At 65.4% G+C, this 55,463-nt stretch carries 58 protein-coding genes (2 of these 58 only partly in view); 32 read left to right on the plus strand and 26 right to left on the minus strand.

All coding sequences use genetic code 11. The features are described 5' to 3' along the window. The 4 genes in view from N2K95_RS03730 to N2K95_RS03745 are tightly spaced (at most 43 nt apart) and all read right to left on the minus strand, a layout consistent with a single transcriptional unit that may run on beyond the window. Window positions 1–330: the beginning of a multidrug effflux MFS transporter gene (locus N2K95_RS03730; protein WP_260652981.1), read on the minus strand. It extends 969 nt beyond the left edge of the window; only the first 330 of its 1,299 coding nucleotides appear in the window; the start codon lies at window positions 328–330; its stop codon lies off the left edge, out of view. A gap of 33 nt (window positions 331–363) precedes the next feature. Further along, a complete protein-coding gene (locus N2K95_RS03735; RefSeq protein ID WP_260652982.1) occupies window positions 364–1,212 on the minus strand; it encodes an NAD-dependent epimerase/dehydratase family protein in 849 nt (282 codons plus the stop codon). Window positions 1,213–1,215: 3 nt separating this feature from the next. Continuing rightward, on the minus strand, window positions 1,216–1,917 hold the full coding sequence (locus tag N2K95_RS03740) for a type 1 glutamine amidotransferase domain-containing protein (protein ID WP_260652983.1): 702 nt from the start codon (window positions 1,915–1,917) through the stop codon (window positions 1,216–1,218). 43 nt (window positions 1,918–1,960) lie between these two features. After that, the gene (locus N2K95_RS03745) at window positions 1,961–2,851 is read right to left on the minus strand and encodes an aldo/keto reductase (RefSeq protein ID WP_260652984.1); all 891 of its coding nucleotides are present in this window, start codon (window positions 2,849–2,851) and stop codon (window positions 1,961–1,963) included. 220 nt (window positions 2,852–3,071) lie between these two features. Between N2K95_RS03745 and N2K95_RS03750 the strand changes: the two genes are divergently transcribed. The 3 genes from N2K95_RS03750 to N2K95_RS03760 all read left to right on the plus strand — a co-directional run bounded on the left by N2K95_RS03750 (window position 3,072) and on the right by N2K95_RS03760 (window position 6,518). After that, window positions 3,072–4,559: an aldehyde dehydrogenase family protein gene (locus tag N2K95_RS03750; RefSeq protein WP_260652985.1), complete on the plus strand. Its 1,488-nt coding sequence runs from the start codon at window positions 3,072–3,074 to the stop codon at window positions 4,557–4,559. A 21-nt stretch (window positions 4,560–4,580) separates the two neighbouring features. After that, window positions 4,581–5,990, plus strand: a complete 1,410-nt coding sequence (gene ligM / locus N2K95_RS03755; RefSeq protein WP_260652986.1) for a vanillate/3-O-methylgallate O-demethylase — start codon at window positions 4,581–4,583, stop codon at window positions 5,988–5,990. A 111-nt stretch (window positions 5,991–6,101) separates the two neighbouring features. Continuing rightward, window positions 6,102–6,518 carry a VOC family protein gene (locus N2K95_RS03760; protein ID WP_260652987.1) on the plus strand — a complete coding sequence of 139 codons (417 nt, stop codon included), beginning with the start codon at window positions 6,102–6,104 and terminating at the stop codon, window positions 6,516–6,518. An 18-nt stretch (window positions 6,519–6,536) separates the two neighbouring features. On the opposite strand, the gene N2K95_RS03765 is transcribed toward N2K95_RS03760, so the two are convergent. Beyond that, window positions 6,537–6,911, minus strand: a complete 375-nt coding sequence (locus N2K95_RS03765; protein ID WP_260652988.1) for a hypothetical protein — start codon at window positions 6,909–6,911, stop codon at window positions 6,537–6,539. A 65-nt stretch (window positions 6,912–6,976) separates the two neighbouring features. Continuing rightward, window positions 6,977–7,339 carry a hypothetical protein gene (locus N2K95_RS03770; RefSeq protein WP_260652989.1) on the minus strand — a complete coding sequence of 121 codons (363 nt, stop codon included), beginning with the start codon at window positions 7,337–7,339 and terminating at the stop codon, window positions 6,977–6,979. 56 nt (window positions 7,340–7,395) lie between these two features. Here N2K95_RS03770 and N2K95_RS03775 point away from each other — a divergent pair, with 56 nt between their 5' ends. The 4 genes from N2K95_RS03775 (at window position 7,396) to N2K95_RS03790 (ending at window position 10,798) form a co-directional block, all read left to right on the plus strand. Beyond that, window positions 7,396–7,749 (plus strand): GntR family transcriptional regulator, encoded by a 354-nt coding sequence (locus tag N2K95_RS03775; protein ID WP_407080113.1) that lies wholly within the window; start codon window positions 7,396–7,398, stop codon window positions 7,747–7,749. Window positions 7,750–7,860: 111 nt separating this feature from the next. Next, complete coding sequence (locus N2K95_RS03780) at window positions 7,861–8,685, plus strand: (Fe-S)-binding protein (RefSeq protein ID WP_260652991.1); 825 nt, start codon at window positions 7,861–7,863, stop codon at window positions 8,683–8,685. Then, entirely contained in the window at window positions 8,682–10,181 is a 1,500-nt protein-coding gene (locus N2K95_RS03785; protein WP_260652992.1) for a LutB/LldF family L-lactate oxidation iron-sulfur protein, read from the plus strand. Before N2K95_RS03780 ends, N2K95_RS03785 begins: the two co-directional genes overlap by 4 nt. After that, window positions 10,178–10,798: a LutC/YkgG family protein gene (locus tag N2K95_RS03790; RefSeq protein WP_260652993.1), complete on the plus strand. Its 621-nt coding sequence runs from the start codon at window positions 10,178–10,180 to the stop codon at window positions 10,796–10,798. The genes N2K95_RS03785 and N2K95_RS03790 overlap by 4 nt, the downstream gene beginning before the upstream one ends. A gap of 47 nt (window positions 10,799–10,845) precedes the next feature. On the opposite strand, the gene N2K95_RS03795 is transcribed toward N2K95_RS03790, so the two are convergent. Both N2K95_RS03795 and ligM (N2K95_RS03800) read right to left on the minus strand, forming a co-directional pair. Then, window positions 10,846–11,955, minus strand: coding sequence for an alpha/beta hydrolase (locus N2K95_RS03795; protein WP_260652994.1), 1,110 nt, complete (start codon window positions 11,953–11,955; stop codon window positions 10,846–10,848). 154 nt (window positions 11,956–12,109) lie between these two features. Continuing rightward, window positions 12,110–13,516: a vanillate/3-O-methylgallate O-demethylase gene (gene ligM / locus N2K95_RS03800; RefSeq protein ID WP_260652995.1), complete on the minus strand. Its 1,407-nt coding sequence runs from the start codon at window positions 13,514–13,516 to the stop codon at window positions 12,110–12,112. Window positions 13,517–13,834: 318 nt separating this feature from the next. Here ligM (N2K95_RS03800) and N2K95_RS03805 point away from each other — a divergent pair, with 318 nt between their 5' ends. Then, window positions 13,835–14,812, plus strand: coding sequence for an ABC transporter substrate-binding protein (locus tag N2K95_RS03805; protein WP_260652996.1), 978 nt, complete (start codon window positions 13,835–13,837; stop codon window positions 14,810–14,812). A 2-nt stretch (window positions 14,813–14,814) separates the two neighbouring features. Here the strand turns inward: N2K95_RS03805 and N2K95_RS03810 are convergent, their stop codons facing one another. The 3 genes from N2K95_RS03810 to N2K95_RS03820 form a co-directional block, all read right to left on the minus strand. Continuing rightward, the gene (locus tag N2K95_RS03810; RefSeq protein ID WP_260652997.1) at window positions 14,815–15,675 is read right to left on the minus strand and encodes a methylenetetrahydrofolate reductase; all 861 of its coding nucleotides are present in this window, start codon (window positions 15,673–15,675) and stop codon (window positions 14,815–14,817) included. Window positions 15,676–15,728: 53 nt separating this feature from the next. Continuing rightward, complete coding sequence (locus N2K95_RS03815) at window positions 15,729–17,468, minus strand: L-lactate permease (protein WP_260652998.1); 1,740 nt, start codon at window positions 17,466–17,468, stop codon at window positions 15,729–15,731. Between the two features lie 174 nt (window positions 17,469–17,642). After that, entirely contained in the window at window positions 17,643–18,350 is a 708-nt protein-coding gene (locus N2K95_RS03820; RefSeq protein ID WP_260652999.1) for a YoaK family protein, read from the minus strand. A gap of 125 nt (window positions 18,351–18,475) precedes the next feature. Between N2K95_RS03820 and N2K95_RS03825 the strand changes: the two genes are divergently transcribed. The 3 genes from N2K95_RS03825 to N2K95_RS03835 all read left to right on the plus strand — a co-directional run bounded on the left by N2K95_RS03825 (window position 18,476) and on the right by N2K95_RS03835 (window position 22,022). Beyond that, complete coding sequence (locus tag N2K95_RS03825; RefSeq protein WP_260653000.1) at window positions 18,476–20,290, plus strand: gamma-glutamyltransferase family protein; 1,815 nt, start codon at window positions 18,476–18,478, stop codon at window positions 20,288–20,290. Beyond that, window positions 20,274–20,957: a GntR family transcriptional regulator gene (locus N2K95_RS03830; RefSeq protein WP_260653001.1), complete on the plus strand. Its 684-nt coding sequence runs from the start codon at window positions 20,274–20,276 to the stop codon at window positions 20,955–20,957. The genes N2K95_RS03825 and N2K95_RS03830 overlap by 17 nt, the downstream gene beginning before the upstream one ends. Window positions 20,958–21,059: 102 nt before the next feature. Next, window positions 21,060–22,022, plus strand: coding sequence for an L-lactate dehydrogenase (locus N2K95_RS03835; protein WP_255793141.1), 963 nt, complete (start codon window positions 21,060–21,062; stop codon window positions 22,020–22,022). 81 nt (window positions 22,023–22,103) lie between these two features. On the opposite strand, the gene putP is transcribed toward N2K95_RS03835, so the two are convergent. Together putP and N2K95_RS03845 are read right to left on the minus strand one after the other, a co-directional pair. Further along, window positions 22,104–23,612, minus strand: a complete 1,509-nt coding sequence (gene putP / locus N2K95_RS03840; protein WP_260653002.1) for a sodium/proline symporter PutP — start codon at window positions 23,610–23,612, stop codon at window positions 22,104–22,106. A gap of 59 nt (window positions 23,613–23,671) precedes the next feature. Then, window positions 23,672–24,400: a DUF72 domain-containing protein gene (locus N2K95_RS03845; protein WP_260653003.1), complete on the minus strand. Its 729-nt coding sequence runs from the start codon at window positions 24,398–24,400 to the stop codon at window positions 23,672–23,674. Between the two features lie 114 nt (window positions 24,401–24,514). On the opposite strand from N2K95_RS03845, the gene N2K95_RS03850 reads away from it, so the two are divergent. The 6 genes from N2K95_RS03850 to N2K95_RS03875 all read left to right on the plus strand — a co-directional run bounded on the left by N2K95_RS03850 (window position 24,515) and on the right by N2K95_RS03875 (window position 28,599). Beyond that, the gene (locus N2K95_RS03850; protein ID WP_260653004.1) at window positions 24,515–25,027 is read left to right on the plus strand and encodes an SRPBCC family protein; all 513 of its coding nucleotides are present in this window, start codon (window positions 24,515–24,517) and stop codon (window positions 25,025–25,027) included. Between the two features lie 116 nt (window positions 25,028–25,143). After that, window positions 25,144–26,133: an LLM class flavin-dependent oxidoreductase gene (locus N2K95_RS03855; RefSeq protein WP_260653005.1), complete on the plus strand. Its 990-nt coding sequence runs from the start codon at window positions 25,144–25,146 to the stop codon at window positions 26,131–26,133. Between the two features lie 42 nt (window positions 26,134–26,175). Then, window positions 26,176–26,646 carry an acyl-CoA thioesterase gene (locus N2K95_RS03860; RefSeq protein WP_260653006.1) on the plus strand — a complete coding sequence of 157 codons (471 nt, stop codon included), beginning with the start codon at window positions 26,176–26,178 and terminating at the stop codon, window positions 26,644–26,646. A 115-nt stretch (window positions 26,647–26,761) separates the two neighbouring features. Beyond that, the gene (locus N2K95_RS03865; RefSeq protein WP_260653007.1) at window positions 26,762–27,307 is read left to right on the plus strand and encodes a DUF421 domain-containing protein; all 546 of its coding nucleotides are present in this window, start codon (window positions 26,762–26,764) and stop codon (window positions 27,305–27,307) included. Between the two features lie 118 nt (window positions 27,308–27,425). Beyond that, entirely contained in the window at window positions 27,426–28,193 is a 768-nt protein-coding gene (locus tag N2K95_RS03870; protein ID WP_260653008.1) for a VWA domain-containing protein, read from the plus strand. Between the two features lie 202 nt (window positions 28,194–28,395). Next, on the plus strand, window positions 28,396–28,599 hold the full coding sequence (locus tag N2K95_RS03875; RefSeq protein ID WP_146362594.1) for a cold-shock protein: 204 nt from the start codon (window positions 28,396–28,398) through the stop codon (window positions 28,597–28,599). Between the two features lie 315 nt (window positions 28,600–28,914). Here N2K95_RS03875 and glsA read toward each other — a convergent pair whose 3' ends face one another. Next, entirely contained in the window at window positions 28,915–30,729 is a 1,815-nt protein-coding gene (gene glsA, locus N2K95_RS03880; RefSeq protein WP_260653009.1) for a glutaminase A, read from the minus strand. Window positions 30,730–30,936: 207 nt separating this feature from the next. Between glsA and N2K95_RS03885 the strand changes: the two genes are divergently transcribed. Continuing rightward, a complete protein-coding gene (locus tag N2K95_RS03885) occupies window positions 30,937–31,140 on the plus strand; it encodes a cold-shock protein (RefSeq protein WP_146362590.1) in 204 nt (67 codons plus the stop codon). A 52-nt stretch (window positions 31,141–31,192) separates the two neighbouring features. Here the strand turns inward: N2K95_RS03885 and N2K95_RS03890 are convergent, their stop codons facing one another. Then, on the minus strand, window positions 31,193–31,993 hold the full coding sequence (locus N2K95_RS03890; RefSeq protein ID WP_260653010.1) for a FadR/GntR family transcriptional regulator: 801 nt from the start codon (window positions 31,991–31,993) through the stop codon (window positions 31,193–31,195). Window positions 31,994–32,196: 203 nt separating this feature from the next. Here N2K95_RS03890 and N2K95_RS03895 point away from each other — a divergent pair, with 203 nt between their 5' ends. The 7 genes from N2K95_RS03895 to N2K95_RS03925 all read left to right on the plus strand — a co-directional run bounded on the left by N2K95_RS03895 (window position 32,197) and on the right by N2K95_RS03925 (window position 40,340). Continuing rightward, window positions 32,197–33,621: an APC family permease gene (locus N2K95_RS03895; protein ID WP_260653011.1), complete on the plus strand. Its 1,425-nt coding sequence runs from the start codon at window positions 32,197–32,199 to the stop codon at window positions 33,619–33,621. Between the two features lie 4 nt (window positions 33,622–33,625). Next, the gene (locus N2K95_RS03900) at window positions 33,626–34,546 is read left to right on the plus strand and encodes an acetamidase/formamidase family protein (protein WP_260653012.1); all 921 of its coding nucleotides are present in this window, start codon (window positions 33,626–33,628) and stop codon (window positions 34,544–34,546) included. Window positions 34,547–34,631: 85 nt separating this feature from the next. Beyond that, a complete protein-coding gene (locus N2K95_RS03905) occupies window positions 34,632–35,930 on the plus strand; it encodes an Nramp family divalent metal transporter (RefSeq protein WP_260653013.1) in 1,299 nt (432 codons plus the stop codon). Between the two features lie 185 nt (window positions 35,931–36,115). Beyond that, window positions 36,116–37,546 (plus strand): serine/threonine-protein kinase, encoded by a 1,431-nt coding sequence (locus tag N2K95_RS03910; protein WP_260653014.1) that lies wholly within the window; start codon window positions 36,116–36,118, stop codon window positions 37,544–37,546. A 29-nt stretch (window positions 37,547–37,575) separates the two neighbouring features. Next, entirely contained in the window at window positions 37,576–37,989 is a 414-nt protein-coding gene (locus N2K95_RS03915) for a YchJ family protein (protein WP_260653015.1), read from the plus strand. 148 nt (window positions 37,990–38,137) lie between these two features. After that, window positions 38,138–39,193: a zinc-dependent alcohol dehydrogenase family protein gene (locus N2K95_RS03920; protein ID WP_260653016.1), complete on the plus strand. Its 1,056-nt coding sequence runs from the start codon at window positions 38,138–38,140 to the stop codon at window positions 39,191–39,193. Between the two features lie 130 nt (window positions 39,194–39,323). After that, window positions 39,324–40,340 (plus strand): zinc-binding dehydrogenase, encoded by a 1,017-nt coding sequence (locus N2K95_RS03925; RefSeq protein WP_260653017.1) that lies wholly within the window; start codon window positions 39,324–39,326, stop codon window positions 40,338–40,340. A 164-nt stretch (window positions 40,341–40,504) separates the two neighbouring features. Here the strand turns inward: N2K95_RS03925 and N2K95_RS03930 are convergent, their stop codons facing one another. Genes N2K95_RS03930 through N2K95_RS03955 form a run of 6 tightly spaced genes read right to left on the minus strand, consistent with a single transcriptional unit; the run spans window position 40,505 to window position 45,069 of the window. Continuing rightward, window positions 40,505–41,296 carry an urease accessory protein UreD gene (locus N2K95_RS03930; protein WP_260653018.1) on the minus strand — a complete coding sequence of 264 codons (792 nt, stop codon included), beginning with the start codon at window positions 41,294–41,296 and terminating at the stop codon, window positions 40,505–40,507. Between the two features lie 4 nt (window positions 41,297–41,300). After that, window positions 41,301–42,056 carry an urease accessory protein UreG gene (gene ureG / locus N2K95_RS03935; RefSeq protein ID WP_260653019.1) on the minus strand — a complete coding sequence of 252 codons (756 nt, stop codon included), beginning with the start codon at window positions 42,054–42,056 and terminating at the stop codon, window positions 41,301–41,303. Next, window positions 42,049–42,732: an urease accessory protein UreF gene (locus tag N2K95_RS03940; protein ID WP_260653020.1), complete on the minus strand. Its 684-nt coding sequence runs from the start codon at window positions 42,730–42,732 to the stop codon at window positions 42,049–42,051. Before N2K95_RS03940 ends, ureG begins: the two co-directional genes overlap by 8 nt. Before the next feature lie 8 nt (window positions 42,733–42,740). Further along, complete coding sequence (locus N2K95_RS03945) at window positions 42,741–44,447, minus strand: urease subunit alpha (RefSeq protein WP_260653021.1); 1,707 nt, start codon at window positions 44,445–44,447, stop codon at window positions 42,741–42,743. A 2-nt stretch (window positions 44,448–44,449) separates the two neighbouring features. Further along, a complete protein-coding gene (locus N2K95_RS03950; protein WP_313771176.1) occupies window positions 44,450–44,770 on the minus strand; it encodes an urease subunit beta in 321 nt (106 codons plus the stop codon). Next, a complete protein-coding gene (locus tag N2K95_RS03955; protein ID WP_230024638.1) occupies window positions 44,767–45,069 on the minus strand; it encodes an urease subunit gamma in 303 nt (100 codons plus the stop codon). The genes N2K95_RS03950 and N2K95_RS03955 overlap by 4 nt, the downstream gene beginning before the upstream one ends. Before the next feature lie 102 nt (window positions 45,070–45,171). Between N2K95_RS03955 and N2K95_RS03960 the strand changes: the two genes are divergently transcribed. After that, window positions 45,172–45,921, plus strand: a complete 750-nt coding sequence (locus N2K95_RS03960) for a sulfite exporter TauE/SafE family protein (protein ID WP_260653022.1) — start codon at window positions 45,172–45,174, stop codon at window positions 45,919–45,921. Between the two features lie 11 nt (window positions 45,922–45,932). Here N2K95_RS03960 and N2K95_RS16240 read toward each other — a convergent pair whose 3' ends face one another. Next, window positions 45,933–46,586 (minus strand): hypothetical protein, encoded by a 654-nt coding sequence (locus tag N2K95_RS16240; RefSeq protein ID WP_313771177.1) that lies wholly within the window; start codon window positions 46,584–46,586, stop codon window positions 45,933–45,935. A gap of 198 nt (window positions 46,587–46,784) precedes the next feature. Between N2K95_RS16240 and N2K95_RS03970 the strand changes: the two genes are divergently transcribed. Next, window positions 46,785–47,681, plus strand: coding sequence for a phosphodiesterase (locus N2K95_RS03970; protein WP_260653023.1), 897 nt, complete (start codon window positions 46,785–46,787; stop codon window positions 47,679–47,681). On the opposite strand, the gene N2K95_RS03975 is transcribed toward N2K95_RS03970, so the two are convergent. Next, entirely contained in the window at window positions 47,678–48,103 is a 426-nt protein-coding gene (locus N2K95_RS03975; protein ID WP_260653024.1) for a pyridoxamine 5'-phosphate oxidase family protein, read from the minus strand. The genes N2K95_RS03970 and N2K95_RS03975 overlap by 4 nt on opposite strands. Window positions 48,104–48,243: 140 nt before the next feature. Here N2K95_RS03975 and N2K95_RS03980 point away from each other — a divergent pair, with 140 nt between their 5' ends. Continuing rightward, on the plus strand, window positions 48,244–49,917 hold the full coding sequence (locus tag N2K95_RS03980; protein WP_260653025.1) for a catalase: 1,674 nt from the start codon (window positions 48,244–48,246) through the stop codon (window positions 49,915–49,917). A 66-nt stretch (window positions 49,918–49,983) separates the two neighbouring features. Here the strand turns inward: N2K95_RS03980 and N2K95_RS03985 are convergent, their stop codons facing one another. Next, entirely contained in the window at window positions 49,984–51,579 is a 1,596-nt protein-coding gene (locus N2K95_RS03985) for a stealth family protein (RefSeq protein WP_407080137.1), read from the minus strand. 229 nt (window positions 51,580–51,808) lie between these two features. Here N2K95_RS03985 and N2K95_RS03990 point away from each other — a divergent pair, with 229 nt between their 5' ends. Continuing rightward, window positions 51,809–52,468, plus strand: a complete 660-nt coding sequence (locus tag N2K95_RS03990) for a hypothetical protein (protein ID WP_260653026.1) — start codon at window positions 51,809–51,811, stop codon at window positions 52,466–52,468. Here the strand turns inward: N2K95_RS03990 and N2K95_RS03995 are convergent. Beyond that, complete coding sequence (locus N2K95_RS03995) at window positions 52,465–53,127, minus strand: GNAT family N-acetyltransferase (protein ID WP_260653027.1); 663 nt, start codon at window positions 53,125–53,127, stop codon at window positions 52,465–52,467. The two genes, N2K95_RS03990 and N2K95_RS03995, sit on opposite strands and share 4 nt — an antisense overlap. A 221-nt stretch (window positions 53,128–53,348) precedes the next feature. Here N2K95_RS03995 and N2K95_RS04000 point away from each other — a divergent pair, with 221 nt between their 5' ends. After that, window positions 53,349–54,023, plus strand: coding sequence for a DUF6318 family protein (locus tag N2K95_RS04000; RefSeq protein WP_260653028.1), 675 nt, complete (start codon window positions 53,349–53,351; stop codon window positions 54,021–54,023). Between the two features lie 61 nt (window positions 54,024–54,084). On the opposite strand, the gene N2K95_RS04005 is transcribed toward N2K95_RS04000, so the two are convergent. Next, window positions 54,085–54,264 carry a hypothetical protein gene (locus N2K95_RS04005; protein WP_260653029.1) on the minus strand — a complete coding sequence of 60 codons (180 nt, stop codon included), beginning with the start codon at window positions 54,262–54,264 and terminating at the stop codon, window positions 54,085–54,087. A 108-nt stretch (window positions 54,265–54,372) separates the two neighbouring features. On the opposite strand from N2K95_RS04005, the gene N2K95_RS04010 reads away from it, so the two are divergent. Together N2K95_RS04010 and N2K95_RS04015 are read left to right on the plus strand one after the other, a co-directional pair. Beyond that, window positions 54,373–54,927, plus strand: a complete 555-nt coding sequence (locus tag N2K95_RS04010) for a hypothetical protein (RefSeq protein ID WP_260653030.1) — start codon at window positions 54,373–54,375, stop codon at window positions 54,925–54,927. 116 nt (window positions 54,928–55,043) lie between these two features. Further along, window positions 55,044–55,463 carry the 5' portion of a DUF6318 family protein gene (locus tag N2K95_RS04015; protein WP_260653031.1) on the plus strand. Its footprint extends 126 nt past the window's final position, so 420 of the gene's 546 nt are visible here — the first part of the coding sequence; its start codon is at window positions 55,044–55,046; its stop codon lies off the right edge, out of view.

A 55,463-nucleotide genomic window follows, 5' to 3' on the forward strand; every position in this document is an offset into this window, starting at 1 on the left:
GCCGATGTTCGGAGCCAGGAAGCACAGCAGCGACACCACCACGTGCAGGGCAATGCCGATGATCAGCGGCAGCCGCCGGCCGAAGCGGTCCGAGAACGGACCGATGACCAGCTGCCCGACGGCGGCACCCAGCAGGGTGCCGGAAAGGGTGAACTGGGCGGCGGCGGCACTGGTGTGCAGGTCCTCGGCAACTTCCGGCAGCGCGGGAAGGTACATGTCGGTGGTCACGGCCGGCAGTGCGGCCAGGGCGCCGAGCATCAGGATGTACTTAATGCTGGTGCGGCGTGTGGTGCGGTCTCGTGTTCCGGTCTTGGGCGGGGTATCGCTCACGGGGCTCCTGGTGCAGGTACGGTTACAAAAATCCTAAGGGTGCCGGACACCGGCTCCGGCCAAAACAGCCCGGTAGCCTTCCCGGTAAGTGGGGTACGCAAACTCGAATCCGGTTCCCAACAGCCGCCGGTTGTTAAGCCTGCGGTTGCCGCCGCGGGTGCTGGATGTGTCGCCCGCCGGCGGCAGTTCCCGGCCGAGTTCGGCAGCCAGGAAACCGAGCACCTCGGCCAGCTCCCCCGGCTCCATATCCACTCCAACATAGAGCGGAGCGGGATGCGAAACCCGGGTGGTCAGATGCACGATGGCCGCGGCTGCATCATCGCGGTGGATGCGGTTGGTCAGCTGGCTTCCGGCCGGTACGACGGCGGTTCCGGACGTCACGGAATCGATCAGGCGGGTGCGGCCCGGGCCGTAAATGCCGGACAGCCGCAGCACCACCGCGTCGGGGCGACGTGCGTGCAGCAGCTGCTCGGCTTCCCGAATGACGGCTCCGGTGGCCGACACCGGGGAAGCCGGAGTTTCCTCGTCCACCTCGCCGCCGTCGGCGTCACCGTACACCGCAGTCGAGGAGACGAACAGGATCCGGTGCGGCTGCACGCCGTCACGTTCCAGGGCGTCGAGGACGTTCGAAGTGCCGGTGACGTAGGCGGCACGGTAGGCCTCCTCGGTGCGGCTGCCGGCGGCTACCGCAATCACCACGACGTCGGTGTCCGCCGGAATGCGCGGCAGGTTCCCGGCGGCCAGGTCAACGGCCTGCCCTGTGATCTCCTGTGGAAGTTTCTCCGGGGAGCGGCGCCAGCCGAGCACGGAAAAGCCGGCCGCAGCAAACCGCAGGCCGGCTTCCGTGCCCAGATCGCCGCAGCCGGCGATCAGGACCGTCATGTTCTACTCAGCCAGGGCGGAGATGACGGCCTTGGCCACATCCTCGCTGGACTGGGGGTTCTGGCCGGAGATCAGGTTCCGGTCGCGGACCACGTAGCTGGTCCAGGCAGGACCGGTTTCGATCTCGGCACCCTTGGTCCGCAGCACTTCCTCCACGAACCAGGGGGTGTTCTCGCCGGTGCCGCCGTTCAGCTCTTCCTCGTCGGTGAAGACGGTGAGCTTGCGGCCGGCAAAGATGAACTTGCCGTCTTCGGTCTCGGCGGCCAGCAGGCCGGCCGGGCCGTGGCAGAACGGGGCAATGATCTTGCCCGCGGCGTCCGCCTCAATGAGGATCCGGCCCATGTCCTTGTCGAACGCCAGGTCCGCCATGGGACCGTGCCCGCCCGGCATCACCACGGCGTCGTACTCCGACACGTCGGCATCGGCGAGCACCAGCGGGGAGGAGAGCTCCGCGTCGATGTAGGAGATGTACTGGGTGAAAGCGGCGGCCTTTTCCGGGCTGCCCGCGGACTCGGGGGCCAGGGACACCTGATCCACGGTGGGCTTCACGCCGCCGGGGGTGGCGATGCGGACGGTGTGTCCGGCCTCGCGCAGCACGCGGTGGGATTCAACCAGTTCTTCGGCCCAGTAGCCGGTGGGGTGTTCGCTGCCGTCCTTCATGGTGAGGGAGTCTGCTGCGGATACAACCATCAGGATATTTGCCATGCGTTCTTTTTTCCTTTGCTTGGCGGAAATGCGGAAAGTATTGTTACTTGGCCGGTGCTGCGGCGGCGCCGGCGGCGTCCAGCTCAGCGAAGGTGGCGTCGTCGAGTGAGATGTCTGCTGCACCCAGGTTGTCCTCGAGGTGGCTGATGGAGCCCGTACCCGGGATCGGCATCATCATGGGGGAGCGGCGCAGCAGCCAGGCCAAGGCAACCTGGGAGGTGCTGGCGTTCAGGCGCTTGGCGGCCTCGTCCACGGGGCCACCCGGCTGGGCCAGCTCGCCGGCGGAGATCGGGGCCCACGGGATGAAGCCGATGCCGTTGTCCTCGGCGTACTTCAGCACGTCCTCGGAGGAACGGTCGGTGAGGTTGTAGCGGTTCTGCACGGTGGAGACGGTGAAGAACTTCGACGCGGCTTCCAGCTCGGCAACGGAGACCTGGGACAGACCGAGGGCCTTCACCTTGCCCTCCTGCTGGAGGTCGCGCAGCACCGCGAACTGCTCTTCGGGATCGACCTTGGGGTCGATGCGGTGCAGCTGCAGCAGGTCCAGGGAATCGACCTTCAGCTTGCGCAGCGCGAGTTCGGTCTGCTGGCGCAGGTACTCGGGGCGGCCCACCGGCACCCAGACGTCCGGGCCGGTACGGACGAAGCCGACCTTGGTGGCGATGCGGACGCCCTCGGGGTACGGGTAGATCGCCTCGGCGATGATTTCTTCGCTGATGTTCGGTCCGTAGGAGTCGGCTGTGTCGATGAAGTCGACGCCCAGCTCGACGGCGCGGCGCACCACATCGACGGCGGTTCCGCGGCTTTCCGGTTCGCCCCAGACACCCGGTCCGACTATGCGCATCGCCCCGAAGCCCAGGCGGTGAACGGTGCCGAGATCCTTGAGGTCGATGGTGGGGGACAGGGCGGGAGAGTTTTCCGTCGTATCAGTCATATAGGCGTCAACAAGGCCCGTCGCCGGGTTTATTCCTCAGCAGCCTTACTTCGGTGGTGGCGACCGAGCGGTCCGAGGTCCGGAAGGCGCCTTCCGCACCCTGTTGTCCGGACTCCGAAGGTGGGCTACCTTGTGACCACTGCCGCGCGGCGTCCGGAGGTGCCGGCCGGAACACAGCTGAGCAGCAACCCAGCAGCAACAACACAGAGAGGTGTTGGCGATGACAAAGACTTCCACCCAGTCGGTCACAGGGCTGTACATCAACGGCGAGTCCCGGAGCACGCAGGAAACCCTGGCAGTCGCGGATCCGGCCAGGCCCGGGTCCGTGGCGGGCCACGCAGCGGCCGCGTCGCCGGAGGACGTGGCGGACGCCGTCGGAGCCGCGAAGGCAGCCTTTCCCGCGTGGTCTGCACTGTCGGCACAGGAACGGGCAGCCCGGATGGCCAACGCGATTGCCGGCATAGCCGATCTGCGGGATGAGGACGCGGCCATCCTGTCCCGTGAGAACGGCAAGATTGTTATGGAGAGCTGGGTGGATGCCCTCGTCTTCGAGCTCCGCTGGCAGCTTGCCCTCTCGCTGGCCGATCAGGTGGATCAGGACGGGATCCTCGAACCGGCGCCGGGCATCCCCGTGACCACCACCGTGTCCTACCAGCCGCTGGGCGTGGTGACGGTGATAGTGCCCTTCAACTGGCCGGTGGCAATCCTCGGCGCGTCCCTGCCCCACGCCCTGCTGGCCGGCAACACCGCCATCGTCAAACCGCCGCCCACCGCACCGCTGGCAACCACCCGGATTGTGCAGCGCGTTGCCGAGAAACTGCCGCCGGGAGTGCTGAACGTCGTCACCGGCAGGGACAGCGACATGTCCGGCCTGATCCGGAACGACGACGTAGCCAAGGTCTGTTTCACCGGCAGCGTCAACGGCGGCAAACGCATCATGGAAATGGCTTCCGGATCACTGACCCGGGTCACCCTCGAACTCGGAGGAAACGACGCGGCCATCATCCTCGACGATGCACTCCTGGACGACACCCGGCTGGACCGGCTCCATGCCGCGGTCTTCGATACCACCGGGCAGATCTGCATGAACGCCAAACGGATCTACGTCCACCGGTCCCGCATGGACGAACTGGTGCAGGGACTGTCCGCCCGGCTGGAAAACGCAGTCCTGGGCTACGGACTCGACGAAGGAACAACCATGGGGCCGCTGCACTCCCCGGGGCAGAAGGCCTTCGTCGAAGACCTGATCCAGGAGGCGGAGGCTGCCGGCGCCGAGGTCCGCCGCTTCGGCACCCTCCCCGAGGATCCGGACCTGAGGGACGGCAACTTCCTGCGCCCGGCGCTGGTCCTTGATCCGCATCCGGAACTGCGCGTGGTCACCGAGGAGCAGTTCGGGCCCGTGATTCCGATCATTCCGTTTGATGCCGAGGACGAAGCCGTTGCCTGGGCCAACGACACCTGGGCGGGGCTCTGCGGCTCGGTCTGGACCGAGGACCCGGCTCGGGCCAACGCGGTCGGTTCACAACTGGCCTGCGGCTACGTGTGGGTCAACGACCACGGAGCAACCCGTTTGGACCTTCGTGCCCCGTTCGGCGGCATGAAGCAGTCCGGCATGGGCCGTGAGCAGGGAATCCAGGGCGTCCGGGCTTTCCAGGACACCCGGTCCATTGCCCACCTTGACGAGGCTGCAGCCGCTGCTGCGCACTGACGTTCACGAGAGGAACCGAAGATGTCCCCGAATTCCCTGCAGGAGGTTCTGGACGCGTCCGGAAACGCCGTGGATTACCTGCGCAACGTGCAGGTGGGCGCCTATGTCTACCCCGTCGTTGCTGCTGAGTTCACCAACTGGCGCAACGAGGTGCGGGCCTGGCGCGAATCGGCAGTGCTGTTTGACCAGTCTCACCACATGGACAACCTGAGAATCTCCGGGCCCGGAGCCCTGCAGCTGCTGTCCGATACCGCCATCAACTCGATGGCGAACTTTCCCGTTCACCGGGCCAAGCAATATGTTCCCGTCACCCCCTACGGGTACGTCATCGGGGACGGAATCCTGTTTCGGGAAGCGGAGACCGAGTTCGTCTTTGTCGGCCGCTCGCCTGCTGTGAACTGGCTGCTCTACAACGCGGAGCAAGGGGGATACGACGTCGAGCTGAAGACCGACCGGCGCTCGCCGTCGCGCCCCATGGGCAAGCCCGTGTTCAGGGACTACTGGCGGCTGCAGATTCAGGGACCCCGTGCCTGGGACGTCATTGAGAAAGTGAACGGCGGCCCCCTGGAGCAGCTGAAGTTTTTCCACATGTCCTCTATGAACGTGGGCGGAACCCGGGTACGGACCCTGCGCCACGGCATGGCGGGAGCACCCGGGCTCGAGCTCTGGGGTCCGTACGAGGACTACGACCGGATCCGGGACACCATCCTGGCAGCCGGCGCGGAGTTCGGGCTTGAGCCCGCAGGTGCGCGCGCCTACTCCTGCAACACCCTCGAATCCGGGTGGATTCCGTCGCCGCTGCCCGGAATCTACAGCGGGGAACAGCTGGCAGGCTACCGCCGCTGGCTGGGCGCGGACAGCTTCGAAGCTAACTCCGCCGTGGCCGGTTCCTATGTGCCGGAGTCGGTCGAGGGGTACTACACCACCCCCTGGGAACTGGGTTACGGATCGTTCATCAAGTTCGACCATGACTTCATCGGGCGTGACGCCCTTGAGGCGATGGACGTGGAGGCACAGCGCAAGAAAGTCACGCTGGCCTGGGACGGCGACGACGTAGCAACTATCCACGCCTCGATGTACCAGAAGGACCAGCTGCCCTATAAGTTCTTCGACCTGCCAAATGCGAATTACGGAGCGTCCAATTTCGATTCGGTAGTCGATGAAGCGGGCCGGGAGGTAGGTGTCTCCATGTTCACCGGCTACAGCTGGAATGAGAAGCGGCCGCTGTCCCTTGCGATTGTGAACCCCGATGTGGAGACCGGATCGCAGCTGAAGGTCGTCTGGGGCGAGCCGGAAGGCGGGACCAAAAAATCCTCCGTCGAGCCGCACCGCCAGTACGAAGTCAATGTGGACGTCAGCCCCGTGCCCTTCTCAGAGGTTGTCCGGAAGGATTATACGGACGGCGGTTGGCGGAAAGCGGCGGCGGTGTAGCCGCCCCGGGCGTGACGGGCACCGGCGGTCCGGACCGAATCTGCCGGACGAGGACGGAAGCTGTCCGCAGCGCTGTTCCGCGCCGTCGTCGGCGGTCCTAGCGTGGAGGCCATGGACTGGAAAATTGAACTTGTGCCCGTGCCCGTCTCCAACGTGGATGCTTCCAAGGCTTTTTATGTGGACCAAATAGGGTTCAACGCCGACTTCGACGAACGGATCGATGAGAACCTGCGCTTTGTGCAGCTGACCCCGCCCGGCTCTGCCTGCTCGGTGGTGATCGGACCCGGCACCACGGACATGGCTCCCGGCACCCAGCGCATCCAGGTGGTGGTTCCCAGCGCTGCCGACGCGCGGCAGCACCTGGTGGACCACGGCGTGGCCGCCAGCGAGATCACCCCGCTGGACTGGGGAACGTTCGTTTACTTCAGTGATCCGGACGGCAACCAGTGGTCCCTGCAGCAACTCCCGGAGATTCCGCCGACGCTGCCGTCGGAATCCGGCGCGGAATCCGGCGCGGGGAACGGTTAGCGCCGGCCTTCTGAGCTCCTACAGCTCCGCGGACACCGCGTTCAGGGCCTCGACCACGTCGCCCCTGCTCTTTCCGAAGTCCAGCACCGTGGTGGCAACGGCCGGCGTGCTGGTGACCACCACGCGCGTGCTGCCGGCAGTGACCGGCTCGAAGGCGACGGTAATCATCCGCGCATACGTATTCCAGCCCGAGCGCTGGAACTCTGCGCGTTCGGGCCACACCCCCGTGAGCTTCATCTTCGGCAGGCGTGCCGACGCCCTTTCGACGGCGGCGGGCAGGCTGTCCATCGGTACAGCGACCACCGTCTCGCCCCGGGCGCGGGCCCACTTGGACGTGACGTTGAACCGCTTGGCATCGATACTGACCGGATTCGAACTCCCCATATTTGTCATCTCCCGAGACTAACGCAGGTAACGCCGGTCACGGTCCGCGGGTATAGGGGGCGGAGCGGCCTTCCCTAGAGCTCCGCGGCTACGGCGCTCAGGACCTCGGTGAGCTGCGCTTTGCCCTGCCCCCAGTCAGTCAACGTCGTGGGGACCGCCGGAGTGCTCGTGGCCAGCACGCGTGTGGTGCCGGCGTCGACGGGTTCAAAGGAGAGCACAATGTTGGCCCCGTAGGACTTCCAGGTCATGCCGACCGCGAACTCGGCCCGGTCCTGCCAGACCCCGGTCAATGTCATTTTCGGCAGCCGAAGTGCTGCACGCTCGACGGCACCCGGCACGGCGGCCGCAGGTGCGGAAACCAGCAGCTCTCCCCGGCTGCGGGCCCGCTTGGACGTCACGTTGAGACTCACTGTTTTCGAATTCCCCATATTCGTCATGCACCCGACAATAGCGCAGGGTGAACTTGTTCGAGTTTTAGAATTACTACGTGTTCATGAAGGTTGACTCTTCGAGTGATGAACGGCTGTTTGCTCAGTTGGCCGCCTCGATCCGCGCAGACGCCGCGGCGGGACGGCTTCGGCCGGGAGACAGGCTTCCGAGCGCACGGGACGTGGCTGAATCCCTGGGCGTGAACGTGCATACCGTGCTGCATGCGTACCAGGAGCTGAGGGACGAGGGGCTGATCGAGCTTCGCCGCGGACGCGGGGCAGTGGTGACCGAGGCTGCAGCTCCGCTGGCCGCCCTGCACGCCGACATCGAGGCCCTGGTCGCCAAGGCCAAAGCCCTGGGCCTGTCCCCGGAAACCCTGGCTGCCTGTGTGCGGGAGACGGCGCATGACAGCTGCTGAGCCGGAAACCGCGCACATTCCCCCGCCTCAGGCATATCAATCGGCGGAGTTATATTGAAAGATGGTTCCACCCGAGGAGGCGCAGCGCCGCGCTTCCGCTGAAAGGCAGCCATGAAGATTGCTCTGTTCGCCACCTGCATCGTGGACGCGATGTATCCCTCCACCGCCCGCGCCACAGTGTCCATCCTCGAACGGCTGGGGCACGACGTCGTGTTCCCGGCAGGTCAGGCATGCTGCGGGCAGATGCACCTGAACTCCGGGTATTTCCCGGAGGCGGTACCGGTGGTCCGGAACCATGTGGAGGCGTTCGAGTCCCAGGAGTACGACGTCGCCGTGGCGCCGTCGGGGTCCTGCGTCGCCTCGGTGAAGCATCAGCACGCCATGCTGGCCCGCTCCGTAGGCGACGCAGATCTGGAAACCCGTGCCACCGCCGTCGGCTCCCGCACCTATGAGCTCTCCGCACTGCTGACCGACGTCCTGGGCATCACCGATGCGGCGGCACAGCTTGGCTCCTGGTATCCGCACCGGATCACCTACCACCCCAGCTGCCACGGCATGCGGCTGCTGCGGCTGGGGGACCGGCAGGCGGACCTGCTGCGGACCGTGGAGGGACTCGACCTGGAACCGCTGCCCGAAGCGGACCAGTGCTGCGGCTTCGGCGGAACCTTCTCCCTTAAGAACGCCGATGTTTCCTCGGCCATGCTGGCGGATAAAAACGCGAACATCACCGCCACCGGAGCGCAGCTGTGCAGCGGCGGCGACGCATCCTGCCTGATGCACATCGGCGGCGGCCTGTCCCGGGAAGGCAGCAGCATCTCCACACTGCACTTAGCGGAGATCCTGGCCAGCACCCGTGAGCACCCCGCTCCGCCGCCGGGCTCCGTCCGCGGCGGGACCCGGCACGCTGCTGATCTTCCGGGAAAGGCACGCCAATGAGTTCCACCTATCTGGGGATGCCCAGTGTGCCAGTCTTCGGCGAAGGCAACCTGCACGCCTCCGAGCCCTTCCCGCAGGCGGCGCGGCGGGAACTGGACAACGCCCAGCTGCGCGCCAACCTCGGCCACGCCACACACACCATCCGCGACAAGCGGCTGCGGGTGGTGGCCGAGCTGCCGGACTGGGAGGAACTGCGCGAAGCCGGCAGCGCAGTCAAGGCCGCCGTGATGGCCCGGCTGCCCGAACTGCTCGAACAGTTCGAGGCGAACTTCACCGCACGCGGCGGCGTCATCCACTGGGCGCGGGACGCCGGGGAAGCCAACGGGATAGTGCGGGACCTGGTCCGTGCTGCCGGTGCGGACGAGGTGGTCAAGGTCAAGTCCATGGCCACCCAGGAAATCGGCCTCAACGAGTACCTCGAAGAGCAGGGCATCTCCGCTTTCGAAACCGATCTGGCGGAACTGATTGTCCAGCTGGACCACGACAAGCCCAGCCACATCCTGGTTCCTGCCATCCACAAGAACCGCAGCCAGATCCGGGACATCTTCCTGCGCGAGATGCCCGACGTCGATCCGGACCTCACCGACACCCCGGCACGGCTGGCCGAAGCGGCCCGGCTGCACCTGCGCCGGAAGTTCCTCTCCGCCAAGGTAGCCATCTCCGGCGCGAACTTTGCGCTCGCGGATACGGGGACCCTCGCCGTCGTCGAATCCGAAGGCAACGGCCGGATGTGCCTGACCCTGCCGGAAACGCTGATCACCGTGATGGGGGTGGAGAAGCTGCTGCCCTCGTGGACGGACCTGGAAGTGTTTATGCAGCTGCTGCCGCGCTCTTCCACGGGGGAGCGGATGAATCCGTACACCTCGCTGTGGACGGGAGTGACCGAAGGCGACGGCCCGCAGAATGTCCACCTGGTGCTGCTGGACAACGGACGCAGTGCGGCGCTCGCGGATGAGCGGGGACGCTCGGCACTGCACTGCATCCGCTGCAGTGCGTGTATGAATGTCTGCCCGGTGTATGAACGCACCGGCGGGCACGCCTACGGCTCCACCTATCCCGGGCCCATCGGCGCGATTCTTTCGCCCCTGCTGACCGGGATCACCTCCGAGGAGAATGCGTCCCTGCCGTACGCCTCCTCGCTCTGCGGGGCCTGCTACGACGCCTGTCCGGTGAAGATCAACATCCCGGAAATCCTGGTGCACCTGCGCTCCGAGGATGTTCAGAGCCGGCGCGGGAAGAAGAAGGTGCCGGGGCAGATGGATGTGGCCATGAAGGCGGCGTCCTGGATGATGGGCTCGGGGCGGCGGATGGCACTGGTGGAGAAGGCCCTGCCGCTGGGAAAGCTCGCGGCCGGACCGGATCGGAAAATCAAGAAGCTTCCCGGCATCGCCGCCGGGTGGACCCGGAGCCGGGACCTCCCGGCTCCGCCTGCGCAGTCCTTCCGGGACTGGTGGGTAAAAGAGCACGAAGACACTGCGTCGAAAGAGCAAGCATGAGCGCCCGTACGGAAATCCTTGACCGGTTGCGGTCCGCCCTCCACGATGCACCGGAAGTACCGGAGATTCCACGGAAATACCGGCACAGCTCCGGCTTGAACGAGGACGGACTCATCGAACTGCTCAGCGACCGGCTGCTGGATTACAAGGCCGGGGTCAGCGTGGTGGATGAGGCATCGGTGCCCGCCCGGGTGGCTGAACTGCTGGCGGGGGAAAGAACCTACGTGGTTCCCGCGGGACTGGAGGAACGCTGGACCGCACTGGCCCCGGGACGGGTGGTGGATTCTCCGGAGGAGCCGCTGAGCGTGGAGGAGCTGGACGGCATTGACGCCGTGGTCACCGGCTGCGCGGCAGCAGTAGCGGAAACCGGCACCATCATCCTGGACGGCAGCCCGGGGCAGGGCCGGCGGGCGTGTTCACTGATCCCGGACCACCACGTGTGCCTGGTCCGGGCCGGGGATATTGCCGGAGTGCTTCCCGAAGCGGTGCGGCGCCTGGACGGCACGCATCCGCTGACCTGGATCAGCGGCCCTAGTGCCACCAGCGACATCGAACTGCAGCGGGTGGAGGGCGTGCACGGGCCGCGGAGGCTGGACGTGGTGATCATCCGGACCTGACGCTGCACGCCGGCGGTGTAAGGGTTGCAGCGGTGTAAGGATTACAGCTAAGCGGCGAGCCGCCGTTTGGTGGAGGCGAGGTCCTTGTGGAGGTCCCTGCCAAGGGAGATCACCTTTTCCGGGGCCCGCCCGGGCAGGGCGGATACGCCGGTCACGTCCGCCAGGAAAGCAACCGTGGAGTGCAGTGATTCCATCGCCTCGGGGCGGTGCAGCTGGAACTGGTATTCGTGTCCCAGCTTCGGTTGATAATCCTTCGGCCAGAACCTGCGGCGGACGGGTACCCCAAGGTCCTCGAGCCTGTCGGCCAGGGGGATCGACTGCTCGAGGGTCAGGTTGTCGCCGTTTCCGCTGGAGATGTAGGTGGGTGGAAAGCGGTGATCCACGTGTTTCGGAATGCACATGTGGTCTGCAGCGGGGGTGGCGGCCCAGTTCCTGGAGCCGGTGTAGGCCCACAGGGCCTTTCGAAGTCCCCAGCCCACCGGTCCGGCCATGCGGGCCACGGAGTCCAGGTCGAAGACGCCGCAGTTCAACACGATTCCGCGCAGCTGCCCGGGACCGGCGGCGGGAATAACCCCGGTGTCCCGGGCATACTCCGGGTTGGTGATGACCAGGGCCAGCTGTGCGGCCAGCTGCGCGCCGGCGGAATCGCCGGCCAGGACAATCCGGTCGGGGTCCAGTCCGTAGCGGTCCGCGCGCTCGCGGATGAAGCCCAGCGCAGCGTTCAGCTCTTTCACCGCGGTTGGATAGACGGCTTCGGGGGAGATGGAATACCCGACCCCCAATACGGCGTAACCGTAACCGGCCAGGAGCTTGAGATACGGCGCCACATCGTCCTTGGAGCCGGAAATCCATGCTCCGCCGTGGATCCACATCACCACCGGGAGCGGTTTCCGGGCCGGAACGTCAGGCAGGAACAGGTCAAGGGAAGGTTTTCCCTCCGACGCCAGATACTGAAGGTTCCGGTGTCCGGTCACCGTGAACCGCGGGATGTGGGGAAGGACCTTCTTCACCGGAACCCTGCCTGCACCGGCGAAGACCCCGCGGATGAGCAGTGCAGCCGGCCGGGGATCCCGCTGCAGTGCGGCGGCAGCGCTGATCCCGGCAACAGCGGCCGCCCCGGCCAGGAACCCCGCCGAAGTAAGCGAGGAGAGCTTCATGCCCTTAAGCTAAATCCCCGGAAACAGGCCCCTTTCGGCAGGTTCCGCGTCCTGAAGCGGCTCCGGGCCGGCAGCTGCGAGGAATCTCATGGCCGGTGGTGTTGGACGGCACTGCGGGGCCGCGCCGGACGCTGCAACGCCCGGCGCGGCCGCGTCAGGCCGGGCTGTTCCCCGTACGCCAGCCGCCCTTGTACTCCTTGCGGACCGTTTCGGAGAACGGCACCGGGCTCACGGTTGCACGCACATTGAACTGCCGGTGCGGTTCCACGGTTGTCTTGGCGCTGCCGCCGTCGGGCTCGCCCCACACCACCCGGAGTTCGGCACCCAGGGGCACCGACGGATCGACCGTTGCCAGCGACAGGCCGCGGCGCTCGTTGGCCGAGTATCCGGTGAACATGGAGACGCCCACAACGTTTCCGTCCGCATCGATGACGGAGTCGTAGTTGGAGGAACCGTAGTTGGCCAGGGGAAGGTCGAAGTGCTTATACGGTTCCTCCGTGCTCAACGGTGAGGCCAGGATCTTCCCCAGGTCTTCGGCGTTCCAGTCCAACGTCACCTTGCGGCGCTGTGCTGCCGGGTCCATCTGTTCCAGGGCCTCCCGGCCGATGAAGTCGTGGTCGAACTTGACGAAGGATCCGTAACCCAGTTCCCACGGGGTCAGGTAGTAGTCCTCGATGTTCGGGCTGACAAAGCTGCCTGCAATGGCGTTGGAGGCTTCGTAGCTGTCCGCTCCCAGCCACTCCCGGTACGGCCGCAGCTCCTCCCCGGTGTAAATGGCCGGCAGCGGAGAAGGGATCCAGCCGGACTCGAGCGTGTTGGACGGATAGGCGCGGGCGCCGACGGCGGCCATTCCGTACTCCGCGCCGACCTCCATGATGGCGTCCCGCACTTTTTCATAGGAGCCGTAGTCGCCCCAGATCTCCAGCCCCGGAGCTCCGGCCATGCCGTGGCGAAGCGTCCGGACCCGTTCGCCGGCAATGCTCATGTGGTCCATGTTGAAGAATTTCAGCTGCTCCACTGAGGAGCCGTTCAGTTGCTCGATGATCTGCCAGGCGTTGGGGCCCTGGATTTGGAACCGCCAGTAGCGGCGGGATACCGGGCGGCCCATCGGCCGTGAGGGGGAGCGCCGGTCAACCTGGACGTCGAGGTCATAACCACCGGTTTCGGCGTTGAACAGCAGCCAGTTGGCAGCCGGTGCTCGTCCCACGTAGATGTATTCGTCGTCGTCCTCGTGGAAGAGAATGCCGTCACCGATGACGTGGCCCGACGGGCCGGTGGGAACGTACTGCTTCGCCTTGTTGACCGGGAAATTCGCCACACTGTTGACCGCGGTGTCAGAGATCAGCTTCAGGGCGTCGGGGCCCTTGATGAACAGGTTGTCCATATGGTGGGACTGGTCAAACAACACCGCCGTCTCGCGCCAGGCCCGCTGTTCGCTGCGCCAGTTGCTGAACTCTGGCGCCACGACGGGATAGATGTACGCTCCGATCTGGGAATTGCGGAGCCGATCCACGACATTGCCGCTCGCGTCCAGGACGTCCTGCAGATTCTTAGGTGCCACGTTGAACCTCTTCTTCGCTGGGATATGGAAACGTTTCTTCTCCGAAAGCAGCCCCTCCGCCGGCGGACCACGGATACAACTTGCCGTCCCTGGCCCGCCCGCGGAGAAGCAGCACGGATTGTCCCGACCCTAGGGCCATCTTGGAGTGCTGTCGAGAGCCCCCACGGAGGAGCCCTCCCGGAGGAGCCCCGGCGCCGGGGCTCCGACACGCCGCCGGAGACCTCGCTGGCCGAGCAGGCTAAACGCGGCTAGGGTGCAGCTACCGACAGGGCAGCCGGGACCTGGCTTGCCTCCGGCACGGAAAAACTGGAGGGCACGATGAGGAAAACCGGTGTAGCTGCGGTCCTGGCGGCGGCCTTATTCGGCGTTACGGGATGCAGCGGCGGTTCGCCGTCGTCCGAAACCGAGACTGAAGCCAGCGGGGACCTGGTGCCGATAGAAGTGGGGGTCATTCCCATCGTGGATGTGGCTCCGATCTATCTAGGGGTGGAGCAGGGCTTCTTCGAGGACGAAGGCCTGGAACTGACCCTGACGCCTGCACAGGGCGGGGCGGCAATTGTCCCGGCAGTCACCTCGGGGCAGATGGCGTTCGGCTTCTCCAATGTGACCTCCATGATCGTGGGCAAGTCCAAGGGTCTGCCCATCCGGATGGTGGCTCCGGGCGCCAGCACCACCGGCGATGTCGATGCGGACTTCGCGTCGGTGATGACGCTTCCGGGCAGCGGGATCGAGGAAACCGCGGATCTGGCAGGCAAGAGGGTGGGCGTGAATACGCTCAACAACATTTCAGACTCCACCATTTCCGAAGCAGTGAAGCAGGCCGGCGGCGACTACGAGAGCATCGAGTTTGTCGAAATGCAGTTTCCCGACATGCCGGCCCAGCTCGACGCCGGCAACGTGGACGCCATTGCCGCAGTGGAACCCTTTGTGACGATCACCGAGGCACAGGGCGCCGTTCCGGTGTTCTCCAACTACGCGGAGCCCATCAAGGACCTCACCGTGGCTGTTTATTTCACGTCGGACCAGTACGCGCAGGAGAACCCGGAGACACTGGACAAGTTTGTCCGTGCGATGACGGCATCGCTGGAATATGCCGATGCGAATCCTGACGAGGTTCGCGCCGTGCTGCCGACCTACACCTCGCTGGAACCCGACGTCATCGAGCAGCTGACCCTGCCGAGGTACTACGGCGAGATCAACCAGGATTCCCTGGAGGAGGTTATGCGCATCTCGCTCGACCGCGGCCTGATCGAGGAAGAACCTGATCTGGAAGCGCTCCTGCCCCGGTCCGGTTAGGTTCAGCTGCGGTATCCGTGCACCCATTCCGCCGTGGTTTTGATTCCGCCGAACGTGTAGAAATGCAGCCGGACATCGCCGTGGAGCGCCGGTGAAAGAGCCTGGCCCAGGTCCTGGATGAACCGGTCCGGGCCGGCCGTGCCGAGCAGATTGGTCAGGGAAAACCCGTACTTGTGGGCGATTCCTGCCGAGGAGGCAACACCGAACCGGCGGGCATAACCCAGGAGGCGCTTCACGCCGGCGGGCCCGGGGACGCCGATCCGGACGGGTGCATTCACACCGCGGCTGCGAAGTTCCTCAAGCCAGGTGAGGACGGGAGCGACGTCGAAACCGAACTGCGTGGTGATCGAAGCCTCCAGTCCGCCCTGGTCCAGCGCGGAGATTTTGTCTTGCAGAGCCTTCCAGAGGGTGTCGGTATCAATGTCCGGATGTCCTTCGGGATAGCCGCTGATGCTAACGGCGCGGACCCCGTGCCCTGGGAGCATCTCGCTGCGGATCACGGACAGCGCGTCAGGAAAGGGGCCCAGCGGGGAGACCGGGTCTCCGCCGACCACAAAGAGTTCACGCGTGGCGTCGGCTTCCTCGAGCGCCGCCAGGAACTTGCCGAGGTCTTCCCGGGACTCCAGCCGCCGCGCGGAAATATGCGGAACGGGAACGAACCCGCCGGCCCGGACCGTCGCCGCAGCGGCGACGCGCATCGGCAGGTCTTCATTCCCCAGGAAGGTCACGTTGATCCGCGTCCCCGCGGGGAGGGAAGGCTGCGCTTCCTGGAGTGCGCCGATGTCCTTGCCGGTCATCTCGAGCGAGAAGTCGGTGAGGAGCCGAGCGGGGGCGGACGGCGTTTCCGTGGGGTCTTCAGTCATGCGCGTTACCCTAGCGACCGCTGAAACCGGTGTCCATGGTTCCGCTCCCGGGCTTACGGCAGCATCCACTCGAGGACGGGAGTGGACTGCAGATAAACCAGGATGCACAGGGCCAGGAGCAGCAGCACGCTCCAGCCGATCACTTTGCGCAGCAGCACCGATTCCTGCCCGCTCATATTCACGGCGGCCGCACCGATGGCCAGATTCTGCGGGCTGATCAGCTTGCCCATCACGCCGCCTCCGGTGTTGGCGGCAACCATGAGCTGGGGATCCAGGCCGGCTTCAATTCCGGCTGTCTGCTGCAGCTTGGCGAACAGGGCGTTGGCGGAGGTATCGGAACCGGTGACGGCCGTACCGATCCAGCCGAGCACGGGGGAGAGGAAGGCAAAGAAGCCGCCGGTGGCAGCCAGCCAGGTACCGATGGACACGGTCTGCCCGGAAAAGTTCATCACGTACGCCAGTGCCAGCACCCCAAGGATGGTCAGCGCCGCGGAACGCATCCGCACCGTCGTCGTCCAGATTTCCCGCACCGCCGCTCCCATGGTCAGCGGATACCGGCCGTTTTCATTGAAGCGCGAGTAGACCAGGGCGACTATCAGGCCCGTGACCAGCAGTAGCGTACCTGGGCTGATCAGCCATTCGAAGGAATAGATCGTGGAGGACTGGGTCTGGCCGTTGCTGTCCAGCAGGGCCTCATGCAGCACCGGCCACGGGATTTCGATGTTGGTCTTCGCGAGTGCCTCGGGCACGTCGATGCCCAGCGTCCACAGGTTCACAAAGCCGAAAATGACAATGACTGCCACATACGGGAACAGCGCCATCCACGCCCGGGACGGGGTCAGCCGATCCTCAGCGGTGTCATCCGCCGAGGTCAGGACGTCCGACGCCGCGCCGGTACCCGAGGGCGTCCATCCACCGGCCCGTGCCTCTGCCAGTTCTGCTTTCATCCGCTGGCCGGCCTCGCCTCCGTTGCGCGGATGCCAGAAGCGCAGGAACCCTACGGCGGCCAGCAAGGCCACGAGGGAGGCCACGATATCGGTGAGTTCGTAGGAGAAATAGTTTGAGCAAAGGAACTGGAAGATGGAGAAGACGACGCCGGTGAACAGGGCTATGGGCCAGCAGTCCCGCAGGCCGCGGCGTCCGTCCAGGATGAACAGCAGGATCAGCGGCACAAACAGGGCCAGCACCGGTGTCTGCCGGCCCACCACGGCACCGATCTCGTCGCCGGTGTAGTTGGTCAGGTTGGCGGCGGTGGTGATGGGGATGGCCAAAGCGCCAAAGGCTACCGGGGCGGTGTTGGCCACCAGCACCGCCGTGGCTGCCCGGATCGGAGCGATGCCCAGGGCCAGCAGCATGGTCACGGTAATGGCCACCGGGGCGCCGAACCCGGCGAGGGCTTCCAGGAGCCCGCCGAAGCAGAAGGCCACCAGGATGGCCTGCACTCTCAGGTCTCCGCCGCCGATCGCGTCGAAGACCCTTCGCAGGTCCTCAAACCGGCCACTGAGCACTGTCACCTGATACAGCCACACGGCCATCACGATGATCCAGACCACGGGGAACAGCCCGAAGGCCGCGCCCTGCGTGGCGGAGAGCAGTGCCAGACCAAGAGGCATGCCGAAACCGAAGACCCCGACGGCGAGCGCCACCAGCAGTGCCCACGCTCCGGCTACATACGCCCGCGTTTTGGCGAAGGCCAGCAGGAAGAAAAACGTCAGCAGCGGAAGCAGCGCCACCAGAGCGGACAGGGCAACGCTGTTGAGGACGGGATCGGTGCTTGGGGTGAAGCTGTCCATAAAGACCTCCACGCCGAGCCGGGGGACGGCTTCAACGGATGGGGCCTCCCGGGCCAAGCCGGCACACCGGCTCAACCGGGGAAGCGCTGGGACAAGCGTTCATTAAAGCGTACGGCGGTGTATCCGGCTGGTAACCCCCGGCAGGCATCTGCGGGCCTCACTCCGGGCAGGAAACTACGCCGAGACTCCTGCGCCACTGCGCTCGCGGTGGTGGCGGACGTAACCGGTCACGGCCACCGCAATCGAGATAACGGCCGAGATGGTCAATCCCAGCCAGAGCCCGACCTGCAGGGCAGCAGCGCCGGCTACCGCTCCAAGCAGAATCAGGGCAATCGCGAGGGCACGGCGGACCCAGTGCTTGCTGTCCCCGCCGGCCAGGCGCGAATCCGAGGCGAGCCCCGTGATGGTTGAGGTCACCACCACTGTGGTGATCTCAGCGACCTTCATCCGCTTGGCGGTCGCGGCCTGGATGCCCATCGAGATGGCGAGAGCCGACGTCGTGATGCTGCCCAACAGGGAACTGCCCTGTACATCCACCACCGCCGTGAGGACAGCCAATGTGGTGATGACACCGGCGACCACCATCAGCGACACAGTGGTCCGCCCGGACCAGCCCTCCGGCCCCCTGCGCAGCATCCGTCCGGCCAGGGCCGCACCCAGCATGAAGAAGATCAGCGCCAGGACAGGGCGCAGGATCGGCAGGTCGGCACCGCCTTCGGCAAAGGCCATGCCCAGCAGCACCACGTTGCCCGTCATATTTCCGGTGAAGACCCGGTCAAGGCCCAAGTAGCCGACGGCGTCGATCACCCCGGTGGAGAAGGTCAGGGCCAGCATCAGCCAAAGATGCACCCGTTCGGTAGGTACGGCGTTGAGTCGTTTCACTGGCGGAATGTCTCCTTAGGCAGCCGTCCGTATACGAACGCGTGGCGGAATGTCCGATTGTATTCAAAATTGCGGCAGATGATGCAAGGATTCCCCTAACTACGTTGTCTCCCGAAAGCTGACCCATGACCTACACCGCCCCGGCTTCCTTCACTACCCGGCCCACCCTGCAGGGCACGTTCGGCATGAGCGCGTCGACGCATTGGCTTGCCACGGCTTCGGCGCAGGCCGTGCTCGAGCGTGGTGGAAATGCCTTCGATGCCGCGGTGGCGGGTGCCTTTGTGCTGCATGTCGTGGAACCGCACCTCAATGGTCCGGGCGGGGACATGACCGGCATTTTCGCGACGGCGGAGAACCCGAAAGAACCGGTGGTGCTGATGGGCCAGGGGCCGGCTCCCGCCGCAGCCACCCGGGAGCATTACCTCGCTGAAGGACTGGAACTGGTGCCCGGTGCCGGTGCCCTCGCCGCAGCAGTTCCCGCCGCCGTCGATGCGTGGTTGCTGCTGCTGCGGGACCACGGCACCTGGGAACTGGCCGACGTCCTGGCCTTCGCGGTGGATTATGCCCGCAGCGGCCACCCCGTCCTGGGCCGTGTCGGCGCCACCATCGAGTCCGTGGCGGAGCTGTTCACCGAGCACTGGCCCACCTCGGCCGCACAGTGGATGCCCGAAGACCGGGTTCCGCGGGAGGGCGAAATTATCCGCAACGAGGCCTACGCCAAGGTGCTGGACCGCCTGATCGGGGCCGGCGCCGGCGCGGGCAGCCGGGCCGAACGGATCGATGCCGCCCGGCACGAATGGCGCGGGGGTTTTGTGGCACGTGCCGCCGCCGAGTTCGCGGCCGCACCGCACCGCCATTCCTCGGGCACCGACCATGCCGGCGTTATAACCGCCGCAGACTTCGCGGCGTTTGAAGCGGGATTTGAACCTGCCGTCACGTTCGACTTCCGCGGCTACACCATTGCCAAAACCGGGGCCTGGGGGCAGGGGCCGGCGCTGCTGCAGACCCTGGCCATCCTCGCCGGTTTCGACGACGAACGGCTGGATCCTTCCACCGTGCTGGGCGCCCACACCATTCTCGAGGCCCAGAAGCTGGCGATCGCGGACCGCGAGGCGTACTACGGTGACGCGGAAGTTCCACTCGACTACCTGCTCAGCGAGGACTATGCCGCGGAACGCCGCGCGCTCATCACGGACCGGGCTTCCTCCGCTTTTCGCCCCGGCACGGTGCCCGGCCACACGCCCTTTGTGCCGCCGCTGCGCACCGAGTACCTGCCGCCCGCCCTGGCCGGAGCGGGCGGCGCTGGCTTTGCCGGCGTCGGCGAACCGACGGTGATGCCCACCGGCGAGACCCGCGGGGACACCTGCCACATCGACGTCGTGGACCGGTGGGGCAACATGGTTTCCGCCACCCCGTCGGGAGGCTGGCTGCAGTCCTCCCCGACCATCCCGGAACTCGGTTTCTGCCTGGGCTCGCGGCTGCAGATGACCTGGCTGGAAGAGGGCGCCCCGTCCACCCTGGCTCCGGGGAAACGGCCCCGCACCACCCTGACCCCTACGTTGGTCCTGAAGGACGGCAAACCGGTGGTGGCCCTGGGCTCGCCCGGCGGGGACCAGCAGGACCAGTGGCAGCTGCTGTATCTGCTGCGCACCATCGTCGGCGGGTACACCCCGCAGCAGGCCATAGATGCCCCCGCCCTGCACACCACATCCATTCCCGGTTCGTTCTGGCCGCGGACATGGACGCCCTGCGGGGCAGTGGTGGAGGACCGGCTGGGGGAGGACGTGATTGCCGGGCTGGAAGCCCGCGGCCATGCGGTGACCCGTGCGGGGGACTGGGCGCTGGGCCGGCTGTCTGCGGTGGTACGCGAACCGGACTCGGGCCTGCTGCAGGCAGCCGCGAATCCGCGGGGAGCGCAGGGGTATGCCGCCGGGCGCTGACGGCTCCCCGCGCATCCAGGACACGATCCGGCAGGACATCATCTTCGGCCGGCTGAGCCCCGGAATGCGCATCACGGAGGCGTCGCTGGCGGAAAGGTACGGCATCTCCCGGGTGCCGGTGCGCGAGGCGCTGCGGGCGCTGGAGGCGGAGGGGTTCGTGGACTCGCGGCCCTACGCAGGATCCACGGTTTCGGAGATACCCGTGGACGAAGCCGATGACCTGTTTGCCGTGCGTGCAGTGGTGGAAGCCGCCACTGCGCGCCGGGCGGCAGGGCATGCCGCCCGCCAGCTAGGCACCGGCGTTCCGGACGGAACGTGGTGGGAGGCACGGAGGACTATTGCCGGGATTCTCGACGCCGGGGACGCCGCAGTGGCCGCCGGGGACCTGCACCTGCTGCCGGATTTGAATGTGCGCTTCCACCTCGGTGTTGCGGCGCTGGCCGGGAGCCCGTCACTGACCGCCCTGCTGCGCCAGCTCGCGGGCAAGATCGAATGGCTGTACGCGGCCGACGTCGAGTCCCGCGGCAAGGACTCGTGGAGCGAGCACCGCAGGATCATGGCCGCGGTCGACGCCGGGGAGACGGCCCGTGCAGCGGAGCTGATGGAGGCCCACGTCCGGCAGTCCCGCTCGGGCTACCTGAGCCGGTTCGGTTCGTCACGGGACTAACCGGGACTAGCCGGGACGAACCCGGACTGACCGTTCCGTTCGCGAGGGCACCGAGCCTATAGTGCAGGAGGGGTTCCTTCCTACTGTGAGCGAGGCTTCACCATGGCCAATATCACCACCCGGCCCGTCACCAAACTCGGAATCGTGGGAGCCGGAAGCGTCGGCACCTCGCTGGCTTACGCCGCCATCATCCGGGATACGGCCCGCCGCATCGCGATTTACGACATCGACGCCGTCCGGGCCGAAGCCGAAGGGCTGGACCTGGCTCACGGCACCCAGTTCACCGGCGCCAATACGGTCACCGGCAGCGGCAATGTCGAGGACCTGGCCGGCTCCGACGTCATCGTGATCACCGCGGGTGCCCGGCAGCAGCCGGGCCAGAGCAGGCTGGACCTGGCCGGCACCAACGTGCGCATCCTGGAGAAGCTGATGCCGCAGCTGATTGCCCAGGCGCCGGACGCGGTCTACATCCTGGTGACCAACCCTGCGGATGTGCTGGCCGTCGCTGCGCAGAAGATCGGCGGCCTGCCGCGCAACCGGATCTTCTCTTCCGGCACGGTGCTGGACACATCCCGCCTGCGGCTGCTGCTGGCCCGCGAAGCGCACGTGCTGATGACCAGCGTGCACGCGACCATCATCGGGGAACACGGCGACTCCGAGTTTCCGGTGTGGTCCAATGCGAGCATCGGCCCGGTCCCCATCCGGGAGTGGGAAATCAGTGGCCGGCAGGTATTCACCGACGAGTTCCTCGCCGCTGCCACGAACGACGTCGTCAATGCGGCCTATCAGGTGATCGAGGGCAAAGGTGCCACGAACTACGCGATCGGACTGGCCGGAGTGCGGATAGTCGAGGCAGTGCTGAATGCCGAAAACGCGGTCCTGCCGGTGGCGGCAACACTCGAGGGGGAGTACGGGATCAGCGGCGTCGCGTTGTCCCTTCCCTCCGTCGTGGGCCATAACGGCGTCTACAAGATGCTGGAGATGCCCCTGGACGACGAGGAGGCAGGGAAGCTGACAGCGTCCGCCGAAACCCTGCGCAGCACGCTGGACTCCCTGGGGATCTAGAGGCACATAAATACAGGTATATACGGCGATACCCTCCCGGGGTCCGGGAGGGTATCGGTTCTACACGGGCCGGGCCGGGCCCTAGCCGACTGCGGCAGGCTCCGGCGCCTGCGCCGGTTCCTTCGCCAACCGGGCGGCGTCGCTGAATTCGGCGTCAACCTCCGCGGAGGGCTTGTGGGTGAACAGGCTCACCACCACGGTCAGGACCACATTGATGATGAAACCGGGAACAATCTCGTACAGGGTTCCCGAAAGCGCATCCACGCTGCCCCAGATGTAGGCGGTGAGGGCGCCGGCAATCATGCCCGTCAGTGCCCCGGCGGTGCTCAGGCGGCGCCAGAACAGGGCCAGGAGGATGGTCGGTCCGAACGAAGCGCCGAATCCGGCCCAGGCGAAGCCCACCAGGTCAAGGATGGTGTCATTGCGGCCCAGCGCAATCAGGATGGAAATCACCGAGACCACCAGGACGCCGAGCCGGCCGAGCATCACCAGGGACCGCGGGGAAGCCTCGCGGCGAAGCGCAATCCGGTACAGGTCTTCCACCAGTGCTGACGACGTAACGATCAGCTGGGAGGAAATGGTGCTCATGATCGCGGCCAGCACGGCGGCCAGGACAAAACCGGCCACCAGCGGGTGGAAGAAGATCTGCGCCAGGCTCAGGAAGACCGCCTCGGGCTCATCGAGGGTCAGGTTGTTCTGCTGGAAGTACGCCACACCCACCAGTGCGGTGAGGATGGCACCGACCACGCTGAACAGCATCCAGCCGACGCCGATCCGGCGGCCGGCTTTCGCATCGGCGGGGGAGCGCAGCGCCATGAAGCGGACAATGATGTGCGGCTGGCCGAAGTAGCCCAGCCCCCAGGCGAGTGCGGAAATGATGCCGAGGGCAGTGCCGCCGGCAACCGGGTCCAGCAGCTCCGGGTTCACCTCGCGGAGGGAATCGGTCATACCGCCGAAGCCGCCCACCTTGACCAGGCCAACCACGGGAACCAGCACCAGGGCTGCCACCATCATCAGGCCCTGCACCACGTCGGTGTAGCTGGCCGCGAGGAATCCGCCGAAGAGCGTGTAGGCAATCGTCACGACGGCGACAATCAGCATGCCGGTCACATAGGAGGAGCCGAAGGAGCTTTCGAAGAAGACACCGCCGGCAACCATGCCGGAGGAGACGTAGAACGTGAAGAAGACCAGAATGATCAGGCCTGAGACCACCCGCAGCAGCCGCGAACGGTCCCGAAGCCGGTTCTCCAGGAAGCTGGGCACCGTGATGGAGTTGTTCGCGACCATGGTGTAGGCGCGGAGGCGGGGTGCCACGAACTTCCAGTTCAGCCAGGCCCCGACGGTCAGGCCTACGGCAATCCAGCCTTCCACCAGTCCCGAGACGTAGATGGCGCCAGGCAGGCCCATCAACAGCCACCCGGACATGTCCGACGCCCCGGCGCTCAGGGCGGCGACGCCGGGTTTCAGGTCCCGTCCCGCCAGCATGTAGTCATCCAGGCTGTTGGTTTTGCGGTAGGCCCACCAGCCGATCGCCAGCATGGCCAGCATATAGATCGTCATGGCGATCACTTTGTACGTCTGATCTGTCATTGCTTAGTTGCCGTTCACTAGGTGCGTGTGAGTTGTACGGCGTCCAAGTATGTCAGGAATCACATCGATGTAAGTTCGCGCAGCCGTCGGGCGTTCCGGACCGCATGCCCCTCGAGGTCGTTGTTGAAGTAGGCGTACACGTCTTTGCCCGCGGAGTTCCACTCGCGGATCCGGGCCGCCCACCACTGCAGGTCTTCCTCCGTGTAGGAATCGACGTAGAGCTGCTCCGGGTTCGGTCCGTGCAGGCGGACGTACACAAACGGGGCGGTGGCGCGCAGCATGCAGGGCAGGTGCGCCCCGCTCATGACGGTGTAGGCGGCGCCGTGGCGTTCCAGCAGCCGGAAGACTTCTTCGTGATTCCAGCTGTCGTGGCGGAACTCCACCGTCACCCTGATGGTGTCGGGAAGTTTCGCCAGGAGGTAATCCAGGCGGCCGTCGTCGCGCTCCATGTCCGGGGAAAGCTGAAGCAGGAACACTCCGCTGCGGTCTCCCAGTGCGGTGAAACAGCGCTCGATCCGGCCGATCCATTCGTCCGGATCCCGCAGCTTCCGCCCGTGGGTGAGTCCCCGGGGAGCCTTGACCGAAAAGACGTACCCTTCCGGCAATCGGTCCCGGTAGGCGGCAAACGCCTCCTCGCGGGGCCAGCGGTAAAAGCTGCCGTTGAACTCCACGGTGTCGAATTCACTCGCATACTTTTCCAGCCATACCCGGGCCGGCACGCCCTTTGGGTACAGCACATTGCGCCAGTGGTTGTAGGCCCAGCCCGATGTTCCGATATGGATGCTCACACCATCCAAACTAGCCGCTGGCTGTGCAGCGTTGCGGGATTGTGCGTGCCGTCTCTCCGGTTCCACACTGGAGGGGGATCCCGCCGTGCCACCCCCTGCAGGCAGGAGCGTCGAATGCGTGATCAATTTCCCGACGGCGTGCTGCCGGATGAGGATTTCCTGCACATGGTGCGGGATCTGCCGTCCGGTCCAACCGCAATCTACGAGGCATGGATGGATCTGGCCCGAATTACCTCCTGGTGGGGCGCGGCGGGTTTTATTGTCCCGCCGGACCGCATCTCCGCCCATCAGCACGTCGGCGGGGACTACCAGGCGTGCATGGTCAATACCGCTACCGGCGACGAATTCTGGTGGGGCGGTGAATACCTGGTCCTCGATCCGCCGCACCGATTGGAAGTGACGCAGCAGTGGCAGCAGCCGGACGGTGCTCCTGCGGGCCCGAAGCGGGTGATCAAAGTCGAGCTGCACCCTATGGACACCGGGGAAGGGCCCCCCGTCACCCGCATGACGTTCCGGGAGGGGCCCTTCGCTGCAGCAGACGGGGAAATCGAAGGATACGAAAGCGGGTGGAACGAGTCCTTCAACCGGCTGGCCGGCTATCTGGCCCGACAACGCGGACCGGAGTGACCCAGCCGTCGGCACAGGCGTGCCCCCGGATGAAATAACCCGGGCCGTGCCGCGGTTGCTACTAGCGTGCCCGGGCAAAAAGGTCCGGAGCGCAAGCAACTGAAAGGCACGTTTCAATGACTGTTCCGCTCTCCATTCTCGATCTCGCCATCATCGATGAGGGCGAGACCGCACGTGATTCCTTTGCTTCTTCACTGGCGCTGGCACAGGAAGCGGAAAAGCTCGGCTATACCCGCATTTGGTACGCCGAACACCACAACATGCCCACCATCGCTTCCTCCGCCACCAGTGTGCTGATCGGCTACATTGCCGCGCACACCCAGAGCATCCGGCTCGGCGCCGGCGGGGTTATGCTGCCCAATCATGCTCCGCTGACCATTGCTGAGCAGTTCGGCACCCTCGAAACGCTGTTCCCGGGCCGCATCGACCTTGGCCTCGGCCGTGCCCCCGGCACCGACCAGAAGACCCTGCATGCCCTGCGCCGGGACCACATGTCCTCGGACAGCTTCCCCCAGGACGTCCAGGAGCTGCAGGGCTACCTGAGCGGCAATACCCTGATTCCGGGCATCAACGCGACGCCGGGTGCAGGCACCAACGTGCCGCTGTACATCCTCGGTTCCTCCCTCTTCGGCGCCAAGCTGGCCGCCGCCCTGGGCCTGCCGTACTCCTTTGCCTCGCACTTCGCACCGCAGGCGCTGCAGGACGCCGTCACCATTTACCGCCGCGACTTCAAGCCCTCGGCCCAGCTGGCCGAGCCGTACGTGATTGCCGGTGTGAACGTGGTGGCCGCCGAGACCACCGAAGAAGCGCAGCAGATGTTTGCCGATTCGCAGCGCCGCCGCGTCACCCAGCTCTTCGGCCGGGACCGCACCTTCACCGATGAAGAAGCTGATGCCATCCTTCAGTCGCCGGGCGGACAGCAGGTCAAGCAGATGGGCCGCTACTCGGCCGTCGGCAACCCCGGGGAAGTCCGGGACTACCTCGACTGGTTCACCGGACACGCGCAGGCGGACGAACTGATCGTCGCCACCCAGACCGCCACGCTGGAATCGCGGCTCCGCTCGTTCCAGCTGCTCGCGGATGCTGCGCTGCCCGCAGGCGTCTGATCCCGTCCGCGGGGACTGTTAACGCTGTGCTAGATATGAAGGATGAGCTCTAACTCCTACGTCATCTCCTGCTCCGTCGCTATGCGCTGGGGGGACATGGACGCTTACGGTCATGTCAACAATGTTGAGATTGTCCGCATCCTTGAGGAAGCACGCGTGCATGCCTTCGGCCCTCCCGGCGGAACGGGAGGGCCGGGACAGCAGCCTGCCGTCCCGCTGTTCACTGATGTTCCGCCCGGCACCCAGTCCCTCGTCGTCGAGCACCGAATCCGGTACGTCGCCGAGCTGACGTACCGGAACATCCCCGCCGACGTCGACGTCTGGATCAGCGCGGTCAAGGGCGCCAGCCTCACCCTGGCCTACGTCATTCATGACCCGGTGACCGGCAAGGCCTGCGTGCGGGCCGAGACAACCCTTGCCTTCGTCGACGGCGCTACGGGGGCCCTGCAGCGCCTGACGGCGGCCCAGCGGGACATGGCGGCAGCGCACACCGGGCCTCCGCTCTTCGGCTGACGACAAGGCCGGTGGGCCCGGTGCAGGCCCGCGCCCCCTGTAACCGGCCGACGGCGGCCACTAGCATCTTCGGTAGCTACCGGAAGGTCCGTACCGGAATCCTAGGAGATGCACCGTGTGGCACAACCTCGGCATCACCCCGTCCGAAGCACTCTGGGTCGTCTTGAGCGCCCTGGGCATATATGCCGCCTTCTCCCTGCTGGTCCGCGGCTTCGGGCAACGTGCCCTGGCCAGCTGGTCCACCTTGGACCGGGCGATCGTGATTGCCCTGGGGTCCGTCCTGGGCCGTGTTGTCCTCGGCTACACGCCCACGCTAGCGGCCGGCGTTATCGCGCTGGCCACCATGTTCGGAATGCTGCGGGTTGAAGGCTACCTGCGCAGAAGCGGGTACGGGGCCTACCTCACCAGCCAGCCGATCCTCCTGATGGCAGGAGAAGAGGTTGTCCAGGAGGGGCTCCGGAAGGCCCACATCCTCGAGGAGGAGCTGTACTTCCAGCTGCGGCAGTCCGGCATCCGGAATCTGTCCGAAGTGGCCGTGGCGGTCCTGGAATCCACGGGAGAGGTCAGCATCCTGCGCCGGGGCCAGCTGATTGATCCCCTGCTGCTGAGCAGGGTGCCCAACCAGTCCCGCATTCCGCGGGAACTGCTGCAGCCGGAGTAGGGGCGGCCCGCCGGGCCGTGTCGCGGACGGGTCGCCTGGGCAGGTCTCCGCCGCTCTCCGGGTACGCTTCTGGCTACCTGCCCCTGAGACGGGCGCCACATTAGAGCAAAGGACCACCATGCCCCTTTCACTCGACAAGGTCGCCGAAAAGGCGCCTTCCCTCCTCAGCCTCGCGAAGAACGCCTCAGCTGCCGTGGATATGTCCGGGCTGAACGGCCAGACCGCCAAGGTCGCCCTCGTACTGGACTTCTCCGCGTCCATGCACTCCCAGTATCGGTCCGGCGCCATGCAGCGGCTGGCCGAGAAGGTCCTGGCCCTGGCCACGCAGTTCGACGACGACGGCGCCATCGACTTTTTCGTCTTCGACAGCGGCGCAGCGCATCTGGGCGAAATCAGCCTCGATGATTTCAGCGACGGCGTCTCCCGCCTGATCGGTAAGCGGCGGATGGGTACCACTAACTACGCTGCGGCCTTCCTGGCTGTCCGGGACCACTTTGGGTTTCCGGCGGCACTGAAGACATCAACGCGGAAGGGGCTGTTCGGCGGCCCGAAGAAGGTGGAGCCGGCAGCGGGCACTGTGCCCGCCGACCAGCCCGTCTACGCGCTCTTCCTGACGGACGGCGCTCCTGACAGCAAGCCTGCGGCCGTCAAGGCGCTGACCGAGGTCAGTACTACGCCGATCTTCTGGAAGTTCCTGTCCATCGGCCGCGAGGAGATGGCCTTCCTGCAGAAGCTTGACGATCTTGACGAACGCTTCATCGACAACGCCGACTACAAGGCCGTGGGCGACACCGACCAGCTGTCCGACACCGCCTTGTTTGAGGCCATGCTGGACGAGTATCCGGCCTGGATTGCCGAGGCCCGTACCAAGGGCCTGATCAGGTAGTACGGGGCCCCGGGGGAGTGGATTAGGCGTCCGGGCAAACCTCGTGTAGGCTGAAACGCAGTTGTTGTGTTGCGCATTTTGTATTTCAAGTGGCGAAACCCAATTGGTCTAGCTGCTTTTTCTGTAGAAGCGGTAAAGGAACACCGCGACTGAAACCGCCCGAAAGTCGGGATGTGTTTCGAATGCAGAAGGAATTAAAAAAATGGCTACAGGTACCGTGAAATGGTTCAACTCCGAAAAGGGCTTCGGCTTCATTGAGCCCGACGACGGCAGCGCCGACGTCTTCGCTCACTACTCCGCGATCAACTCCAACGGCTACAAGTCGCTGGACGAGAACCAGAAGGTTAGCTTCGACACCGAGCAGGGCCCCAAGGGCCCGCAGGCCTCGAACATCCAGGCCCTCTAATTCTTTAGAGACCTTGTAACGGCCGCTTAGCGCGCCGATACTACATAGAGCAGGACGGGTTCTCCCGTCCTGCTCTTGTGTTTAACCGGCACCACGCAGCGCGCACCCGGTACTGCGTCTTCGTGACTGTGAGTGCCGGCCCGGTTCGCCCGAGGTTCGGTTCGCTGTTACCGCATAGGCGCCCGGGGGTTCGAGCCCCCTTCCCGTGCAGGCGCCCGGGTTAGGCGGCTTTAATATTCCTGCGAGCTCTGCGAGCAAGGAATTTCGTTGCCGCCGTTCCGGGCGCCGGAGCGGGACCGCCGGAGCGGACAAGCCTCAGTCGTGGATCCGCACAGCTGCTTCGCGCAGGTACTGCTCCACGCGGCTGTACGCATCCTGCGTCAGGGCCTTCCACAGGTTCATGCTCAGCACCGGGTCCTTCTCGGCCAGTTCGTCGATGGCGTCCGCTGTCAGAACCTTGACCTTCACCGGCCCCGACGCCTTGACGGTGGTCTCCTGGCGCTTGTCCTCGCCCATCGCCATTTCGCCGAACGTCATACCCGGACCCAGAGTGGCGAGTTTGACCCTGCTGCCGTCCGGGCCGGGCATGGAGGTGGTGATGTGCCCGGACACGATGAAGAAGACACCACCGAACCGCTGGCCCACGCGCCGGACCACATCGCCGTCGTCGTACGTGCGGTCCTCCATCATGTGCTGGAGCAGCTGTGCTTCTTCGGGGTCCAGAGGGCTGAGCGCGGGGGAATCCGCAGGGTCGATGGTGTCCGGCAGGACCAGCTCGGTGCCGTGGCCTTCCAGCATTCTGTTCTCGCACCACTCGATTGCCGCCGACCGCATGGTGAAGGACGCTGTCTCCCGGCCCAGCTCCTGCAGGGCCTCGGTGACCGACCCCTCGATGTCCACCAGCGCCAGCTCACGCCCGCTTTGGCGGAGCATGTCTTCGGCCTCGGCAATCAGCCGGATGGCGACGTCGGACACCTCGTCGACGCTGCGCAGATCGGCGACTACGAGTTCGACGTCGTCGGGCAGATCGGTCAGTGCCCGCACCATGGATTCAGCGCCGGCGAAAAGCAGGTCGCCGTTGAGCTCGATGATCTGCGCGCGGTGGCCGTGCTCGGCGAGGATCTCCGCGGCCTCGTCCGTCCGCCGGATGCCGGAGGGGGTCGAGGTGATGTCGTAGATGGCCCGGATGGCGGAACGGCCGGTGCGTGCAGCCCGGACGAAGTGCAGCCCGAGATCGTGCGAAAGCCGCTGGCTGACCGCAACTCCGCGGACACTGTTGCCGTGCTCGTCCAGGGGCGGGGAGTAGACGGCCAGGCCAACCTGGCCGGGCAGGACGGCGAGGATGCCGCCGGCCACTCCGGACTTGGCCGGCATGCCGACGCTGCTGATCCACGATCCGGCGTCGTCGTACATGCCGCAGGTGGTCATCACTGACAGGACGCGTTCCACCGAAGCGAGGTCCAGGACCTCGTCGCCGGAGAGCGGGTGGCGGCCGCTGTTGGCCAGGGTCGCGGCCATCAGGGCGAGGTCCCGCGCATTGACCATGACCGAGCACTGCCGGAAGTAGTCCTTGATGATGGGGGCCGGATCGGATTCGATGATGCCGAAGGAACGCAGCAGGTAGCCCAGGGCGGTGTTGCGGTGGCCGGACCGCAGCTCGGAGGTGTAGATGCGCTGGCTGACGTCGAGGTCGCGTCCGGCGAAGGCGGAGTAGGTATCCAGGATGCGCTTGAAGCGGGACCGGCCGCCGGATCCCTTCACCAGGGAGGTGGCGGTCAGGGCGCCGGCGTTGATCATGGCGTTGGCGGGCCGGCCGGTCCCTTCGGCCAGGGAGATTTCGTTGAAGGAATCGCCGGACGGTTCCACGTCCACCTTCTCGTCCACGGCCTCCATGCCCAGGTCGGCGAGGGCCAACGCATAGGTGAAGGGTTTGGAGATGGACTGGATGCTGAACTCCTCGCGCGTATCGCCCACCTCATAGACAAAGCCGTCAGCTGTGGCCAGTGCTATCCCGAAGCAGTCGGGGTTGACGTTGGCCATGGCCGGAATGGCGCTGTACGGTTTGCCGTCTTTCAAACCGGCTATCTCGGCGTGGATCCTGCGCAGGTAGTTCTCGATCGGGGAGTCCATACTTCAAGCCTAGGGGCTGGCGGAGGGGTGACTCTCCACGAGGGTCGCGGTATACTTTTTCTTGTTGCAGTGTTGTGCAATTTGTACGTTCAAGCGGCGAAACCCAGATCTAGGGCCAGCCGCTTTTTCTGTATTTTGCACGGAAGGCACTGCAGCGTGAAACTCCCCGAAGGTCGGGGCAGGTTTCGTTCAGAAGGATGATTAAAAATGGCAACAGGTACCGTGAAATGGTTCAACGCTGAAAAGGGCTTCGGCTTCATCGAGCCCGATGATGGCAGCGCTGATGTTTTCGCCCACTACTCCGCTATCAACTCCAGTGGCTACCGGTCTCTCGAAGAGAACCAGAAGGTCACGTTCGACACCGAGCAGGGCCCCAAGGGTCCGCAGGCGGTAAACATCCAGGCTGTCTAATAAGACATTAGGTCCGTTTCACGGGCCGGCTTGAATCAGGGGCAGGACGGGATTAATTCCCGTCCTGCTTTTGTTTTGCCTGCTCATTTAAAGCGATGTCTTCCGGACCGGAGCGGTGAAGAGCGTCTTCCAACAGCTCCAAATCAATGCGGGCATGCATGCGACCAAGATCACCCGCTTCAGCGGGCCGCCCGCCGATGATGGCGGACACGAGCTTCTCATGATCGAGCAGGGCACGCTGCTCCATTTGGCGCATCCCTTCGGCATCTCCCCAGGGATGCCGGGGTGCCGATATGCTGACCCGCGCCTCGAGATCCAGCAGCAGCGTGGAGAGCGTCAGGTTGTGCGCCGCGGCGCAGATGGCGAGGTGGAGCTGTTCGTCAGCCTGCTGTGACTCCAGTCCCGAGGCTGCGCGGCGGAAAGCCTCAAGGCTTTGTTCCAGCAGGGCTGCGTCGGATGCTGTGCGGTTCTCTGCGGCCGCCCGGCACACGGCACCCTGCAGGTGGGCTATGGCCTCGGAAGTGTCCTTCAATACTTCCCAGCGGCTTCCCAATACCCGGTGGACCGCCGGCCGGGAGGAGGAGGCCGCGGAGGCCGGCAGCTCATTCACGAAAGAGCCGCCGCCCCGGCCCCGCTGGGTCCGCAGCAGGCCCTGCCCGACGAGACGGGAAATTGCGGCACGGACGGTCATCCGTCCCACCTGCAACGACGCCGCCAGGTCCCGTTCGGAGGGAAGCCTGGAGCCCGGCAGATACTCACCAACCGCTATCGCCGTGATGAGCCGGTCTGCTATGTCGTCAACACGCGTCGAGGTTTCAAGCGGGGTGTCCAGGCCGCCGACGCTGCCGCTCATGGTCCTCCTCCTGGTTCCGCCGCATCGCTGTCCCCGGAAGCGGAGCGAATTCGGCACGCACGTAATAAACATTGTAATGACGTTATTGGTCTTGTTTCGATACCTTTCCTCGGCCATGATGGCTCTCGCCGGGATCGGCACGTGCCGTCTCGGTGAGTGCCCCGGCAGAAGTGGCCACCTCCCCTGAACGAAAGTGCAAAGCCATGAACCGATCCGCCGGCTCCGCAGAGCGGGACGCCCAGCAGGAGCTGGAATCCCTGGGCTATAAACAGGAACTACGACGTTCGGTCTCGACTGCCGATCTGCTGATTTACGGCTTGATCTTTATGCTGCCCATCGCGCCCTGGGCCATCTTCGGTACGGTCTACAACGCCTCCGAGGGCATGGTGCCGCTGGTGTACCTCATCGGGCTGATCGCGATGATCTTCACCGCCCTGGCCTATGGGCAAATGGCCAAGTCCATCCCGCTGGCCGGATCGGTGTTCTCCTACGTTGGGCGCGGCATCCACCCCAATGCCGGGTTTTTCGCCGGCTGGGCCATCCTGCTGGATTACCTGCTGGTACCCACGCTGCTCTACGTGTTCGCTGCCGAGTCCATGGTGGGTATCTTCCCGGGGACGCCGCGCTGGCTGTGGGCGCTCATTTTTGTAGCCATCAATACGGTCATCAATCTGTCCGGGGTCAGCTCGATCAAGATCATGAACCGTGTGTTCCTTGCCGTGGAGCTGGCCTTCATCGTGATCTTCGTGGTCATCGCCGTCACGGCATTGAACAACGGCACGGTTCCGGGCGCGGAACTGACCATGGAACCCCTCTGGGATCCGGAGAAGGTCTCCGGTCCGCTCATCGCCGCGGCGTTGTCCATCGCCGTCCTGAGTTTCCTCGGGTTCGACGGTATCTCCACCATGAGCGAGGAATCCACCGGCGGCCGCAGCTCCGCAGGCAAAGCCATGGTGGGCGCCCTGATCATTGTCGCTTCCTGTTTCATCCTGCAGACCTGGCTGGCCAGCGCCCTGGCAGGCGGCCGGGACTCCTTCAGCGACGACGAGGTGGGCAATGCCTTCTTCACCGTGGTGGAGGCAGCCTCCAGCAGCGGCTGGGCGACGGCCTTCTTCGCCGTCAACGTAGTGGCCGTCGGTATTGCCAACGCCATGGCGGCCCAGGCCGCCACTTCCCGCCTGCTGTACTCGATGAGCCGGGACCGGCAGCTGCCGGCCTTCCTCAACCGGATCAACGGACGCCGGGTGCCGCAAAACGCCATCCTGCTGGTGTCCGGCATCTCAGCCGTTCTGGTCCTGTTCTTTGTGGGCCAGATCGACCTCATTTCATCCCTGGTGAATTTCGGTGCGCTGTTCGGATTCATGCTGCTGCACCTCTCCGTTATCGGGCTTTACGTTGTGCGCCGGAAGTCCCGGAACTACCTCCTTCATCTGGCCGTTCCGGTGACCGGATTCCTGATCATCGGCTACGTCCTGTTCAACGCCAATACGGAGGCGAAGGTGGGCGGCCTTGCGTGGCTTGCCATCGGAGCCTGCGTTTTCCTTTACTACCGCGCCACCGGGCGCAAGACCGAACTGTCCGCGGAGGACGCCGCCCCGGCTGACCTCGCAGACGAGCGAAAGGCATAGCACGATGGATCACTTTCTGGACAAGAGCTACGGCAGGTTCGGCTTCTCGGCGGACGAAACCCCGGCGTTGAAAATAGCCCCGGGGACGGGGGAGACCATCGGTTTTGAAACCAGTGACGAGGTCTACGCGCAGCTCCACGAATTCCGCGACATGGACAAACTGACGGTGGGCATCAACCCGGTCACCGGTCCGGTCTATGTTGAAGGCGCCCAGCCGGGCGATGCCCTGGCAGTCACTATCCACGATGTCCGGCTCAAGGACCGCGGGTGGTCGGTCAGCCTTCCCGGATCCGGCGCGCTCCAGCACATGATGGGCGCGGACATGTTCACCCGCCGCATCCCCATCGACGAAGCGGGAATCCACGTCACGGACCGGCACACCTTCGCTCCGCAGCCGATGATCGGCTGCATCGGCACAGCTCCGGCTGCGGGCAGCAATTCGACAATCATGCCGTCCACGCCGCAGGGCGGAAACATGGATCTCATCCAATGCCGGCCGGGATCCACGGTCTACCTTCCGGTCATGGTGGAAGGCGCGTACCTGTCAATCGGCGACATCCACGCCATCATGGCCGAGGGCGAATCCTCCTTCGTCGCTATCGAGGCCGAAGGCACTGCGGTGGTCAGTGTGGACGTCGTGAAGGGCATGACCCTCCGGGCGCCCCGCGTCGAGACGGCAGACGAATGGATCTTCGTTGGCCTCGGGGAGCCCGTGCAGGAGAGCATCACCCGCGGGTACGAGGACATGTTCGATTTCCTGGTCACCGGCAACGGCTGGGACCGCGGGGACGCGTATGCGGTGATGAGCGCCGTCGGGCATTCACAGCTCGGCGGCCCCACCGGCTCCGCCGAACCGGACCCGCTGCACCCCTTCAACGCGGTGGGGGCCGTGACCGTTCACCGCCTGCCCAAGGCGGTGCTCTAGGGCCACCCGAAGGTAGCCCGGGGATGGGGTGACATGCAGCACAATAGAGCGGTATCGTGCCCCACCCCAAGGTAAGGAACTAAGCATGGCTGCTGACACCCCTCCCAAGAGACCCCTGAACCACGCGGACGCAGTGGATGACGACGGCGGCAGCCCCGCCAAATGGAAGATCGTCGGCCCGGGGCTGGTGGTGGCCGCCACCGGCGTCGGCGCTGCGGATATGGTGGCAACACTGGTGGCCGGATCCCGCTACGGATACGCACTGCTCTGGGCCGTGATCCTAGGCGTGGTCCTGAAGATCATCCTGGTGGAAGGAGCCGGCCGCTTCACCCTGGCCACCGGCCTGACCATTTTCGAAGGATGGCGTTCCCTCGGGAAATGGACCACCTGGTATTTCGGCCCCTACATCATGATCTGGGGCTTCATCTACGGTGCCACCGCCATGTCCTCCGCCGCACTGCCGCTGGCCGCCGTCTTCCCGGTCCTGCCGCTGACGGCGTGGGCGGTCCTGATGGGCCTGGCCGGTTTTGTGATGGTCTGGTTCGGCAGGTATGCCACCTTCGAGAAAATCACCGCCGTGCTGGTTGGCCTGATGTTCGTCACCGTGGTGGGGCTGGCCGTGATTGCCGTGCCGAACATTCCGGCAATGTTCGCCGGCCTCATCCCCATGATCCCCGAGGGCGGAGTCTTCTACACACTGGCACTGGCCGGCGGCGTCGGCGGCACCATCACCCTCGCCGCGTACGGGTACTGGCTGCGTGAAAAGGGCTGGTACACGCCCAAGTGGATGCGGGTCATGCGCATCGATAACTCCATGGCCTATGTCATGACAGGCATCTTCGTGGTGGCAATGCTCATTGTCGGCGCCGAAGTGGTCCGCGCGGCAGGAGTATCCATCGCCAGCGGCGATGCCGGGCTGCTGGATCTCTATGACGTGTTGAAAGCCGAATACGGCGACGTGGTCGGCACCGGGTTCCTGATCGGATTCTGGGCTGCATCGTTCTCCTCGATCATCGGGGTGTGGAACGGCGTCTCCCTGATGTTCGCCGACTTCTGGGGGAACATCCGCGGCAAGGAATCCGGCCATCCGGACACCCGCATCGGCGGCAAGTACTTCCGCTTCTACGTCCTCTGGCTGACCTTCCCTCCGATGATCCTCTTCCAGCTCGGACAGCCCATCGGCCTCATCCTGGCCTATGGCGTGCTGGGCTCGCTGTTTATGCCTTTCCTCGCGGTGACCCTGCTCGGGCTCCTCAACGGCCGCCGCATTCCCAAGCAGTGGGCCAACAAGCTCCATACCAACCTTGCGCTCGGTTTCACCGCACTGCTGTTCATTGCACTCGGCATCCAGCAGCTGTGGGACAACATCGCCAAGGTGCTGTAGCGGTACGGAATAACCCGGCGCACCTCCCGCTGACAAGCCCGCCGCCAGCCGTTGGCGGCGGGCTAGTTTAGCGCAGCAGACGGCCTTCCACGAGGGGTGAAACAGAGTAAAAGAAAAGTGCTTACGGGCCATCTACGCAGCGATTCTGCTCAGCTACGCTATTGGTGGCGAGAGAAGGTTGCAGGATGGAAACCAGCGCAACGGGTGGCCAGGACAGGCTCATTGCAGGCCGATACCGACTCATCGAACCAATCGGACGCGGCGGCATGGCCACCGTCTACCGGGGACAGGATGAAGCGCTCGGCCGCGACATTGCGGTGAAGGTCTTCCGCGCCAGTGCCGTGGCCCCGGATGACATCGGGCGGCAGGAAAACGAGATGCGCCTCCTCGCATCGCTGTCACATCCGGGCCTGGTCACCTTGTTTGACGCTGGCAAGGATGATGCCGCTCCCGGCGGCAGTGACAGCGACGGCGGTGCCCGGACCTACCTGGTGATGGAACTGGTGGACGGTCCGGATCTGCGCAAGCGGCTGCGCGGGGGCGGGGTGCTGCCTACGGATGTCCCCTTCATCGGTGCCGAACTGGCCGGGGCCCTCGCGTACATCCATGACAGGGGAGTGGTCCACCGGGACATCAAGCCGGCAAACATCCTGCTGCCGCCGATGGCTGCGGGGACGTCACCGCGGGCCAAGCTGACGGATTTCGGCATTGCCCGGATCCTGGACGGCGCCCGGATCACTGCTGCCGGCGCCACTCTCGGCACCGCCAACTACCTCAGCCCGGAGCAGGCTGCCGGTCTCGGGGCGGAGGCAGCAAGCGACATCTACTCACTCGGGTTGGTGCTGCTCGAATCCGTGACAGGCAGGGTCGAGTTCAACGGCAGCGCAATCGAGGCAGCCGTCGCCCGGCTCAGCCGGGACCCCGAGATCCCTGCCTCCCTGGAGCACCATTGGAGCGGACTGCTCGCGGCCATGACCAGCCGGGATCCCGACGTCCGGCCGACGGCAGCTGAAGTCTCCGCGACCCTGCTGGACTACCGCTGGGCCGAGGGGACTGCGCAGCCGGGACTGGTCCCGCAGCTGTCGGCCTCAGGTCCGGGCGGTCCCGCCGACCAGGGCGGAGCGGCCGAGCAGCCCGCCCCCGCCGAACCGGCCTGGGATGCCTGGAACGGACCGGCAACGGCCGAAGCGGACGGGGCCCCGGCGCGGATCGACGGCGTTGCCGGGGAGGCCGGAGTCGGCTCCGCTGAAGGGACCGGGCCGGCAACCGGTGACGGCCAGGTCCTGGGGCGGCACCCCTCTGCTCCGCTGCCCTCGGTTTCCCCGCCGACGGACGTGCCTGCTCTATCCGGGCCGCTCACGCCACCGCCGACCGCCCCGCCAACAGTGGGAACAACGGCGGCGTCGGCGCCGGAGCCGACGCCGCGGGTGCAGGTACTCGCCGGGCCGAGACAGTCCGCTGCCGGGCGTGCCCTGCTGGCCGTGCTGGTGATGGCCGTGCTGACAGCGGCGGTGGTCCTGATGCTGGGACGCGTGGGGGCGTTGCCGGACGGAGGGGTTATTCCGGGGGAGAACGAGCAGAACCTGGAACGGCTGCAGGACAACGTCGGCCCATAGCGGCATCCCCGGCGCGGGATACTGGAGTTATGAGTACCCCACCGCCCGTCCCGTCCGCTGCTGTCACCGATGAGGGCCGGTGCCCCTGCCTCAGCGGGGAAACCTACGGGAACTGCTGCGGACGGTTCCACTCCGGAACTGCCGCCGCCCCCACTGCGGAGGCATTGATGCGCTCGCGGTACAGCGCCTTCGCCACCGGCAACGTGCCCTATCTGTTGGCAACCTGGCACCCGGACCACCGCCCCGCAACCCTCGAACTGGATCCGGGGATCGAATGGCGCCGGCTGGATATCCTCTCCACCTCCGGCGGCGGACCCCTGGACACCACCGGCACCGTGGAGTTCCGCGCCTACTACCGGCAGGACGGGCAGCGCGGTACGCAGCAGGAACTAAGCAGTTTTATCCGCAAACAGGGCCAATGGCTCTACGTGGACGGACGATAGGCCGCTGCTTCTTCCGGACCGGCACCGGCGGGACCTAGGCTTGAAAGCATCCGACGGCGGCCCCGCAACAGGCCCGCTCAGGGAAGCTCCCGAAACGCAGGCGCATCAGAGGTCCTGCACGTAAGTCGGATGAGCAGGCGAGGACACTATGAAAGCACTCGTTTACGAAGGCCCCGGCCAGAAGTCGTGGAAGGACGTTCCCGACCCTCAGATCCAGGACCCGCGCGATGCCATCGTCAAGATAGACACCACCACCATCTGCGGCACCGACCTGCATATCCTCAAGGGCGACGTTCCGGCAGTCACGCCCGGCCGGATCCTTGGCCATGAGGGTGTCGGCACCGTGACGGAGACGGGGTCCGGGGTGAACGCCTTCAAAACCGGAGACAAGGTCATCCTGTCCTGCGTCTCGGCGGACGGCTCCTGCAGTTTCTGCAAGGACGGGCTCTATTCGCACTGCACCGGAGAGGAAGGGCAGTCCGGTATCGGCTGGATCTTCGGACACCTGATCGACGGAACGCAGGCCGAGTACGTCCGCGTGCCGTACGCGGACACCTCCATGTACCGGCTGCCCGAAACCGTCTCCCAGGAGCACGGTGTCCTGCTCAGCGATATTTTCCCCACCGGCTTTGAGATGGGTGTGCAGTACGGGCAGGTCCAGCCGGGCGACGTCGTCGCAGTGATCGGTGCAGGTCCCGTGGGGCTGGCCGTGATTGCGACCTCGGGACTGTACGGTGCAGCGAAGATCATCGCCGTGGACCTGGACGCCAACCGTGTGGAGCAGGCCCGAAAATTCGGTGCCACCCACGGAGTGAACTCCGGGGATGCGAACTGGCGGGAACAGATCATGGACCTGACCGACGGATGGGGCGTGGACGTGGCCGTGGAGGCCGTGGGCATTCCTGCCACGTTCGAGATGTGCACCAATATCGTCCGGCCCGGCGGCAACGTGGCCAACGTGGGGGTGCACGGGACGCCCGTCAGCTTGGAGCTGGACCGGCTGTGGATCGAGAACATCAACATCAGCATGGGCCTGGTGAATACCAACACCCTCTCCATGCTCCTGAAGCTGATTGCCGAGGGAAAGCTGCCGGCCGAGGAGTTCATCAGCCACCGCTATGCGCTGGGCGACATCCTTACGGCGTACGACACCTTCTCCCGGGCCGCGGAAACCAACGCGCTGAAGGTGATCCTGCAGGCCTGAGCGGTTCTTCAGTGGGCAGGAAGGCGGCAGCCGGTAGGCTGCCGCCTTTTTGCGCATTGGAGGCACGGGCAGATAATGGGAACCGCGGCCGCGTCTGCTCCCGCAGTTCTCAGCTCAGAAGAGGTTTTCCATGTCGAACGGCACCATGATTGCAGGACGGCTCAACGTTGAGACCGGCACCTTCGCCATGAAGGAAGTTCCGATTCCCGATCCCGGCCCGGGCTTTGTCCGTATCAAGGTCGGAGCCGCGGGCGTCTGCCTGTCCGACGTCCACCTGATCCAGGGCCTGCTGCGTCCGCAGTTCCTCAAGGGCAGCGAGGTCACCCTCGGCCACGAGGTGGCCGGCACCGTGGACCTTCCCGGAACAGGAGTCACCTCCGTGGCTCCCGGCGACCGGGTGGTGGTGCAGGCCGGGTACGAATACAACGGCGTCACGCTGACCATGGGTGTTGATTTCGACGGCGGCTGGGCCGAGTACCTCGTGGTTCCCGCCGGTGTGCTGGTGCCGCTGGGGGATGACATCCCCTTCGACCAGGCATCCATCATTCCGGACGCCGTGTCCACTCCTTGGGCTGCCATTGCCTCCACTGCTGAGGTGCGCGCCGGTGAAGCAGTGGGCGTCTGGGGCATTGGCGGGCTCGGTGCCCACGGTGTCCAGCTGCTGCGCCTGATCGGTGCCGCGCCCATCATTGCCGTTGATCCGATCCCCGAGGCCCGGGAGCGCGCCCTGGAATTCGGTGCCGATCTTGCCCTCGATCCGATGGCCGAGGATTTCTCGGACGCGATGAAGGCCGCCACCGCCGGCCAAGGGCTGGACGTCGCCCTGGACTTCGCCGGTGTCGACGCCGTCCGAACCCAGGCCATCAACTGCCTGGGCCGGAGCGGACGCCTCGTCCTTGTGGGCCTGTCCGGCAAACCGATGACCATCAATGACAGCACCGGTTTCTCCTACGCACGCAAGCAGATCCGCGGCCATTACGGCTCGGACGCCCACCACGTGCCGCAGCTGGTATCCCTCGCCCGGCTGGGCCGGCTCGACTTCGCCAAGTCCGTCAGCGCCCGCATTCCGCTGGCCGACGCCGAGCAGGCGGTCAAGGCCCTGGATGCCAAGGAAGGCAACCCGATCCGCCTGGTGCTGATTCCGTAGCGTCCTGTCCATAAAGCAGGAGGAGCTCCCCGCCGGTGCGGGGAGCTCCTTTTTCTGTTGGTCCTTCTACGGCATATCTGCGTAGCGGACGGCGTCGGCTAGGGCCTGCTCCAGTCCCTTGGTGTCCTCCCGGGCCTGCGCCCTGCACGGGAATGTCCCGGCGCCTAACCCAGCAGCTGTTCCTTCCAGCGTCGGTATTCCGGATCGGTGCCCCGGGCGGCTTCATGCGCTGTTGCGGCAAGTGCGCGCACCACCGCACCCTCCGCCGCCAAATCCAGACGCTGTGCACCGGTTCTGCCCGGGCCGCCGTCCGGAGGCAGGGACTGCGGCCGCCAGCCCGCCGCCGTCGCACTGTCCAGCACTTTCGAGGCGCCCAGGACGCCGACGGCGCGGTGCCGCGGTCCGTGCAGGTCCAGGTCCTCGTAGAGGTAGTCTCCGGCGGGTCCGGTCAGCCGGGTCCTGCTGCGCAGCGGGCCGGCCTCCTCGCCGGAGCGGCCAAGGACCAGGGTGTCGCGGATCAGTATCCGGGCGCCGGCGCCGAGCTGCACGCGGGTTTCGCGCAGCATGTTGGACCCGGCGGCAGCCACAACGGGTGCTCCCTCCCAGATCAGCACGGCATCCTCGGCCAGCACGGCCTCGAGCGTCCAGCGGGACTGCTTGCCCTCGGCGTCGTACGCCACCATCCCGGCCGGTTCGATCACCTCCAGGGTGACGCCGGTGCCCACAGCCACCTCGATGCGTACATCGTCTCCGCCGAGCAGCATCATGGAGATACCGATCAGGGCGACCCGCAGATGCCGTGCACCGGCAGCCGAGCCGCCGGCAACCGGCCGGGGAGCCAGGTAGTGGCCCTGGTCCAGCAGCGCGAAGCGCGCGCCGTCGCCGGTGCGTTCCACCGCGATGCGGGTGGGCCGCGGGGCCTGCAGGGCAGGGAACGTCCGTGCAGGGCCCGGCACCGACTCAGTGCTGATGGTGGACAGCGTCTTCCTCCCCGTGCGTGTGGACGTAGCCGCCGTCCTCATCGGCATGGAAATGCGGTGCCATGGGCCCGGGATCCTGCGGGACGTGCTGCCCGGAGCGATGGCTGGCGACCAGCCCGCGGACCCAGACGCAGAGCTTCTCCACGGTGTCCTGCTGCTTGCGGGAAAGGGCCAGCACCGGGCCGCCCTCCCGGGCCTCGACGGCGTCCGCCACCATCTGCTCAACGTCCACCTCCACATAGGGAGCCAGATCGATCTTGTTGATCACCAGCAGGTCGGCGCGGGCAATGCCGGGTCCGCCCTTCCGGGCAACATCACCGCCGCCGGCAACGTCCAGGACGAAGATCTGCGCATCCACCAGTGCGGGGGAGAAAGTAGCGGTGAGGTTGTCCCCGCCGCTTTCGACGAGGACCAGGTCCAGCGGAGCGAAGTCCGCCTCCAGATCCTCCACGGCAAGCAGATTGGTGGTCACATCGTCGCGGATGGCCGTGTGCGGACAGGCTCCGGTTTCCACGGCCCGGATCCGCTCTTCCGGCAGTACGCCCGCGGAGCGGAGGAACCGGGCATCCTCGTCGGTGTAGATGTCATTGGTGATGACGCCGATCTGCAGCTCCCCGGCCATGGCCCGGCAGATGGTGGCAATCAGCGAGCTCTTGCCGGTGCCTACCGGGCCGGCAACTCCCAGCCGCAGCGAGCGGGTGGACGGGGCAGGGGCAGGGGATGAGGTATCAGGCAACGAACAGCCTCCTTGTTCTGGTGGTGTGGTTTTCGGCCCAGTGCTCCATCAGCGGAGCACTAAGGGCGGGAATGTCGTCAACACTGCCAACGAGCAGCGATTCCGCTGCGACGGCGTCTATCTCCCCGGCGGCGGCCAGGATCCAGCCGGTCGCCTCCATCGGATCGATCGGCAGCAGCTTCAGTGCGGCCGCCACTACGGACTGCGCATCGTCGTAGCAGCACAGCCGGGCGAGCTGCAGCTCGCCGACGCCGAGGGCTGCCGCAGTGACGGCCAGGGCGACGGGACGGGTGGGGCGGGGGACGGTCCGCTGCAGCTCGACGACGGCGGGCGAGTCGGGCCTCAGTTTCGAAGCCAGCCGCAGCATGCCGCGGCCGAGCCGGCGGGAAGCGTCCCGCTGGGCGGCGGAGGGGGTCCGGGCATCGATGGCCGCTTCGATCCGGGGATAGCCGGTGTTGTCCAGGCCGCAGGCGACCCGGTGGGCCAGCACCGCGGCAGCCGTCTCCACCCTGCCCACCGTGTGCAGCCGGGCGAGCAGGTAGGGATACACGCCGTCCGCGTCCAGACCTGCGATGACCGCCGGCTCCAGGCCCGCCGAATGCGAGTACGCCCCGGACGGCAGCCGGGAATCCGCCAGCAGGAAGGCGGCAACACCGGCGTCGGGAACGGGCAGCATGATTTCCCCTAGAACAGCGAGTAGCGCTGGGTCAGGGGCAGCTCGGACGCGGGGGCCGGTTCGACGACCTGCCCGTCGATGCTGACCATAAACGTTTCGGGATTCACCCGGATGTCCGGCAGCGCCGTGTTGTTCGGCAGCGATGCCTTGGTGACCTCCCGGGTCGAGCGGATGGCGGTCAGTGTCCGGGTCAGGCCGAGCCGGTCCGCTAGGCCGTCGTCGAGCGCTGCGGGCGCCACGAAGGTCGTGGACAGATGCGGGGCGGACGACGGCGTTCCCGCCAGTGACTCCCGCATCCATACCGGCTGCGGTGTTGGCAGGGTGGCGTTGGGATCACCCATCTGGCCGGCCACAATGGCCCCGCCCTTGATGACCAGGGTCGGACGGATGCCGAAGAACGCCGGATCCCACAACACCAGGTCCGCCATTTTGCCCACCTCGACGGACCCGACCTCATGGTCGATGCCGTGCGCCACTGCCGGGCAGATGGTGTATTTGGCAATGTAGCGGCGCACCCGCTCGTTGTCGGCCGGGAGCTCGGAGGAAGCTGCGCCCATATAGTCCTTCATCACATGCGCCACCTGCCAGGTGCGGGTGATCGTTTCACCGATCCGTCCCATGGCCTGGGCATCCGAGGACGTGATGGACATGGCGCCGAGGTCCTGGAGCACGTCCTCGGCCATCATGGTGTTGGCCCGGATGCGGGACTCGGCGAATGCCAGGTCCTCGGGAATACGGGGGTTCAGGTGGTGGCAGACCATCAGCATGTCCAGGTGCTCCGCGACGGTGTTGACCGTGAACGGGAGGGTCGGGTTGGTCGACGCCGGCAGCACGTTCGCGGCGGCAGCCACGGTGATGATGTCCGGGGCATGGCCGCCGCCGGCACCCTCGGCATGGAACACGTGGATGCCGCGGCTGTTGATGGCCGCCAGGGTGTCCTGCACATAGCCGGCTTCGTTCAGTGAATCCGCGTGCAAGGCCACCTGCACGCCCCACCGGTCCGCGGCGGTCAGCGCGGCGTCGATGGCGGCCGGGGTCGACCCCCAGTCCTCGTGGACCTTGTAGCCGGCGGCGCCGGCGAGGGCCTGCTCTTCCAGTGCGGCCTGGCTGACGGTGTTGCCCTTGCCGTAGAGGAGGAAATTGAGCGGGAGGTGGTCCAGCGCCCGGTGCATCACCTGCAGGTTCCAGGCGCCCGGGGTCACGGTGGTCGCCTTGGACCCTTCGGCCGGTCCGGTGCCGCCGCCGCCCACGGTGGTAATGCCGGAGGCCAGGGCCTCCCGCAGTGCCTCGGTGCCCAGCAGATGCACATGGGTGTCGATACCGCCGGCGGTGAGGATTCGGCGCTCGCCGGAAATGATCTCGGTTCCGGGGCCGATGACCAGGGCCGGATCGACTCCGTCCATGATGTCCGGGTTGCCGGACTTTCCGATGCCCGCTATCCGTCCGTTCCGGACGCCGACGTCGGCGCGGACGATGCCCCAGTGGTCCACGATGACGACGTTGGTGATCACCAGGTCCGGAGCGCCTTCGGCGGAGGTCCGGGTGGACTGGGCCATGGACTCGCGGATGTTCTTGCCGCCGCCGAACACGGATTCGTCGCCGCCGAACGTGTAATCCTGTTCCGGGCTGATCCAGAGGTCGGTATCGCCAAGCCTGATGGAATCACCGGTGGTGGGACCGTACAAGTGGGCGTATTCGTGCCTGCTGATCCGCATGCTCAGTCCCCTTCCTGCGGGGCCGTGCCCCGTAGCTGAAGGCCGGGAACCGTACCGCTGCCCGCCAGCCGGACGAGGATGACCTCGCGGGAGGCGCCGGGTTCGAAGCGGACGGCCGTCCCTGCCGGCACACCCAGCCGGAAGCCGGCGGCCGCAGCGCGGTCGAAGCGCAGTGCCGGATTCACATCCGCGAAGTGGAAGTGGGACCCGATCTGGACGGGACGGTCGCCGTCGTTGGTCACCACCAGGCTGAGGGTTTCCCGGCCGGCATTAAGCTCAAGGTCTCCGCCGGCCGTGCGGATCTCCCCGGGAACCAGGCTCATGAGATCGGATCCGTAATAGTGACCAGTTTCCGTCCGTCCGGAAACGTGGCTTCAATCTGCAGGTCCGGAATCATTTCCGGGACCCCTTCCATCACCTCGTCGCGGCGAAGGACCGAGCGTCCCTCACTCATGAGGTCCGCGACCAGCCCGCCCTCACGCGCCCGCTCGATCACCCAGCAGGACAGCAGGGCAACGGCTTCGGGGTAGTTGAGCCGGACGCCGCGTCCCCGGCGGTCCCGTGCCACCATGCCGGCAACACTGAGCAACAGCTTGTCCTTATCAGCGGGAGTGAGGAACATGCGCCGATTCTGCCACCGGGTTGTTTCCGTGGTGTTGCGTAATTGCAGAAGATGACGGCGGAAAATTGAAGGCAGGGAAGAGAAGGGACATAGACTTCGGCGGTGAGTTCCGGACTGCTGCTGACCATACTGATCGCTGTCTTTGTCGGCGGAATCGCACAGCGGGTGGCCGGCATCGGGTTCGGACTCCTGCTGGCGCCGTTCCTTATCGTTGCCCTGGGGCCGCACCAGGGGGTGGTGGTCACCAACGTCTGCGGTGCGCTGGCGGCCGGCCTGGTGATCCGGCACGTCTGGCGGCGCATTGAGTGGAGCATGTACGTCTCGCTGGCGGTGCCGGCAGCACTCGGGGTGCTGCTGGGAACCTACGCGGCATCCGTCCTGCCCGTGGGACCGCTGGAAATCGGCGTCGGCATTTTTATGCTCGCCGCACTGACCTCATCACTGGTGCTGAACCGCACGGAGAGGGTGCTGCGCGGCAGCACTCCGAAAACGGCCGCCGGCCTGCTGGCCGGGATCAGCAATTCCATGGCAGGGGCCGGAGTCCCGGCCGTGAGCGCCTACGCCGTGCTGGCCAGGTGGCCGCAGGCGTCCTTTATGGCAACCATGCAGCCGTTCCTGGCGACGCTGAGCCTGACCACCCTGACCGTCCACGCCGTGATTGACCCGGGGGCATGGCCGCAGCTGGCCTGGTGGATATGGGTGGTGCTCTGCGTCCTCACAGCCGCCGGACTCCGGGCCGGCAGCCTGCTCGCGCCGCACGTACCCGAAGCAACGGCACGCCGCATCGTCGTCGCCCTGGCGTATCTGGGCGCTGCATCCGCCCTGGCTAAAGGGATTATCGACCTGCAGTAACCTGGGGGAGCCTACTTGGCGGCGGACTTCCGGTCCTTGGCCGCTTTGGCGATCTTCGCGGCGGCTGCGGCCTTGGCGATCTTGGCTGCCTTCGAGGATTTGTCCGACTTGGCCGCCTTCGCCGTTTTTGCTGACTTCGCGGTCTTTGCGGCTTTGGCGGTCTTGGCTGCCTTCGCCGCGGCCTTGCCCGCACCCTTGGCGCCGACGGCCGCTGCCGTACCCATCACCGGCGTCGGAACCGTGACGACCTTGACCTTGGTCTTCGGCCGCTTGCGGTCCAGGATCAGCGCGGCGGCAATACCGGCCATCCAGGTGTCCTTCGCCAGCCCCAGACCGTCGGGGGAGGGGCGGATGCCGTCCGCTTCCGTCATCTCCGGGGTCTTGAGGTACATCCGGATCATGCCCCCGGAGAAGCACCCCAGAACAAGGCCCGCCAGGCGGCTGGGAACGAACGGGAGCAGCAGGGACAGCCCCACGCAGATCTCCGCGTTGCTCAGCAGCTTGCCGAATTTTGCCGGTTCAATATCCTGCACCTGGGGAAAGGCTTTGGCCGCCGATTGCTGCAGGTACGCGGCGCTTTCCGCATCCAGATTGCGCTTGTTGAGACCTGAATTGAGGATGTAGGCGCCGGTGGTCAGGCGCAGGGGAATGTGGCTGAGTTTCATGGGAGTCCCTTCACAGACGATGCAGTTTTGAGCCTACGGCCGACGCGGTGCCTGCGCCAGAGTAGACGCAAGGAACGCACGGTGGCCAAGTACCGGGCAAAAATCCGTGAAACGCGGCTAAACAGGTTACTCACCAGTCACCATGTCTGCTTTTATAAAGGGGTACGCCGCAGTAGCTGTCGACACAAGAAGGTTCCGATGGAATTCCTCCCGGGCGAGCATCCGCGCCCGCGCCATTTCCTCCTCCATCTAAGCGACACCCACCTGCTGGGGAGCAGCAGCAGCCTGTACGGGGCAGTGGACAGCCACGCCAATCTCCGGGCCCTCTTCGCGCGCGTCGAGAACAGCGGGCAAAAGCCGGAAGCCATCGTTTTCACCGGAGACCTGGCAGACCGCGGCGAGGCCCGCGCTTACGCCAAACTCCGGGAGATTGTCCTCCCGGCCGCCGAACGGATGGGAGCCCGGGTGATCTGGGCAATGGGCAACCATGACAACCGGGCGGCTTTCCGCGAGGTCCTGCTGAACGAGGCGCCGGAAATGTCTCCGGTGGACCAGGTGCACCACCTCGACGGACTGCGGATCATCACCCTCGATACCACCGTCCCGGAGTACCACCACGGCGAGCTCAGCGAGGGCCAGCTGGCCTGGCTGCGCCGGGAACTGCAGACGGCCGCTCCGGAGGGAACCATCCTGGCGATGCATCATCCGCCGGTTCCCAGCGTGCAGGACCTGGCCGTCCTGGTGGAGCTTCGGCAGCAGCACCGGCTGGCGGATGTCCTGGCGGGCAGCGACGTCCGGGCCATCATCGCCGGACACCTGCACTATTCGACCTTCAGCACCTTCGCCGGAATCCCTGTCTCCGTAGCGTCGGCCACCTGTTACACCCAGGACCTCGCGACGCCGGGCACCCGCGGCCAGGACGCCGGCCAGGGCTACAACATGGTCCACCTGTACGAGGACTCGGTGGTGCATTCCGTGGTCCCGATGGAGGAAAGCAGCACCGTCGGACAGCAGGTGGGACCGGCGGAAACCGAAACCCGGCTGGCCGAAGCCGGTGTCCGGATCCCGGAGTCCCGCACGCTCGCGTCGGCTTAGTCCCGTGCCGGCTCCGGACCCAGGTTAAAGAACCGCCCGGTCACGGCCTCGGGCACAATCTCCACGTAGCGGTACTTCTCCGTCCGGACCCATGGCTGCAGGGGAAGAAGATCCGCGGCTTCAATCTCGGCGGACGTCTCCAGCATGCGGGTGGTTCCCTTCACGATGACGGACCAGGCCTGGTCGCTGTGTACCCCGTCCGCTTCGAAGGCGACATGGGTGTTGACCGCCATTTCCGCCAGCTTGGTGCCCGGCGCGGTGCGGAGGAGGATGACGCCGTCGTGCGCCAGGTAGTTGATGGGATAGATGCTGGGCCGGTTCGCCACACTGACGGCAAGGCGGCCGTGATGCGTGTGTTCGAGGTACTTCCAGCTTTCTTCCGAAGACAGTTCAACCACGGGCGGCAACTCTTCATTAGTCATGCTCACAGTGTGCCAACGGTGCTTCCCGGCCGCCACCATCAGGTTGCTTATCAACTTGACTCGCTCCCTGACCTTGCAACAGAGTGGAGTAGGTAGTATTGCCAGCCAGCAATAGACCTCACCACCGAGGAGCACACGTTATGACAGACGCAGAACAGCAGCATTCCACTACCGGCCAGAACGACGCCGGAGACCCGAAGACCCTGACCACACGCCAGGGACACCCGGTCTACGACAACCAGAACACCCGGACTGTGGGAGCCCGTGGCCCGGCCACGCTTGAGAACTACCAGCTCCTCGAGAAGATCAGCCACTTCGACCGTGAGCGGATCCCCGAGCGCGTAGTCCACGCCCGCGGTTTCGTGGCGTACGGCGAGTTCGAAGCTTCCGGCAAGTGGGGCGACGAGCCCATCGCCAAGTACACCCGCGCCAAGCTTTTCTCCGAGCCCGGCAAGAAGACCGATGTTGCCATCCGCTTCTCTTCCGTGATCGGCGGACGTGACTCTTCCGAGGCCGCACGCGACCCCCGCGGCTTCGCCATCAAGTTCTATACCGAAGACGGCAACTGGGACATGGTCGGCAACAACCTGGGTGTCTTCTTCATCCGCGATGCCATCAAGTTCCCCGACGTGATCCACTCCCTGAAGCCGGACCCCGTCACCTTCCGCCAGGAACCGGCCCGCATCTTCGACTTCATGTCGCAGACTCCCGAAGCCATGCACATGCTGGTGAACCTCTTCAGCCCGCGTGGCATCCCCGCGGACTACCGCCACATGCAGGGCTTCGGCGTGAACACCTACCGCTGGGTCAACGCCGCAGGTGAATCCAAGCTGGTCAAGTACCACTGGCTCCCGCAGCAGGGCGTGAAGTCCCTGACCGAGGAAGACGCCGCGAACATCCAGGCCAACGACCTGGGTCACGCTTCGAAGGACCTCTACGAGGCCATCGAACGCGGCGACTACCCCAAGTGGGACCTCTACGTTCAGCTCATGGATGACCACGATCATCCGGAACTGGACTTCGATCCGCTGGACGACACCAAGACCTGGCCGGAGCAGGAGTTTGAGCCCAAGTACGTGGGCACCATGACCCTGAACCGCAACATCACGGACCACCACAACGAAAACGAGCAGATCGCTTTCGGTACCGGTGTCCTGGTGGACGGCCTGGACTTCTCCGACGACAAGATGCTCGTTGGCCGTACGTTCAGCTACTCGGACACGCAGCGTTACCGCGTGGGCCCGAACTACCTGCAGCTCCCGGTGAACTCCGCGAAGAACGCACGCGTGGCCACCAACCAGCGCGGCGGCCAGATGTCCTACGGCACCGACCTCGCGCCGGGCCAGAACCCGCACGTGAACTACGAGCCGAACATCACCGGCGGCCTGCAGGAAGCCTCCAAGCCGGAACAGGCCGAAGTCGGCCCCGAGCTTGAAGGTCGCCTGACCCGCGCCCGCCTGCCCCGCACGAACGACTACATGCAGGCCGGCCAGCGCTACCAGCTGATGGAGCAGTGGGAGAAGGACGACCTGGTCGCCAACTTCATTGCCAACGTCGGCCAGGCAGCCCGCCCGGTGCAGGAGCGCATGCTCTGGCACTTCTACATGACCGATGACGAGCTGGGCGCACGCGTCGGCGAGGGCCTGGGCATCAGCCTGGACGAGATCAAGGATCTCGGCCCGCTGGCCACCCAGACGCTCAACGAGGAAGAAACCGAGCGGATGAAGAACCTGGGCCACAACGGTCCCCGGAACGTTGAAGGCCTCACCATGACCCACTGCGTGCCCAACGAGCACGTAGTAGTTCCCCGGTAAAGCACTTCGTCACAACGACGGCGCGGACCGCACTTCGGTGCGGTCCGCGCCGTCGTTGTTTAACCCCTACTTTTCCCAGGGAGCCCGGACCGGGAAGTACTTTTCGAGGAAATCTGTCACCCGTTCGGCCCGTTCCGCCGCGGGGACTTCGGGGAAGCTTCCGTCATTGAGGCAGAACATGTCCTTATGGCGTTTGGCCAGCAACCGGTCCATCGCCTTCAGGCCGGAGTAGCTGGTGGTGTCCACGTACTTCACCTTTGCCGTTTCCTGGGTGACCGCCCGCCCGGTGAGCAGCGCGTAGTAGTGGTAGAGCGAGTTGGTCACGGAGATGTTGTCCTTGGCCCGGAAGGTGCTGGCGGCCGTGGCGGCGAACTCCTCGGGGAATTCCTCCTCCATTTCCAACAGGACACTGCGGCGCAGGGGCGCTGCGGTGTGTTCCAGATGGCGGGTGGTGACCCGGCCGAAGCGTTCCCAGAGCAGCCGCCGGTTCACTCTCGCAGCATTCTCGAAGCCGCTGCGCTCCGGGTCGTTGGCACCCAGGCCAATCCGGGTGCTGGCTTCAATGAACTTGGTGATGCCGCCGGGGGAGAAGAACATGTCCGGGGCCACCGGGCGGCCGAAGAACATGTCGTCATTGGAGTAGAGGAAGTGCTCCGCCAGTCCCGGGATGTGCTGCAGCTGGGCTTCGACCGCCTGCGAGTTATGCGTCGGCAGCACGGAGGGGTCCTTGAAGTGCGCGGAGGCCGGCACGAAGGTCACGGACGGATGCTCGGCCAGCCACTCAGGCCGCGGGGAATCCGAGGCAATGAAGATGCGGCGGATCCAGGGCGCGAACATGTGCACCGAGCGGAGGGCGTATTTCAGTTCATTGATCTGCCGGAACCGGGCCTCGTGGTCGTCGCCTTCGCCCACCACGGCGCCGCTCATCCGGGCGGCGCGGGCGGCCTGGAACTCGGGGGAACTGCCGTCCACCCAGGAGAACACCAGATCGATGTCGAACCGGATGTCCGTGGCGTGGTCCGCGAACATGTTCTCAATGGTCGGCCAGAGAAGCCCGTGCTTTTCCACGGTGCCGCGGACCGCCTCGCTTGCCGGGAGGGTGCGGCGGGTCAGGGAGTTTTCGACCGGCAGGGTGATGTTCTCCCCCTCCAGGTCCCAGAGTTCAATCTGCACTCCGGCAGCCGCGGATATCAGCAGGTTGGTTCCGGTGAAGGCGCGGGGCCGGTAGACACGGATGATCCGTGCCTTTTCGCTGGAGGAGAGGCTGCCGTCAGCGATCAACAGGGTCCGGCTCTTTTTGGTATCCACGGTGCGGGCATAGAAGGGCTCGTCGCGGCAGGCCTCGACCATCGCCTTCCGCAGCTGCCCGCGGTTACGGAGGTCGACGGCGATGACCGGACGCTGGTCGTTGCCGCGGACCAGAAGGTAGGTCACGCCGGCGTCGTCCAGGACCCGGCGGACAAACAGGAGGTCCTCCACCATGGCCTCGTGCGGTGTCAGCCCGGTGTCCATGAGGGTCAGGCGGCCCCTGACAAGGGCGACATTCGGCCGCTGCTCCACCCGGTGGAGCGCCGCGGGGGAAGCGGCCTGCAGGATCTCCGGCTCGAGATCGGGTTCCGGGGATCCGAAGTAGACATCGTGTTCGGCGGCTGTATCGGTAATGGGAACCTCCTAGGGCGGGTGGGCGCCCACAATGCGGGCGCTGATGAGTGCTGCGCTGCACGGGAACTGCTGCCGGGCGTCCGGCGGGTCCTTCAAGATGCGCCGGGGATGCTCCGAACGCTATGTGCTCAACTGCGGGCCGCCAGTAGCATTGTCTTCGGACACGGACATTCCGGGAGTAGATGTGGGATACCGTAACACCGCCCGTGGCAGCACCGCCCATCAAGCCATGGCTCGTAACATAACCGCCCGTAACACTGGCCTGCTCGCGGCAGCATTGCTCCTCACCAGTATCTCATCCTGTGCTGCGCCGCCGCAGGAGGACCCGACGTCGTCCGCGCCACAGTGGTCCAGCTATACGACGGCGGATGGCAGCCTGCGCTTCGAGCACCCGCCGGAGTGGAAGATCGCGGAGCTGCCGGCACAAGCCAATGATCCCGCGGGCGGGGTGTCCCTGCAGGTTCTCGATGGCGGTGGCCGGACACTGGCCCGGCTGGACACGGGCATCATCACTGGCCTGAGCTGCACCGAGCCCGCCTCTCCGGCATCCTACGTGGAGTACGAGAGCGTCCCGATGCCTGAGCTGGACTCGATGCAGGGGACCGACCAGCGTTTTGTCTACCACTCCCTGGCGCCGTCCGGGCCACGCGATGCCCAGGCAACCTACGCCGTGGTGAGCGGCGGTCAGGAAGGCCAAGGCGAGTGCGGACTGTTCGATTTCTTTACGCTGACCGAGTCGAGCGGGGGACGGTTTGCGGGGGAGTACGGGGACGGTTCCGCGGATGCGCAGGACACGGATGCCTATCTCGACGGTGCCGAACGGTACAGGGAGACGCAGGAATACAGCGACATCAAGGAGATGTTGACGTCCCTGCGCAACGCGGACTAACGGAGTGTTTCTGCTCTGGCTTGCTGCCCGCGGGTGCCCGAGGCGGGAGCCGCGCGCCGTCGTCGGTCCCGCCGTGGGGTCCGGACAGCGAAACGGGACCAGTGTTCACGTGGAATGAGTCTCTGGTACTCCGGTTTCCCGGCGAGGTAGGCACGGGTCTGCGGACAGAACGGCAGCACCGGAAGACGGCGGCGCAGCGCATCCGCGAGCACGGCTTCAATCAACAGGGCGTGGACCTTCTTCCGCCGGTAATCCGGGTCCACGCTGACTCGCAGGGCCCAGAGTTCGGCACCGTGCATTTCATACTTCAGGTGGGCCACCAGAGTCCCGTCGACGAAGAGTTCGTACCTGCCGTGCAGGTGGTTGTTGTAGGTAGTGGTGTTCTCCGGCGTTACCTTTTGGGGTTTCAGCGCCCGTTCCCGGCCCCGGCTGGTGTTGGGACGTCCTTCCAGTGCCGCCAGGACGGTCAGGTACCGTTCCCTGGTTGCCCCGTCCTGGACGCCGGCAAGGTCTTCGGCGGCTGAGGCAACCAGATCCTGCAGGTCACTGGTGGAGAGATCGCCGAGGTTGTGGGGAAGCTCGGGGAGTTTCGGTACCGCGAGTCTCGGTGCCGCGTCCGGCGCGGCGAGGGTGGCTTCAAGGGTGATGGGGGGATTCACAGCAGGCTCCGCGCAAGTAGGACTATGCGGACAGCTGCTGGACCACGCCTTGAGCATAGCTGCGGGAAAGGGTGTCACCAAATTGATAAGCAACCTGATGGTTACAACCACTCTGGTGCCCTGTGGATAAGTCGCTAGGCTCTGCACCGGCCTGACTACTATGGCCGAACCGGCTGCCGAATCCTGTGTTTCGCGGCCTACCCAACCTTGGGGGTTTTCGAATGCGTAGAAGTTCCGTTCCCCGTGATTCGGTGCGGTTGAAACTCCTGGCTGCTGTCACCGCGGTGCCGTTGCTCTTCCTGACGGCGTGTTCGGGGGCGTCCGGGGATCCCGGGGGAGGGGAGTCGGCCCCGGGGCAGACGTCCTCGACGACGGCGTCGCCCACTCCCACGCCGACGCCGACTCCCACGCCGAGCGCCAAGTACAAGCCGGCGTCGGCTGAGGGCCCGGCGGAGAATGTCCCGCTGCCGGTGATGCCGGAGGAAGCGAAGGTGCAGTCGAAGGAAGGACTCGAGGCGTTCGCCCGGTACTGGTATGAAGCGGCAAACTACGGATACGAAACCGGAGACGTTGGGCTGGTTCAGGCGGTGAGCAGCCCGGATTGCACAACTTGCTTGAACTACTACGGGGTGGTCAAGGCTGGGTTTGCTGATGGAGCTTGGATGGCGAAGTCTCAAATTGACGTCCAAGACGCCTACTCGGAGCTTCTCCTCACCCCCGAAAACAGGTACCAAGCGGTCGTTCAGCTGCGGCAGGATGACATGGAGTACTACGCTACTGCAGGCCACATACGCACTGACGAGAGTCGACCCATGCCATCGGCTCAACTCTTCGAGGCCACCTGGTCAGGTCAGCAATGGACAGCAGCCAACATAGCGACGCTCAAGGCTGGTTGACTCTTCTATGAGTATCTATGGAACTGTTCGCCATTCCTTAATCGGCCTGACCGCCAGTCTTCTAGTGCTCTGCGTCGCGGGAGGTGCTGCCGCCACCACAAGTGGAGACATCATCGGAAATGGCGATGTACGGGGAGAGGTCTACCAGGAGGATCCAAGCAGTGGAATGTGGACCCAGATGCCAGTTGGCATCCCAGATGATCCCTTCGGGTTTCGTTTCGAGCCGGTCTGTTTCGACCACCTGGCTGGAAACGTGGAGTGTCTGGCCGCAAACCAAGCTGCTTGTACGGCCGGGGAAAACGGGCGGTTGGTCTTCTGGTTCAGGGGCCTGAAGATTCGGGACCGTGCATTGTGGGAAAAGGTCGAGGAAACACCCTCGTGCATTTACTCGGAAGAGCCGGTGGACGTCGGGGAGCGGATCCAGGAGCAGATCCTGACTGCGTTCCAGGAACGCCCGATCGCTGCCGGGAAACTCACCCTCCAGCCCAGCCCGCACACCCTGGTCGGGATGGAAACCAACGTCTACGTTGAGGCTGCTGAGCAGGTCTTCGAAATGGTTCTTCTGGACCAGACGATCAGGATAATTGCCACCCCCACCGAATACGAAGTGAACTACGGCGACGGCTCCGTCTACGGTCCCACTGGTGTTCCGGGAGGACCCCTGCATCAGGACCGCTGGGGTGAGCAGACCCAAACCAGTCACCAATACTCGGTCAGTGGGGACTATCTGGTGGGAGCGACGGTCCACTTCTCCGGAACGTACTCGGTGAACGGCGGACCGATGATTCCCATTGACGGACGCGCAGCGGTGTCCTCCGAACCTCAGACTCTGCGTGTGTGGCGGGCGGAAACCCGCAGCGTCGCCGACAACTGCTTGGTCAACCCCGGAGGTGTTGGATGCTAGGCAGGCACAAATTTCCGGCGAGCATTGCCTCGCTAATGCTGCTCGGGGCAGGACTCGTAGGCTGCTCCAGCACTGCCGGGGAGCCGGGCAGTGCTTCACCAACGCCAACGCCGGAAGTGTCTTCCGCTTCGCCAACACCCCGGCCCACCCCTAGATACAAGCCGGCGTCAGAAAAGGGGCCGGCTGAGTATGTTCGCATTCCGTTGCTGCCAGAGGAAGCCAAGGTCGCGTCCAAGGAGGGTCTGGAGGCGTTCGCGCAGTACTGGTACGAGGCTGCGAACTATGGTTACGAGACCGGTGTGGTTAGCCTCGTTCAGGTGATCAGTACTCCTGATTGTGAAACATGTTCCAACTACGTTAAAGAGGTTGAAGCGGGGTTTAGGAACGATGACTGGATGGCTAAATCGAGGCTAGACGTCGCAGAGACCCACTCGGACTATGTATTGACCCCGGAGGGGCGGTATCAGGCACTGGTCCATTTCCGGCAAGAGAAGATGGAGTTCTACGGTCCCGAAGGCCTGCAGGGCGAGTACGAA

Source organism: Arthrobacter zhaoxinii, from assembly GCF_025244925.1.
GTDB classification, from domain to species: domain Bacteria; phylum Actinomycetota; class Actinomycetes; order Actinomycetales; family Micrococcaceae; genus Arthrobacter_B; species Arthrobacter_B zhaoxinii.

Coding starts and splice junctions, on each gene's coding strand:
- N2K95_RS03735 (WP_260652982.1), bottom strand. CDS start 1,212: ATGACGGTCCTGATCGCCGGCTGCGGCGATCTGGGCACGGAAGCCGGC.
- N2K95_RS03740 (WP_260652983.1), bottom strand. CDS start 1,917: ATGGCAAATATCCTGATGGTTGTATCCGCAGCAGACTCCCTCACCATG.
- N2K95_RS03745 (WP_260652984.1), bottom strand. CDS start 2,851: ATGACTGATACGACGGAAAACTCTCCCGCCCTGTCCCCCACCATCGAC.
- N2K95_RS03750 (WP_260652985.1), top strand. CDS start 3,072: ATGACAAAGACTTCCACCCAGTCGGTCACAGGGCTGTACATCAACGGC.
- ligM (WP_260652986.1), top strand. CDS start 4,581: ATGTCCCCGAATTCCCTGCAGGAGGTTCTGGACGCGTCCGGAAACGCC.
- N2K95_RS03760 (WP_260652987.1), top strand. CDS start 6,102: ATGGACTGGAAAATTGAACTTGTGCCCGTGCCCGTCTCCAACGTGGAT.
- N2K95_RS03765 (WP_260652988.1), bottom strand. CDS start 6,911: ATGACAAATATGGGGAGTTCGAATCCGGTCAGTATCGATGCCAAGCGG.
- N2K95_RS03770 (WP_260652989.1), bottom strand. CDS start 7,339: ATGACGAATATGGGGAATTCGAAAACAGTGAGTCTCAACGTGACGTCC.
- N2K95_RS03775 (WP_407080113.1), top strand. CDS start 7,396: ATGAAGGTTGACTCTTCGAGTGATGAACGGCTGTTTGCTCAGTTGGCC.
- N2K95_RS03780 (WP_260652991.1), top strand. CDS start 7,861: ATGAAGATTGCTCTGTTCGCCACCTGCATCGTGGACGCGATGTATCCC.
- N2K95_RS03785 (WP_260652992.1), top strand. CDS start 8,682: ATGAGTTCCACCTATCTGGGGATGCCCAGTGTGCCAGTCTTCGGCGAA.
- N2K95_RS03790 (WP_260652993.1), top strand. CDS start 10,178: ATGAGCGCCCGTACGGAAATCCTTGACCGGTTGCGGTCCGCCCTCCAC.
- N2K95_RS03795 (WP_260652994.1), bottom strand. CDS start 11,955: ATGAAGCTCTCCTCGCTTACTTCGGCGGGGTTCCTGGCCGGGGCGGCC.
- N2K95_RS03805 (WP_260652996.1), top strand. CDS start 13,835: ATGAGGAAAACCGGTGTAGCTGCGGTCCTGGCGGCGGCCTTATTCGGC.
- N2K95_RS03810 (WP_260652997.1), bottom strand. CDS start 15,675: ATGACTGAAGACCCCACGGAAACGCCGTCCGCCCCCGCTCGGCTCCTC.
- N2K95_RS03815 (WP_260652998.1), bottom strand. CDS start 17,468: ATGGACAGCTTCACCCCAAGCACCGATCCCGTCCTCAACAGCGTTGCC.
- N2K95_RS03825 (WP_260653000.1), top strand. CDS start 18,476: ATGACCTACACCGCCCCGGCTTCCTTCACTACCCGGCCCACCCTGCAG.
- N2K95_RS03830 (WP_260653001.1), top strand. CDS start 20,274: ATGCCGCCGGGCGCTGACGGCTCCCCGCGCATCCAGGACACGATCCGG.
- N2K95_RS03835 (WP_255793141.1), top strand. CDS start 21,060: ATGGCCAATATCACCACCCGGCCCGTCACCAAACTCGGAATCGTGGGA.
- putP (WP_260653002.1), bottom strand. CDS start 23,612: ATGACAGATCAGACGTACAAAGTGATCGCCATGACGATCTATATGCTG.
- N2K95_RS03850 (WP_260653004.1), top strand. CDS start 24,515: ATGCGTGATCAATTTCCCGACGGCGTGCTGCCGGATGAGGATTTCCTG.
- N2K95_RS03855 (WP_260653005.1), top strand. CDS start 25,144: ATGACTGTTCCGCTCTCCATTCTCGATCTCGCCATCATCGATGAGGGC.
- N2K95_RS03860 (WP_260653006.1), top strand. CDS start 26,176: ATGAGCTCTAACTCCTACGTCATCTCCTGCTCCGTCGCTATGCGCTGG.
- N2K95_RS03870 (WP_260653008.1), top strand. CDS start 27,426: ATGCCCCTTTCACTCGACAAGGTCGCCGAAAAGGCGCCTTCCCTCCTC.
- N2K95_RS03875 (WP_146362594.1), top strand. CDS start 28,396: ATGGCTACAGGTACCGTGAAATGGTTCAACTCCGAAAAGGGCTTCGGC.
- glsA (WP_260653009.1), bottom strand. CDS start 30,729: ATGGACTCCCCGATCGAGAACTACCTGCGCAGGATCCACGCCGAGATA.
- N2K95_RS03885 (WP_146362590.1), top strand. CDS start 30,937: ATGGCAACAGGTACCGTGAAATGGTTCAACGCTGAAAAGGGCTTCGGC.
- N2K95_RS03890 (WP_260653010.1), bottom strand. CDS start 31,993: ATGAGCGGCAGCGTCGGCGGCCTGGACACCCCGCTTGAAACCTCGACG.
- N2K95_RS03895 (WP_260653011.1), top strand. CDS start 32,197: ATGAACCGATCCGCCGGCTCCGCAGAGCGGGACGCCCAGCAGGAGCTG.
- N2K95_RS03900 (WP_260653012.1), top strand. CDS start 33,626: ATGGATCACTTTCTGGACAAGAGCTACGGCAGGTTCGGCTTCTCGGCG.
- N2K95_RS03905 (WP_260653013.1), top strand. CDS start 34,632: ATGGCTGCTGACACCCCTCCCAAGAGACCCCTGAACCACGCGGACGCA.
- N2K95_RS03910 (WP_260653014.1), top strand. CDS start 36,116: ATGGAAACCAGCGCAACGGGTGGCCAGGACAGGCTCATTGCAGGCCGA.
- N2K95_RS03915 (WP_260653015.1), top strand. CDS start 37,576: ATGAGTACCCCACCGCCCGTCCCGTCCGCTGCTGTCACCGATGAGGGC.
- N2K95_RS03920 (WP_260653016.1), top strand. CDS start 38,138: ATGAAAGCACTCGTTTACGAAGGCCCCGGCCAGAAGTCGTGGAAGGAC.
- N2K95_RS03925 (WP_260653017.1), top strand. CDS start 39,324: ATGTCGAACGGCACCATGATTGCAGGACGGCTCAACGTTGAGACCGGC.
- N2K95_RS03940 (WP_260653020.1), bottom strand. CDS start 42,732: ATGCTGCCCGTTCCCGACGCCGGTGTTGCCGCCTTCCTGCTGGCGGAT.
- N2K95_RS03945 (WP_260653021.1), bottom strand. CDS start 44,447: ATGCGGATCAGCAGGCACGAATACGCCCACTTGTACGGTCCCACCACC.
- N2K95_RS03950 (WP_313771176.1), bottom strand. CDS start 44,770: ATGAGCCTGGTTCCCGGGGAGATCCGCACGGCCGGCGGAGACCTTGAG.
- N2K95_RS03955 (WP_230024638.1), bottom strand. CDS start 45,069: ATGTTCCTCACTCCCGCTGATAAGGACAAGCTGTTGCTCAGTGTTGCC.
- N2K95_RS16240 (WP_313771177.1), bottom strand. CDS start 46,586: ATGAAACTCAGCCACATTCCCCTGCGCCTGACCACCGGCGCCTACATC.
- N2K95_RS03970 (WP_260653023.1), top strand. CDS start 46,785: ATGGAATTCCTCCCGGGCGAGCATCCGCGCCCGCGCCATTTCCTCCTC.
- N2K95_RS03975 (WP_260653024.1), bottom strand. CDS start 48,103: ATGACTAATGAAGAGTTGCCGCCCGTGGTTGAACTGTCTTCGGAAGAA.
- N2K95_RS03980 (WP_260653025.1), top strand. CDS start 48,244: ATGACAGACGCAGAACAGCAGCATTCCACTACCGGCCAGAACGACGCC.
- N2K95_RS03990 (WP_260653026.1), top strand. CDS start 51,809: ATGGCTCGTAACATAACCGCCCGTAACACTGGCCTGCTCGCGGCAGCA.
- N2K95_RS04000 (WP_260653028.1), top strand. CDS start 53,349: ATGCGTAGAAGTTCCGTTCCCCGTGATTCGGTGCGGTTGAAACTCCTG.